This window comes from Nonomuraea terrae (genome assembly GCF_004348995.1).
Taxonomy (GTDB): domain Bacteria; phylum Actinomycetota; class Actinomycetes; order Streptosporangiales; family Streptosporangiaceae; genus Nonomuraea; species Nonomuraea terrae.
This window is the reverse complement of the sequence record NZ_SMKQ01000054.1, coordinates 1-43,397: the sequence shown is the minus strand read 5'-3', so window position 1 is coordinate 43,397 and position 43,397 is coordinate 1. Positions and strand designations below refer to the sequence as shown.

40 protein-coding genes and 2 riboswitches are annotated in these 43,397 nt (G+C 69.4%); of the genes, 10 read left to right on the top strand and 30 right to left on the bottom strand.

The genetic code is table 11. The features are described from left to right. Positions 1-101: 101 nt before the first annotated feature. Positions 102-260 carry a hypothetical protein gene (locus E1286_RS47880; protein WP_165969803.1) on the top strand — a complete coding sequence of 53 codons (159 nt, stop codon included), beginning with the start codon at positions 102-104 and terminating at the stop codon, positions 258-260. Positions 261-1,196: 936 nt separating this feature from the next. Here E1286_RS47880 and E1286_RS19480 read toward each other — a convergent pair. Together E1286_RS19480 and E1286_RS50300 are read right to left on the bottom strand one after the other, a co-directional pair. Continuing rightward, a complete protein-coding gene (locus E1286_RS19480) occupies positions 1,197-2,072 on the bottom strand; it encodes an alpha/beta fold hydrolase (protein WP_132614490.1) in 876 nt (291 codons plus the stop codon). 651 nt (positions 2,073-2,723) lie between these two features. After that, the gene (locus E1286_RS50300; RefSeq protein WP_342776229.1) at positions 2,724-3,047 is read right to left on the bottom strand and encodes a cupin domain-containing protein; all 324 of its coding nucleotides are present in this window, start codon (positions 3,045-3,047) and stop codon (positions 2,724-2,726) included. A gap of 114 nt (positions 3,048-3,161) precedes the next feature. Between E1286_RS50300 and E1286_RS19470 the strand changes: the two genes are divergently transcribed. Further along, positions 3,162-3,626 (top strand): MarR family winged helix-turn-helix transcriptional regulator, encoded by a 465-nt coding sequence (locus E1286_RS19470; RefSeq protein ID WP_132614485.1) that lies wholly within the window; start codon positions 3,162-3,164, stop codon positions 3,624-3,626. Between the two features lie 154 nt (positions 3,627-3,780). Here E1286_RS19470 and E1286_RS19465 read toward each other — a convergent pair whose 3' ends face one another. From E1286_RS19465 to E1286_RS19440, 6 genes are all read right to left on the bottom strand, one after another. Further along, complete coding sequence (locus tag E1286_RS19465; RefSeq protein ID WP_246074986.1) at positions 3,781-4,665, bottom strand: sugar phosphate isomerase/epimerase family protein; 885 nt, start codon at positions 4,663-4,665, stop codon at positions 3,781-3,783. A gap of 1,195 nt (positions 4,666-5,860) precedes the next feature. Then, positions 5,861-8,362, bottom strand: coding sequence for an ATP-dependent Clp protease ATP-binding subunit (locus E1286_RS19460; protein WP_132614481.1), 2,502 nt, complete (start codon positions 8,360-8,362; stop codon positions 5,861-5,863). 1,082 nt (positions 8,363-9,444) lie between these two features. After that, positions 9,445-9,777: a histone-like nucleoid-structuring protein Lsr2 gene (locus E1286_RS19455; RefSeq protein WP_132614479.1), complete on the bottom strand. Its 333-nt coding sequence runs from the start codon at positions 9,775-9,777 to the stop codon at positions 9,445-9,447. Positions 9,778-10,288: 511 nt separating this feature from the next. Then, entirely contained in the window at positions 10,289-10,774 is a 486-nt protein-coding gene (locus E1286_RS19450; RefSeq protein WP_132614477.1) for an RDD family protein, read from the bottom strand. A gap of 111 nt (positions 10,775-10,885) precedes the next feature. Then, positions 10,886-12,448 (bottom strand): RDD family protein, encoded by a 1,563-nt coding sequence (locus E1286_RS19445; RefSeq protein ID WP_132614475.1) that lies wholly within the window; start codon positions 12,446-12,448, stop codon positions 10,886-10,888. Positions 12,449-12,533: 85 nt separating this feature from the next. Next, positions 12,534-13,103, bottom strand: a complete 570-nt coding sequence (locus tag E1286_RS19440) for an amino-acid N-acetyltransferase (RefSeq protein ID WP_132614473.1) — start codon at positions 13,101-13,103, stop codon at positions 12,534-12,536. Positions 13,104-13,381: 278 nt separating this feature from the next. Then, a riboswitch (cyclic di-AMP (ydaO/yuaA leader) is annotated at positions 13,382-13,534 on the top strand. Between the two features lie 84 nt (positions 13,535-13,618). Here E1286_RS19440 and E1286_RS19435 point away from each other — a divergent pair. Continuing rightward, positions 13,619-14,572, top strand: a complete 954-nt coding sequence (locus E1286_RS19435; protein WP_246074985.1) for a C40 family peptidase — start codon at positions 13,619-13,621, stop codon at positions 14,570-14,572. A gap of 6 nt (positions 14,573-14,578) precedes the next feature. On the opposite strand, the gene E1286_RS19430 is transcribed toward E1286_RS19435, so the two are convergent. Then, a complete protein-coding gene (locus E1286_RS19430; RefSeq protein ID WP_132614469.1) occupies positions 14,579-14,791 on the bottom strand; it encodes a LuxR C-terminal-related transcriptional regulator in 213 nt (70 codons plus the stop codon). A gap of 266 nt (positions 14,792-15,057) precedes the next feature. On the opposite strand from E1286_RS19430, the gene E1286_RS19425 reads away from it, so the two are divergent. Continuing rightward, positions 15,058-16,125 carry a cytochrome P450 gene (locus E1286_RS19425; RefSeq protein WP_246074984.1) on the top strand — a complete coding sequence of 356 codons (1,068 nt, stop codon included), beginning with the start codon at positions 15,058-15,060 and terminating at the stop codon, positions 16,123-16,125. 46 nt (positions 16,126-16,171) lie between these two features. Here E1286_RS19425 and lysX read toward each other — a convergent pair whose 3' ends face one another. Beyond that, entirely contained in the window at positions 16,172-17,653 is a 1,482-nt protein-coding gene (gene lysX / locus E1286_RS19420) for a bifunctional lysylphosphatidylglycerol synthetase/lysine--tRNA ligase LysX (protein ID WP_132614467.1), read from the bottom strand. Between the two features lie 159 nt (positions 17,654-17,812). Between lysX and E1286_RS19415 the strand changes: the two genes are divergently transcribed. Continuing rightward, positions 17,813-18,274, top strand: a complete 462-nt coding sequence (locus E1286_RS19415; RefSeq protein WP_132614465.1) for a hypothetical protein — start codon at positions 17,813-17,815, stop codon at positions 18,272-18,274. Between the two features lie 44 nt (positions 18,275-18,318). On the opposite strand, the gene E1286_RS19410 is transcribed toward E1286_RS19415, so the two are convergent. From E1286_RS19410 to E1286_RS19390, 5 genes are all read right to left on the bottom strand, one after another. After that, positions 18,319-19,101, bottom strand: coding sequence for a type III pantothenate kinase (locus tag E1286_RS19410; protein ID WP_132614463.1), 783 nt, complete (start codon positions 19,099-19,101; stop codon positions 18,319-18,321). A gap of 3 nt (positions 19,102-19,104) precedes the next feature. Beyond that, entirely contained in the window at positions 19,105-21,630 is a 2,526-nt protein-coding gene (locus tag E1286_RS19405) for an L-aspartate oxidase (protein ID WP_187368189.1), read from the bottom strand. Between the two features lie 83 nt (positions 21,631-21,713). Further along, entirely contained in the window at positions 21,714-22,550 is an 837-nt protein-coding gene (gene panC / locus E1286_RS19400; protein WP_132614450.1) for a pantoate--beta-alanine ligase, read from the bottom strand. Positions 22,551-22,571: 21 nt separating this feature from the next. Further along, entirely contained in the window at positions 22,572-23,462 is an 891-nt protein-coding gene (locus E1286_RS19395) for a Rossmann-like and DUF2520 domain-containing protein (RefSeq protein WP_132614448.1), read from the bottom strand. A 347-nt stretch (positions 23,463-23,809) separates the two neighbouring features. After that, positions 23,810-24,043 carry a chaplin gene (locus E1286_RS19390; protein ID WP_132614446.1) on the bottom strand — a complete coding sequence of 78 codons (234 nt, stop codon included), beginning with the start codon at positions 24,041-24,043 and terminating at the stop codon, positions 23,810-23,812. Positions 24,044-24,236: 193 nt separating this feature from the next. Between E1286_RS19390 and E1286_RS19385 the strand changes: the two genes are divergently transcribed. Then, positions 24,237-25,199: an SAM-dependent methyltransferase gene (locus E1286_RS19385; RefSeq protein WP_132614444.1), complete on the top strand. Its 963-nt coding sequence runs from the start codon at positions 24,237-24,239 to the stop codon at positions 25,197-25,199. Here the strand turns inward: E1286_RS19385 and E1286_RS19380 are convergent. After that, positions 25,183-26,370 (bottom strand): cytochrome P450, encoded by a 1,188-nt coding sequence (locus tag E1286_RS19380; RefSeq protein WP_132614442.1) that lies wholly within the window; start codon positions 26,368-26,370, stop codon positions 25,183-25,185. The two genes, E1286_RS19385 and E1286_RS19380, sit on opposite strands and share 17 nt — an antisense overlap. Further along, entirely contained in the window at positions 26,370-27,131 is a 762-nt protein-coding gene (locus E1286_RS19375; RefSeq protein WP_132614440.1) for a TerC family protein, read from the bottom strand. The genes E1286_RS19380 and E1286_RS19375 overlap by 1 nt, the downstream gene beginning before the upstream one ends. A 145-nt stretch (positions 27,132-27,276) precedes the next feature. Next, positions 27,277-27,392: riboswitch (SAM riboswitch) on the top strand. 325 nt (positions 27,393-27,717) lie between these two features. Here E1286_RS19375 and E1286_RS19370 point away from each other — a divergent pair. After that, positions 27,718-28,920, top strand: a complete 1,203-nt coding sequence (locus E1286_RS19370; RefSeq protein WP_132614498.1) for an aminotransferase class V-fold PLP-dependent enzyme — start codon at positions 27,718-27,720, stop codon at positions 28,918-28,920. A gap of 552 nt (positions 28,921-29,472) precedes the next feature. On the opposite strand, the gene E1286_RS19365 is transcribed toward E1286_RS19370, so the two are convergent. Beyond that, positions 29,473-30,246, bottom strand: coding sequence for a DoxX family protein (locus tag E1286_RS19365; RefSeq protein ID WP_132614438.1), 774 nt, complete (start codon positions 30,244-30,246; stop codon positions 29,473-29,475). 121 nt (positions 30,247-30,367) lie between these two features. Between E1286_RS19365 and E1286_RS19360 the strand changes: the two genes are divergently transcribed. After that, positions 30,368-31,513 carry an NADH-quinone oxidoreductase subunit D gene (locus E1286_RS19360; RefSeq protein WP_132614436.1) on the top strand — a complete coding sequence of 382 codons (1,146 nt, stop codon included), beginning with the start codon at positions 30,368-30,370 and terminating at the stop codon, positions 31,511-31,513. Positions 31,514-31,602: 89 nt separating this feature from the next. Beyond that, positions 31,603-31,788 carry a hypothetical protein gene (locus E1286_RS19355; protein ID WP_132614434.1) on the top strand — a complete coding sequence of 62 codons (186 nt, stop codon included), beginning with the start codon at positions 31,603-31,605 and terminating at the stop codon, positions 31,786-31,788. Here E1286_RS19355 and E1286_RS19350 read toward each other — a convergent pair. The 11 genes from E1286_RS19350 to dacB all read right to left on the bottom strand — a co-directional run bounded on the left by E1286_RS19350 (position 31,785) and on the right by dacB (position 41,546). After that, positions 31,785-32,243 carry a DUF3180 domain-containing protein gene (locus E1286_RS19350; RefSeq protein WP_132614432.1) on the bottom strand — a complete coding sequence of 153 codons (459 nt, stop codon included), beginning with the start codon at positions 32,241-32,243 and terminating at the stop codon, positions 31,785-31,787. The genes E1286_RS19355 and E1286_RS19350 overlap by 4 nt on opposite strands. Further along, on the bottom strand, positions 32,240-32,743 hold the full coding sequence (gene folK / locus E1286_RS19345; protein ID WP_132614430.1) for a 2-amino-4-hydroxy-6-hydroxymethyldihydropteridine diphosphokinase: 504 nt from the start codon (positions 32,741-32,743) through the stop codon (positions 32,240-32,242). Before folK ends, E1286_RS19350 begins: the two co-directional genes overlap by 4 nt. Continuing rightward, positions 32,740-33,105 (bottom strand): dihydroneopterin aldolase, encoded by a 366-nt coding sequence (folB, locus tag E1286_RS19340; protein ID WP_425464762.1) that lies wholly within the window; start codon positions 33,103-33,105, stop codon positions 32,740-32,742. Before folB ends, folK begins: the two co-directional genes overlap by 4 nt. Continuing rightward, the gene (locus E1286_RS19335) at positions 33,095-33,541 is read right to left on the bottom strand and encodes a nuclear transport factor 2 family protein (protein WP_132614426.1); all 447 of its coding nucleotides are present in this window, start codon (positions 33,539-33,541) and stop codon (positions 33,095-33,097) included. Before E1286_RS19335 ends, folB begins: the two co-directional genes overlap by 11 nt. Continuing rightward, positions 33,538-34,395 (bottom strand): dihydropteroate synthase, encoded by an 858-nt coding sequence (gene folP, locus E1286_RS19330; protein ID WP_165969801.1) that lies wholly within the window; start codon positions 34,393-34,395, stop codon positions 33,538-33,540. The genes E1286_RS19335 and folP overlap by 4 nt, the downstream gene beginning before the upstream one ends. A gap of 58 nt (positions 34,396-34,453) precedes the next feature. Further along, the gene (gene folE / locus E1286_RS19325; protein ID WP_132614424.1) at positions 34,454-35,032 is read right to left on the bottom strand and encodes a GTP cyclohydrolase I FolE; all 579 of its coding nucleotides are present in this window, start codon (positions 35,030-35,032) and stop codon (positions 34,454-34,456) included. A gap of 106 nt (positions 35,033-35,138) precedes the next feature. Beyond that, entirely contained in the window at positions 35,139-37,136 is a 1,998-nt protein-coding gene (ftsH, locus tag E1286_RS19320) for an ATP-dependent zinc metalloprotease FtsH (protein ID WP_132614422.1), read from the bottom strand. A gap of 236 nt (positions 37,137-37,372) precedes the next feature. Next, on the bottom strand, positions 37,373-37,924 hold the full coding sequence (hpt, locus tag E1286_RS19315) for a hypoxanthine phosphoribosyltransferase (protein ID WP_223190127.1): 552 nt from the start codon (positions 37,922-37,924) through the stop codon (positions 37,373-37,375). Positions 37,925-37,934: 10 nt separating this feature from the next. After that, positions 37,935-38,939, bottom strand: a complete 1,005-nt coding sequence (gene tilS, locus E1286_RS19310) for a tRNA lysidine(34) synthetase TilS (RefSeq protein ID WP_132614420.1) — start codon at positions 38,937-38,939, stop codon at positions 37,935-37,937. 51 nt (positions 38,940-38,990) lie between these two features. Next, positions 38,991-40,067: a zinc-dependent metalloprotease gene (locus tag E1286_RS19305; RefSeq protein ID WP_187368188.1), complete on the bottom strand. Its 1,077-nt coding sequence runs from the start codon at positions 40,065-40,067 to the stop codon at positions 38,991-38,993. A gap of 51 nt (positions 40,068-40,118) precedes the next feature. After that, on the bottom strand, positions 40,119-41,546 hold the full coding sequence (gene dacB / locus E1286_RS19300; protein WP_132614417.1) for a D-alanyl-D-alanine carboxypeptidase/D-alanyl-D-alanine endopeptidase: 1,428 nt from the start codon (positions 41,544-41,546) through the stop codon (positions 40,119-40,121). 84 nt (positions 41,547-41,630) lie between these two features. Between dacB and E1286_RS19295 the strand changes: the two genes are divergently transcribed. Next, positions 41,631-42,122, top strand: a complete 492-nt coding sequence (locus E1286_RS19295) for an inorganic diphosphatase (RefSeq protein ID WP_106243463.1) — start codon at positions 41,631-41,633, stop codon at positions 42,120-42,122. 5 nt (positions 42,123-42,127) lie between these two features. On the opposite strand, the gene E1286_RS19290 is transcribed toward E1286_RS19295, so the two are convergent. Further along, positions 42,128-43,228 (bottom strand): C40 family peptidase, encoded by a 1,101-nt coding sequence (locus E1286_RS19290; protein WP_132614415.1) that lies wholly within the window; start codon positions 43,226-43,228, stop codon positions 42,128-42,130. Between the last annotated feature and the right edge of the window lie 169 nt (positions 43,229-43,397).

Genomic DNA, 43,397 nt, shown 5'->3' with positions numbered 1-43,397 from the left:
TCCCCACCCTGTTCACCCCCACCCGGCGCGAGTCCTTCGACAACGGCGCCCAGGTCACCTGGCTCACCAGGGCATAGAACGATAGAACCGCAAGGAGGACCATGCATATCAAACTCCCAGCCTCGATTGCCGGGGCCAAGACCGACCACCAGGCCCGATCGCCGCACCGGCACGAGCACCCGGCGCGCGACATCAAGCCCACGGGCCGGACCGACCTCCCCCGCCGCCCGACCGCCACACCCCGCCGCAGCGGGTACTGAGCGGCCGGCGCCATCACGCCCTGAGAGGCGCGCCGGCGATTCGCTGGACGAGGCCCATCTGTACCGAGCGGGTCGTGGCATGGCTGCCTGTCGCTGGGGTCGTTCTCGGTATCGCTGGCCCGTTGATCCACCTTCCGGTCAGACGAAGTCGATCTCTTGACGCATCGGATGCGGCGCCCATTCTTCCCGGCGCCTTCTCCGATGGCATCGATTCGATGAGTTCACGACGGAAAACCACGCGCGCACCCGTGCTGAGCACGCGCTCCCGGCGGACGGACTCCAGTGGGCGTGCATGGCGCGGACGCAGGTGTGCCGGCCGCCGCCGTCCGCCCCGACCACCACACGAGCCAGAACAGACCCGCTCAGCGGCTCGAAGGCCCAGAAATGTTCTGTCGCAGCGGAGGTTGAGCGATTCTCACCGAAGTTTGAGTGCTGCTTCTCTCATCTGCCTTCTGGCGTTACTTTCAGCGTTCTCGGTCGGCCCGTACGCGGCACGCGTCTGAGCGCCAGAGCCGACGCAGACCGCGGGGGTCGTCGCGAGGCAGCGGAGTGCCGCATCGTCGGAGCGGTGGTTGGCCGGCGCGGCGACAATCGCGAGAGCACCAGCGGGATGGAGCAGGCGAGGTTAAGGAGGTTCCGCAGGTCTCGCATGAGTTCACGACCGGCGGTTGCGGCGCCGGCCGCAAACGTTCGGGGTGGCGCTGGCGGTATGCCATTTGGCGGCAGGTGGCCGAAATCTGAGCATCTCGGCTTCCTTCCGGGGCGGGGATGACCGGGCAGGCGTTGCCTATCTCTCCCTCGCGGACGAGTCTGTCGATTGCTTCGATCATCGCGGTGCTGCCCGGCCGGGGCGTAATGACGAGATCCGTCGTGGAGAAGTAGAGGCGGTTCACCACGCGGCTGTTCATCGGCGCGGCCCCGCCCCCGCAAGGCGGGTCACAGCCGGATCAAGTCGGCGACCTCCTCGGGCAGGCCGGGTGAAGTCATGACATGGCCCATCCCGGGCACGACGTGCAGTACCGCGCCCGGAATCGCGGCAGCCAGGGCCTCGCCGTGACCGAGCGGACAGACCGGATCCTGGTCGCCGTGCACGATCGAGGTCGGCGCGGCGATCAACGACAGCGGGGCGAGCAGGTCAGGGGCGTCCATCCACGCGGCCCGGTGATGGTTGGCCGCGGCCGCCGGGTCGGCAGCCCGCGACAGCGCCGACTCCAGCATCGCCCGGGCGGCCGGTTCGTCGAACGGCCGAACCGGCCCGTTGAAGACTCGGAACAGGGCCACGTCGGACTCCACTCCCGGCGGCAGCCCAGCGGCCAGATGCGCGAGAAACGCCGGCGACGGTGGCGGCAGGTCATCCGGGTCGGCCGGCTCCCCGGCCCGTGCCCGTGCCCACGCCGGACTCGGATCATGACCCATCGGCGAGCTGGACATCACGGTCAAAGACCGGACCCGGTCCGGCGCGTGCACACCCAGCCACTGTGCGATCATGCCGCCCATGGAAGTCCCAGCCACATGAGCGGAGCTCAGTCCATAACCGTCCAGCACAGCCAGGCAGTCGCGAGCCATGTCCCCGATCGTGTACGGATGAGCATCGAAGTCGACAACGCTGGACCGACCGGTGTCCCGATGATCGAACCGGATCACCTGAACCCCACGCTCAACAAGCCGGCCAACCAGCGCATCAGGGCAACTGACACCCTGAGCAGCCGACCCCATGACCATCAAAACAGCGGGAAGCCCGGGATCGCCGACCCGCTCAGTCCAAATCCGCAGCGGCCCGGAGGGCACAAATCGCTCGTGGGCATCCAACATGGAGGCACGGTAGCGGCTACCTGCTGCCGAACGCCGACATTTATCGATGGCCGTCTTCATTTCCTGACGCCACACCTGTGACCTGGTCAAACTCGTACACCACTTCCGTGGACGCAACCGTGCTCAGGTTTCGCTGCGACAGGTCAAGAAAACGCGACATCCCGTCAACTGTCCTACAGCCGCGCCACCTGCACACCGGCTCACCATCGAACGCCTGCGCCGGCCCCTGGGCAGGCGCGTGCCTTCCAGGGGGCGGCTCCCCGCGTCGGGAAACCCACGTGGGCATCACGTCGAACGTCTCGGCCGTCCAGCGCCCGCGGGAACCACGGACATCGCTGTCACGCGCTCCAACACCACGGTCAGCCCGTCCGCGCCCATGGCCCAGGCACCCGCCGGAGCCGTCACGACGTCGATGTATGCGGCCACCGGCCGGCACCCACCGCACCGCAGGCGCAGGCATGACGACCGCTTCCTCTAGCCTGGGTGGCCCCGGCCACCCACAGCTGCTCGCGTCTCAGTCGGGCCCCCTCCGCCCATGGGACACGCACCTACCAGACGACCTGCCGGCCCGCCCCCGCACCGTGGAGACCGGCGGCGATCATCACGCCTGGCGTCTCCAGCCGGCGTCCGCGGGAACCACGGACACCGGTTTCATGCGATCCACGCCGGAACGCCGTAATCGGCGCCGTCCGCGCCCATGGCCCGGGCACCGGCCGGAGCGGTGACGACGGCGGTGTATCCGGTCGCCGGGTCGGCCAGCACCCGCCGCACCGTACGCGCAGGCATGACCACCGTGTCCCCCGCGCCCACGGCGAACGTCTCCCCGCCCAGCTCCACGGTGGCCGCACCCGCCACCCAGGTCCACACCTGCTCGGCGTCGAAATCGTGCACGGGCCCAGCGACCCCCGGCTTCACCTCGACCTTCCACAGAGCCCTTGAGGCCCCGCCCTGGGTCGGCGAGGCGAACGTCGTCATGACCCCGCCCGGAGTCTCCGACCGCCGCGCTTCAACATGACGAATGACAGTCATCCCGCTCAATCCCTAGAATAGGCAACCACGTTTCCCATATAGTTAACCAGGTTGTCTATCATGTCAAGCAACGGCTTCGAACTGCCGCTCCGCCTACTGCTCGCGTTCAGGATGCTCATCGACGAGCTGCACGCCGAGCTCGCCCGCCAGGGCCACCCCGACATCAGGCCGATGTACGGATTCGTCATGCAGGCCATCGGCCCCGACGGCACGACCGCCGTAGAGCTGGGCCGTGCCCTGGGCGTCACCAAACAGGCCGCCGGCAAGACCGTCGACAACCTGGAACGCATCGGCTATGCCGAACGCGCCACAGACCCCCGCGACAGCAGACGCAAACTCGTCCGCCTCACCCCACGCGGGATGGACGCCCTCGACCGCTCGGCCCGCATCTTCGACACCCTGCGCGCTCGCTGGGCCGCCGAGCTGGGCGAGGACCGCCTCCAAGCCCTGGAATCAGACCTGCGCCGCATGACCCCCGACAACCCCTGGCGCCTCGACATCCCGGGCTGGTTCGGCGCCCTCTGACCAAGCGTCCGCCGCGCCCGCGGGGCGCCTTGGCCGCCGTAAGGCGACTTTTCCGGGACCCCACGGAAGCGACCGCGGCAACCGTGCAAGCGACACCCAGCACCGGCCGCGGCCGCACACATGTGCGCGCGCCTTACTCGTGCGGCCGCAACTGCTAGGCGGCCAGTTGGAGGCCCAGGCTGGTCAGGTTCGTACGGGCCCAGTTCAGCTCTTCGGCGAGCAGGGACACCAGCGCCCCCGGCCCCTTGGCGCGGCCCGGGACCATGAGGTTGTGCGTCTCGACCTCGATGTGCGCGTTGCCGCTCACGGCGCCCGACAGCATGGCCGCCAGCGTGTCGTGCAGCACGGCCCCCGTGTTCGGCGTCTCGTCGGAGTGGTTGTGCACGTGGCCCAGCTTCACCACGGGCGCTCCGGCCTCGGCCAGGCCCTTCAGGGCCGCGCCGGGCTCCTCGCCCCCGCCGGCGAGGTGGCACGCGTCCAGGCAGACGCCCAGGTGCTCGGAGTCGATGCCGCCCACCCGCGCGAGCGCCTGCTCAGTCGTCTCCAGCACGCAACCCGGCCACGGCTCGAACCCCACCCGGATCGTCTTCCCGGTCACGCTGTAGATGCCGCGCAGCTCACGAGCGAGCCGCTCCAGCCGCCGCGTGGCGATCGCCTGCAGGTCGACCGGCCAGTCGCGCCGCCACCCGATCGGAATCGTCGAGATGCTGCCGAACCGGACGTCCTCCGGCAGCAGGAACGCCAGGATCTTGGCCAGCGCCATGGTGTAGCGGTAGCGCTCGGGCTTGGCCCAGTCGGGGCCCGGGACCTCCTGGTTGCGGCCGCCGGTGCCGTTGAGGCTGACGACCTCCAGGCCGCGCTCCTCCAGAGAACGGCGCAGCCGTACGAGCTCGATGCGGTCGGCCGTGAGGTGGTCGGCGACGCTCGGCGACAGCCACAGCCCGATGCCCATCCGCTCCACGCCCAGCCGCTTGCGCACCGGCACGGCGTAGCGGGTCAGGTGGGCGATGAGGTTCTCCAGGTCCTCAGCGGGGTGCACGCCTGCGTTGTAGGCGAGGTGAACGAGCGTTCCGTCATCGTGACGCAGGCGCATCGGTTTCCTCCACGGCTTGCTTGTGTGTTCCCTCGCCCGCCTCGAACGTGCGAACCATGCGAGCATGCCTGCTCACGTGTGGCGCGCGCGTCCGCCCTGAGTTGTTATCCGGGCTACTCCGCAAGGAGCAGCCGCCAGCGTAGGAACACGCCCTTGTGGGTCACTTGGATGAGATCTGGCGAAGCTCTACGCAGTGTAGTACTACTCGCGGTGGTGGTATAGCCGCCCGCCCAACAATTACGCAACGACGACCAGCCGTTCTCACACCGCCATCTCCGCCACGTGAGCGGATAAGCCGCCCATCACGCGAGAAGTGAATCCCCTCACACCCGCCAACCGGGCAGGACCCCGAGAGGGACGGCCGCCATCAGCCCGCCGATGACCCAAGCCGGCAACGTCATGCCGCCCGGCCGGGATCCATCCTGTCGCGTGACGACCACGATGCGGACGACGCACACGCCAGGCTATCCCCCATCACACACTGCGACGTCCACCCGGACAATCCCTGCTCACACTCATGCGACCGTCGGCGGCACGGTCCGCCTACCGCCCGCACGTCGGTTTCGCGCAGTCGAGCAGCAGTCACCCAGCACGGCCACCGAGCCGGACTCCTGCTCGATGCGGCAGGAGCCGCGACGCTCGGGGTCATCCATGACGCCGGCGAGGCACCGCCGCGTCCTGTCCGTCCAGGCGGGCACCGGCGACGGCGCGCGCAGCGAGTACCGGGGCGCGCGGCCGGCGTAGCGCGCGAGGTGTCGGGGCTGCCGTGGGAGTGCGAGGTCGTGGCCGACTCCCCGGAGGAGGTCGCGGTGCGGCTGAGTGGGACGCCCTCACGCCGAGAGCTCCACCGGCGTGTTGATCAGCGCCGCGCTGCTCAGCTGCCGGTGAGTCGCCTTTCGGGGATGGGGCTGGGAGCGCCTGACAGGTCCGCTCGCCCTCCATCACGGTGGCGCACACACACCCGTGCAGCCTTTACGCCGTTCGACGTGGCACAGGCTGTTTCAGCCGCTTATGGGCACATATCCGCGCCGTCTCCCAGGAGAACGGACGGTCCCGTGGCGGGCACGGCCGCGGAAGAGCCGCCGCATGCGAAAGCCCCCGCGTGAACAGGTCACGCGGGGGCTTTCCGAAGAGCCGAACGTCAGTGCTGGATCGGCGCGGCGATGGCGGCGGCCGAGTCCGGGACCGTCGAGGCGGTCTCGCCCTTGAAGACGAACTTCGCCTCGTCGCCCTCACCCTCGATCGTCACCTTGACGACCTGGCCGGGCCGGAGCTCGCCGTAGAGGATCTTCTCCGACAGCGAGTCCTCCAGCTCGCGCTGGATCGTGCGCCGCAGCGGCCGAGCGCCCATGACCGGGTCGTAGCCGCGGTCGGCGAGCAGCTGCTTGGCCTCGGGCGACACCTCGAGCCCCATGTCGCGGTCCTTCAGCCGGGCGTCGACCTGGTTGAGCATCAGATCCACGATCTTGATGATCTCGACCGGCGTCAGCTGGTGGAAGACGACGATGTCGTCGACACGGTTGAGGAACTCGGGCCGGAAGTGCTGCTTGAGCTCCTCCTGGACCTTGGACTTCATCCGCTCGTAGTTGGACTCGGTGTCGTTCGACTTCGCGAACCCGACCCCGATGCCCTTGGAGATGTCGCGGGTGCCGAGGTTGGTGGTCATGATGATGACCGTGTTCTTGAAGTCGACCACCCGACCCTGGGCGTCGGTCAGGCGACCGTCTTCCAGGATCTGCAGCAGCGAGTTGAAGATGTCGGGGTGGGCCTTCTCGATCTCGTCGAACAGGACCACGGAGAACGGCTTGCGCCGCACCTTCTCGGTGAGCTGACCGCCCTCCTCGTAGCCGACGTAGCCGGGAGGCGAGCCGAAGAGCCGGGAGACGGTGTGCTTCTCCATGAACTCCGACATGTCCAGGCTGATCAGAGCGTCTTCGTCGCCGAAGAGGAACTCCGCCAGGGCCTTGGACAGCTCGGTCTTACCGACACCGGAGGGACCCGCGAAGATGAACGAGCCACCGGGACGACGCGGGTCCTTCAGGCCGGCGCGGGTGCGCCGGATAGACCGCGACAGGCCCTTGATGGCGTCGTCCTGACCGATGATCCGCTTGTGGAGCTCGTCCTCCATACGGAGCAGGCGCTGCGACTCCTCCTCGGTCAGCTTGAAGACCGGGATGCCGGTGGCGGTCGCCAGGACCTCGGCGATGAGCTCCTGAGTGACCTCGGCCACGACGTCCATGTCGCCGGCCTTCCACTCCTTCTCCCGCCGCTCGCGCTTGAGCTGGAGCTGCTTCTCCTGGTCACGGAGGGCGGCGGCCTTCTCGAAGTCCTGCGCGTCGATCGCGGACTCCTTGTCACGGCGGACGTTGGCGATCTTCTCGTCGTATTCGCGCAGGTCCGGCGGCGCGGTCATGCGGCGGATGCGCATCCGGGACCCGGCCTCGTCGATGAGGTCGATCGCCTTGTCGGGAAGGTAGCGGTCGCTGATGTAGCGGTCGGCCAGCTGCGCGGCGGCGACCAGCGCGTCGTCGGTGATCGACACGCGGTGGTGCGCCTCGTAGCGGTCGCGCAGACCCTTGAGGATCTCGATCGTGTGGCTGAGCGACGGCTCGGCCACCTGGATCGGCTGGAAGCGGCGCTCCAGCGCGGCATCCTTCTCCAAGTACTTGCGGTACTCGTCGAGCGTGGTCGCGCCGATCGTCTGCAGCTCACCGCGGGCCAGCATGGGCTTGAGGATGCTGGCGGCGTCGATCGCGCCCTCCGCGGCGCCCGCACCCACGAGCGTGTGCAGCTCGTCGATGAACAGGATGATGTCGCCGCGCGTACGGATCTCCTTGAGCACCTTCTTCAGGCGCTCTTCGAAGTCGCCGCGGTAGCGGGAGCCGGCGACCAGGGCACCGAGGTCAAGCGTGTAGAGCTGCTTGTCCTTCAGCGTCTCGGGCACCTCGCCCCTGACGATCTTCTGCGACAGGCCCTCGACGACGGCGGTCTTGCCGACGCCGGGCTCGCCGATGAGAACGGGGTTGTTCTTGGTCCTCCGGGAGAGGACCTGCATGACCCGCTCGATCTCCTTCTCGCGGCCGATGACCGGATCCAGCTTGCCCTCGCGGGCGGCCTGGGTCAGGTTGCGGCCGAACTGGTCGAGCACCAGGGAGGTCGACGGGGCCGACTCCTGCGGACCGCCCGCCGCGGCCGGCTCCTTGCCCTGGTAACCGTGGAGCAACTGGATGACCTGCTGCCGGACACGGTTGAGATCAGCTCCAAGCTTGACCAGCACCTGAGCCGCCACACCCTCACCCTCGCGGATGAGCCCGAGCAGGATGTGCTCGGTGCCGATGTAGTTGTGGCCCAGCTGCAAAGCCTCACGGAGCGACAGCTCGAGGACCTTCTTGGCCCGCGGGGTGAACGGAATGTGCCCCGACGGAGCCGACTGGCCCTGGCCGATGATCTCCTCGACCTGCTGGCGCACACCCTCAAGGCTGATGCCGAGGCTCTCCAGAGCCTTGGCGGCTACGCCCTCACCTTCATGGATCAAACCAAGAAGAATGTGCTCAGTGCCGATGTAGTTGTGGTTGAGCATCCTGGCCTCTTCTTGGGCCAAGACGACAACACGCCTCGCTCGGTCGGTGAACCTCTCGAACATCTCGTCGCTCCTCACAGAGCGGTCAGTCAGGCCGGTAAATCCGGTCCCGTCCTCCCGCATGCTAGCCCTGGCTCGGCGAACCGTGCCCACTGCCGCTGACACGCTCTATAACAGACACGTTCCCCGAGAGCAGGGCGTTCACCCTCCATCCAACTACTGTTCGGGGGTGACGTGTTCCCGATACGCCGCAAGCGAACGATGTTTAGGACACTTCGCGGAAGCAGCACCGAATTGCCGCCCGCGGCGTACACAGATCCACACCGATCCACACGGATCATCCACCGGACGCCTGCTGCGAGGCCGGCGTGGGGACACCTGCCCCGCGCATCTCAGATGCCGCGCCCGTATCTGTTACGCAATCATCCTATGTCGGGTCGCAAAGGATGGCCAAGCGGTCTCGCTACGCCCTGAGCACAACACGCGACGCACCGCACATCGCGGCGCCGCATTGCCGTGTACGCCGGGCTCTCTTAATGTGCCATCCGGTCAGCCCGGTTACCGAATCCGTCCGCATGATGAGACAGCTGTCCCCATGGGTCAGGAGTTTCGCTACTGTCCTGCCGTTGCCGCTGGTTACCAATCGAACCATTGCGCACCGCACGCCGGGGAAGCGGCATTGTTATGAGGCGTACTCAGGTTATGCCGCGACATCCGCGCCCGGTTTTCGCCGGGGTGCGTACGGATCGCGGGTTAAGCGCCACAACGCCTGAAGATCGCCGCAGGGGGTTAACCGCGCAGGTGTTTTCCGCGATGGCCCGTTCCAGTGGGCGCGGCACCCGCCTGCGGCGCGCCAATGTCGTCGGCGAGGGACATTGGGTGGCCCGGGGTGAGGCCCCCATGCGTACGTGAATGCGCGGCATTCGAACGCACAGGGCACGACACCTCGCATATGCGAGGGCCTGGCCGGTGAATCGGCGCTGACGCCGGAACACCCGCCCAAAACGCCCGCATACGGGTGGGTCTTGAGATCGTCATCCCCAGACGTCCCGAAATCTGGAACGCCAAGGGAAGGATCATGCGCTTATGGCGGTCGCCGGGGTCCGAGGCGAGCATCATAAGCGCATGGTCGACCGACCGACTCCTTAGTGAGCCTGCTCGTACTTCTCCACGATGGTGGAGGCGATACGGCCGCGCTCGCTGACCTGCAGGCCGTGATTCTTGGCCCACTGCCTGATCTCGGAGCTCTTCTCCCGGGTCATCGCGCGACTGCCGCCGCGGCCACGCCGGCGCGTGGATACGGTGCCCGCCCTGCGCGCATGCTGCACGAAAGGCGTGAGCGCGTCCCTCAGCTTCTTCGCGTTTAGGTCGCTGAGGTCAATCTCATAGGAGGAGCCGTCAATAGCGAAGCTGACCGTCTCATTGGCCTCGCCCCCATCGAGGTCATCGATGAGAATCTCCTGGATCTGCTTGGCCATCTACGCAATCCTTTCGCGGAGCATTGTTTCATTCGCCTGCCCAAACATATACCCGGAAAGGCGTGGAGACAATTCAGCGCTACGGGATTCGGCTGACTGGCCGATCAGTTCTGGCTCTCCGGCTGATCCTCGCGGTTTCGCCGGCCGCCCAGGGCCTCGGACCGGACCAACTTCACTACGCCAAAGATGAAGGCGCCGCCCACCACCACCGGGGGGATGAGCGCTGACAATACGTCTGTTAGGGCTTCCATTCGTCCTCGGCCTCCACGGCTAGCGGGGTTTCGGGGCGCTTTAAGCGCTGGCAGCGGGGTCACGGAGAGCCCGGCTCCCCCATGACAGCAGGCGACAACCACCCGCAACCGACCATAGCGGCACACACTCGCCCTGCGCGCGCAGGGGCGCCAACATCCGGCAAGCCGGACGCCCCATAGCCTAATGCCAGTCTCTCCAGGGTCCTTACCGGATCAAGCGAAAATTTTGCGAAAAGGCATCCGTGCAGGTACGGAAGGTCTCACCGAAGATCTTTCACCACACGTGTTCCGGCCAGCCGGTCGTGCGGCCCCCGCTCGAGCGGCTTGTCGATCAGGATGAGCAACCCGACGCCGAAGAGCAGCATTCCCGCCACCAGATTCACCACCGGAATGCCCATCAGCATGGCAGGCGCGGGATAGACCAGCGCCCGTTTGAGCAGAGACCGGGACGGTAGATCCCGGGGCTCCAGGCGAATCCGCATGATCGCCTTACCGAAGGTGCGCCCACGCCGCGAATGGGCCCACCAGTCGTAGCCGGCATAAGCGGCGCCGGCCGCTGCCCATGAGAACACACCCGGCAGTCTCCCGCCGAGCATCTCGGACATCCCGACAGTCCGGAAGATGCCCCACAGGGCGATGAACAGAATGTAATAGAAGACGCCGAAGACGAGCGCTTCAATGAGCCTGGCGGCCAGGCGTTCCCACCATTCCGCGGGCGCCGGGCCCGCTGGGGGCGTGCCGGCCATAACTCCCACCTCGCGTCATCGGCGGCTCGGATCCCCCCATTTTGGTACGGTCGCCCGGACAAAACATAGGGGCCGGCACGAAGCCGGCCCCCTGTTTTACTCCCGCGAAGACTACTTGATCTTCACCACGACGGTCTTGCCGAACTTGTCGGCGAGCGTCTGCTGCAGCGGCTTGTCCCACAGCATGGACAGCCCGTTGAGGCCGCACACGAGCGGAGCCAGGATGATGCCGAACGGCAGCAGCATCAGGATGTAGGCGCCCCAGGTCGCCAGAGCGCGCTTGAGCGCGGCGTCGGTGGGCACGCCACCGGCCGGCATCGGCTGGCCGACCTGCACGACCTTGATGCCCAGGACCATCTTGCCGAGCGTCTGGCCCTTCATCTTGTGCATGAGGAAGTCGTAGCCGACGTAGATGGCCGTCACGAGGACGGCCACGATGATGCCGACCACGAACGAGGACATACCCGACATGGTGCCGGTCGTCGAGTCGTAGGTGGCCAGCAGGATGCCGCCAATGACGACCATGACGACGAACAGCACGATGCCGAACAGGATGCCGTCGATGATCCGCGCCACCCAGCGCTGCCACCACTCGGCCAGCGGCGCCGGGGCTCCGGGCGGCTGCACGCCGATCGGGCCGTAACCGGGCTGCCCGTAGGGCGTCTGGCCGTACGGCGCCTGACCGTACGCGGGCTGCTGCGGCTGGCCGTAGCCCTGGCCGTACTGCTGGTCGTAGCCGGGCTGGCCGTACTGCGGCTGACCGTAGCCGGGCTGGGACTGCGGCTGCTGCCCGTACTGGGGCTGCTGGCCGTGAGCCTGCTGCCCGTAGCCCTGCTGGCCGTAGTCGGGCTGCGACTGCGACTGCTGGCCGTACTGCGGCTGGGCGAAGCCCGGTTGCGACTGCTGCTGCTGGCCGTAGCTCTGGCCGTAGTCGGGCTGCTGCCCGTACTGGGGCTGCTGGCCGGACTGCGGCTGCTGACCGTAACCCTGCTGACCCTGCTGGGCCTGCTGGCCGTAGTCGGGCTGGCCGTACTGCTGCTGCCCGTAGTCGGGTTGCGACTGCGGCTGCTGGCCGTACTGCTGCTGCCCGTAATCGGGTTGCGACTGCGGCTGCTGGCCGTACTGCTGCTGCCCGTAGCCGGGCTGGGCCTGCGGCTGCTGCCCGTACTGGGGCTGCTGGGCGTGAGCCTGCTGGCCGTAGCCCTGCTGGCCGTAATCGGGCTGCCCGTATTCGGGCTGGCCGTAGCCCTGCTGTTGCCCGTAGTCAGGCTGGGCCTGCTGGCCGTAGCCCTGCTGTTGCCCGTAGTCAGGCTGGGCCTGCTGGCCGTAGCCCTGCTGTTGCCCGTAGTCAGGCTGGGCCTGCTGGCCGTAGCCCTGTTGACCATAGCCCTGCTGGCCGTAGTCGGGCTGGGCCTGCGGCTGCTGGCCGTAGTCGGGCTGCTGGCCGTACTGGGGTTGCTGGCCATAGGGGGGCTGGCCCTGCTGGGGCTGGCCGTAGCCTTGCTGTCCGTAGGGGGGTTGCTGCCCGTAGGCATCGTCCACCCGGTAGCCGACCACAGTCGCGTCCGGGTCGGGCTCGCCAGGATGGCGGCCCGGGTTCTGCTGCCCGTAGGGGCCGGGCGCAGAATTTTCGCCGGATTCGTTCTGCGGATACGGCGGCTGTCCGGTGCTCACCGTGTCACCTCGCTTCAAGTGCGCATGTGGCACGTGTCAGGACACATGCCTGTGCTGCCCAACGTATCGACATAGGTATCAACAATCACCTTTCCATGTGGTCAGCGCCCGCGTCACCCGATGTGAGATGCAGCAGCATGCGGGTGTTGTCCAGGGTGTTCGGCTTCACGTGCTCCAGATCGAGGAACTCCGCCACACCCTCGTCGTACGAGGCCAGGAGTTCGGCGTACACCTCGGGTGAGACCGGCGTGCCCTGTATCCGGCGAAAGCCGTGTCTGGCGAAGAAGTCGACCTCAAAAGTCAGACAGAATACACGCCTCAACCCCAGATCCTTCGCCTGCTGTATCAGCGCCGAGACGATGCGGTGGCCGATGCCCATGCCCCGGCACACGGGGTCCACGGCGACGGTGCGGACCTCGGCGAGGTCCTCCCACAGCACGTGGAGCGCGCCGCATCCGACGACCTGCCCGCCCCGCTCGGCCACCCAGAACTCCTGTACGTCCTCGTACAGCGTCACCGTGGCCTTCTCCAGGAGCCGCGGCCCCGCGCCCGCGTAGGTGTCGACGAGGCGCCTGATCGTCCGCACGTCGGGGGTACGGGCGCGCCGCACCACCACCGCGGTCTCGGACAACGTCGGTTCGGCCACCTGCTCCATGGCTCTCCAGCGTACAGATGTCATTACGGCTCAGCCTTAACTCCCATGTCCCGCCCCATCTTGTTACATCTTGTGGCCAGGTGGACACGCGCCCGGACCCCAATCGTCGGGCACCGAAGCGTGACAATCAGGGCAAAATGCCCGTTGTGCACGGGAGTACACGCCTTCACCTCGCGACTCCCCAGCTGTGGAAGGCCTACGAAGTCGGCAGTTCCGGTTGAGCACGAACCCGGAGTGCATTAGTGTCCAGCGACGATGTTCCCCGTGTGTCCCCACACGCGGGAGACACGCCCAATCCCCGCAAGGGGAGCCGGGGACCCGCCGGTGGCCTCCCCAGAACGCCACCACAAGGGGTGAATCCGAGGTCGCTCGGTAGGGCTGCTCCGGCCCGAACCCGTCAGCTAACCCGGTAGGCGTCCACGAGAGGAGCTTGGTTGGTGAAGCGCTTGCGCGAGCGCCAAGGCAGACACGCCCGTCCGTCCGTACGCGGGCGGAGATCACGCCTTCTCGGTGTGGTGAGTCTCACAGTCGCCGCGACGCTGCTCGCCGTCCCGGTCGGTTCGGCCTCCGCCGACCCCAAGCCTTCCCTCCAGGACCTGGCCGACCAGGTCGAGAAGATGCACACCGATATCGAGACGCTGGCCGAGCAGTACAACGGCCAGCGCGAGAAGCTCAAGACCGCGCGCAAGGCCGCCGAGGCCGCGCAGAAGACGCTGGCCACCAGCGAGGCCGATCTCGCCGCCAAGCGCGCCAAGGCCGTCGCCCTGGCCCAGAACGCCTACATCACCGGCGGCCTGAGCCGGGCCCTGACCTTCACCTCCGCCGAGGACCCCGAGAAGTTCCTCGACCAGGCCGCCACCACGTACGCGCTGGAGCAGCAACAGGGCGAGGAGGTCACCCAGCTCCTCAAGGCCATGGACGCGGCCGAGCGGGCACGGGCCGGCGCCAAGACGCGCATCGAAGAGGTCGAGAAGCTGGTCTCCGACATCGACACCAAGCGCGACAAGATCACCAAACTGGTCACCAAGATCGAAAGCAACCTCTTCCAGCGGGCGCTCGGCGAGGCCGGCCGGCCCGGCACCCGGGCCACCCGCGTCAACCTGCCGGTCCCGGGCGACGGCAAGGCCGCCGCCGCCGCGCGCTGGGCGCTGACGCAGCAGCTCAAGCCGTACGTGTGGGGCGCCGAGGGGCCTAGCTCGTACGACTGCTCCGGGCTGGTGATGGCGGCCTACCGGCAGGTGGGCATCGCACTGCCGCACTACACCGGCAGCCAGTGGACGTCCGGCAGGCACATCGACCGCTCTGAGCTGCGCGCCGGTGACCTGGTGTTCTTCTACAACGACCTGCACCACGTCGGCATCTACCTCGGCGGCGGCATGATGGTGCACGCGCCGCGAACCGGTGACGTCGTCCGCATCGCCGCGATCGAGGGCCGGCCGTACGCGGGGGCCGTACGCATCGCGGACTGAGCAGGCTCAGATGAGCTGACGGCGGGCCGCCCAGGCCACGGCCTCGATCGCCGTGGCCACGCCGATGCGGTCGCAGATGGCGCGCAGCCGCCGGCGTACGGTGCGGCCGCTGATGTCGAGCCGCCTGCCCACCCGGTCGACGGTGACCCCCTTGGCCAGCTCCGCCAGCAGAGCGAGATCCGCCTCGCTCAGCTCGATGCCTTCCGTGAGCACATCCATCGGGAGCCCTCCCCCAACAGCCGCGGGCCGAAATCGATCCCGCAGACGGTAAACGCATCGTAGAAAGGTGGTCAAGCATAACAATCACCATGCGTGACGATCGCCATTGACATGACCCGATATATGTGACCTACTCGCGATATGTCGGCACTTATCGGTCCGCGATGAACGACGTCAACACCCCTCCCGCCACTCCCGCGGACGTCCTGGGTTTCGATCCGTTCGATCCGGAATTTCTCCGTGATCCATATGTCCGATATCGGGAGATGAGCGAACACGGCCCTCTCTTCCGTACGCGTGCCGGCCTGCTCATCGCCACCACGCACGAGCTCTGCACCGTTCTGCTGCGCGATCCCCGTTTCGGCCGCGGCTCAGGCCCGATGAGGGCCACAGGTGAGCCCGCCCAGTCGTTCCTGTGGATGGACCCGCCCGACCACACGAGGCTCCGCGGCCTGGTCAGCCGCGCCTTCACCCCGCGCATGCTGGAACGGCTCCGCCCGCGCATCGAGGCGATCACCACCGACCTGGTGAGCTCGCTGCCGAAGGAGGCCGACCTCGTGTCGGGCCTGGCGTACCCGCTGCCGGTCATGGTGATCAGCGAGATGCTCGGCGTGCCGCCGGAGGACCACCTGCGCTTCCGCGGCTGGAGCGAGAGCCTTGCCCGCGGCCTCGACCCGATCCTGACGGACGACCTCGCGGCGGAGAGCGGGCGGGCGGCGCAGGAGTTCCGCGACTACTTCCGCGAGCTCATCGCGATCAGACGCGAGCGCCCCGGCGACGACCTGCTGAGCGCCCTGACCCAGGTGAGCGAGCTGACCGAGGGCGAGCTGCTGGCGACCTGCGTGCTGCTGCTCGTGGCCGGTCACGAGACGACCGTCAACCTCATCGCGAACGGCGTGCTCAACCTGACCCGCCACGGGCTGCTGAAGCACGCCGCCGAGCATCCCAAGCAGGTGGTCGAGGAGGTGCTGAGGTACGACCCGCCGGTGCAGCTCACCGCCCGCCAGGCGCTGCAGGACATGGAGCTGGGCGGCGTACCGGTGCCCGCGGGCACGCGGGTGATGGCGCTGATCGGCGCGGCCAACCGCGACCCGGCGGTCTTCTCCGACCCCGACCGCTTCGACGTGACCCGCGACCCGGGCCGCCACCTGGCCTTCGGCCTCGGCATCCACTTCTGCCTGGGCGCGACGCTGGCCCGCATGGAGGGCGAGATCGCGCTGTCGGCCCTCGCGACGGCGGCGCCGGACCTGGACCTGGCCGAGCCTGAGCCGCCGTACAAGGGGAATCTCGTGCTGCGCGGCCTGGCCAGGCTGCACGTACGGCTCAGGCGTTAGCAGAGGCGGCCGCGGGGGTGCGCGGCCGCCTCGTGCTGACGCGTGCTCAGTGGGTCGGCTTGACCAGCGGGAAGAGGATGGTCTCGCGGATGTTCTTGCCGGTGAAGGCCATGATCATGCGGTCGATGCCGGCGCCCATGCCGCCCGTCGGCGGCATCGCGTATTCGAGGGCCTGCAGGAAGTCCTCGTCGAGCTGCATGGCCTCCAGGTCGCCGCCGGCGGCCAGCAGCGACTGCTCGGTCAGACGGCGGCGCTGCTCGATCGGGTCGACCAGCTCGGAGTAGGCGGTGCCGAGCTCGGTGCCGAAGCCGATGAGGTCCCACTTCTCGGTGAGCAGCGGGTTGTCGCGGTGCTGCCGGGTCAGCGGCGAGGTCTCCAGCGGGTAGTCCATGACGAACGTGGGCTGCACGAGCGTGTGCTCCACCAGCGCCTCGAACAGCTCCTGCACGAGCTTGCCCGAGCCCCACTTCGGGTCCCAGTTGATCTCACGGCTGTCGGCGATCTTGCGCAGCTCCTCCAGCGTGGTGGAGGTGGTGATCTCCTCGCCGACGGCCTGCGACACCGCGCCGTAGAGCGTGATGCGCGGCCACTCGGCGATGCCGAGGTCGACCTCGACGCCGTCGTGGACGACGACCGTGGTGCCCAGGGCCGCCACGACGGCCTTCTGGTACATCCGCTGCGTCAGGTCGGCCATGTCGTTGTAGTCGAGGTAGGTGCCGTACGCCTCGAGCATGGTGAACTCGGGGTTGTGCGTCGAGTCGGCGCCTTCGTTGCGGAAGTTGCGGTTGATCTCGAAGACCTTCTCGATGCCGCCCACCACGAGCCGCTTCAGATAGAGCTCGATCGCGATGCGGAGGTAGAGCTCCATGTCGTAGGCGTTGATGTGGGTCTTGAACGGCCGGGCCGAGGCGCCACCGTGGATCGGCTGCAGCATCGGCGTCTCGACCTCGAGGTAGCCCTCTTCATGCCAGAAGTCGCGTACGGCGCGCACGGTGTCGCTGCGCAGCCGGGCCATCTTCCTCGACTCGTCGTTGACGATGAGGTCGACGTAGCGCTGGCGCACCCGCGCCTCGGGGTCGGTGAGCCCGACGTGCTTCTCCGGCAGCGGGCGCAGGCACTTGGCGGTGATCTGCCAGCTGTCGGCCAGGATGGACAGCTCGCCGCGGCGCGAGGTGATGACCTCGCCGGTGACGCCCACGTGGTCGCCCAGGTCGACGTCGCGCTTCCAGGAGGCCAGCGACTCCTCGCCCACCTTGTCGAGCGAGATCATGACCTGGAGGTCGGCGCCGCCGTCGCGGAGCGTGGCGAAGCACAGCTTGCCGCCCACGCGGTTGAGCATGACGCGCCCCGCGACGCCCACCGTGTCGCCGGTGGCGAAGTCGGGCTCCAGGCCCTGGTATTTCTCCCTGACCTCGGCGTTGGTCGCCGTACGGGGGAAGGTCACCGGGTAAGGGTCGACGCCCTCGTGACGAAGGCGGTCGAGCTTCTCCCTCCGGATGCGCATCTGCTCGGGAAGTTCGTCGCTCACAACATCAAAGGGTAGGGGATATGGCGAACTGCAAGGACTCGTCGGTTAGCTGCATGGTGCGTGCAGGATCGCTGCAAGAGACCTGGCATACCAATATCCCACGAGCTCAGGGGAGAGCCGGCAGGGAGCCGGCCCGCATGGGGAGCTCGGGGAGACACGATGTACAAGAAGATCGCGACCGGGTTCTTCGCCGTCGCCGCCACCACCGCTGTGGCCCTCTCGCTCCCGGCAGCCGCCAGCGCCGCGTCGTACGACCGCTCCGAGTCCTTCGGCCCCGTCTACGCTCAGCGCTTCCTGGCCAAGGCCGAGGGCCGGGTGTTCGTCGACTGGGACCGCAGGGGCCGGTCCAACGAGGTCACCGTCAGCGGCCGCCTCCAGGACCTCGACCGCCGCTCGTACGAAGAGGGCGGCAAGTGCGCGTACGTCTCGTTCCAGGCCAACGACTTCCACCGCCACTGGAACACCGTCTACACCGACAGGTACTGCGGCTTCCCCGGCTCCGAGCGGATCTCCTTCCGCGAGGACGACGTCCGCAGCCTGCGGGTGCAGGTCTGCCAGGTCGGGCCGCGCGGCGGCTTCCCGACGAACTGCGGGCGCTGGGAGTACCTCAGCACGCGATGACATCCGAGACGAGCGGCCCCGCCTCTCCCGGAGAGGCGGGGCCGTCAGGCGGTGTTGCGGTGGTAGACCAGCCGCAGCCCGATGAGCGTCAGCCACGGCTCGTGCACGTCGATCGAGCGCGACTCGCCCACGACCAGCCCCGCGTGACCGCCGGTCGCGACCACGGTCACCTCGTCGGGGTCGTCGGCGAGCTCGGCGACCATGCGCTCGACGATGCCGTCGACCTGGCCCGCGAAGCCGTAGATGATGCCGGCCTGCAGCGCCTCGACGGTGTTCTTCGCGATCACGGAGCGGGGCCTGACCAGCTCGACCTTGTGCAGCTGCGCTCCCGCGGCGGCGAGGGCGTCCACCGAGATCTCGATGCCGGGGGCGGTGACCGCGCCGACGTATTCGCCCTTGGCCGACACCGCGTCGAACGAGGTCGCGGTGCCGAAGTCGACGATGACGCAGGGGCCGCCGTACTGGTCGATGGCGGCCAGGGCGTTCACGATGCGGTCGCTGCCGACCTCTTTGGGGTTGTCCATGCGCACGGGCACGCCGGTGCGGATGCCCGGCTCCACGATCACCGCCTGCACGTCGCCGTAGTAACGGCGGCACATCTCACGCATCTCGTTCAGCACGCTCGGCACGGTGGAGCAAATGGCGATGCCGTCGACGTCGGCGCCCTTGAGCAGGGGGGACTGCGTCAGCAGACCCTGGAGCACGACCGCGATCTCGTCGGCGGTGCGGCGGGCGTCGGTCGCCAGCCGCCAGTGCTCGATGACCTCCTCACCCTCGAAGAGCCCCAGCACCGTGTGCGTGTTGCCGACATCGATCGTGAGCAGCATCCATTACCCCCGCAGATCCAGAGCGATGTCGAGGGCCGCCGCCGAATGCGTCAGCGCTCCCACCGCAAGGTAGTCGACGCCAGTTTCCGCCACATCACGGGCCGATTCCAAGGTCAATCCCCCACTTGCCTCAAGCGCAACCCTGTTTTCCGCTCGGGTTCTCACGAGAGTCACCGCTCTGGCTGTGTCCTCAACCGTGAAGTTGTCCAGCAGCACCAGCTCGGCGCCCTCGTCCAGCACCGGTTCGAGCTGGTCGAGCCGGTCGATCTCCACCTCGATCGGCAGCTCGGGGTAGCGCTCCCTGACCAGCCGGAACGCCTCGGCCACGCCGCCCGCGGCCACCACGTGGTTGTCCTTGATCAGGGCGGCGTCGGACAGCGACATGCGGTGGTTGACGCCGCCGCCGCAGCGTACGGCGTACTTCTCCAGCGCGCGCAGGCCGGGCAGGGTCTTGCGGCTGTCGCGGACGCGGGCGCCCGTGCCGCTGATCGCCTCGACCCACCTCGCGGTCAGCGTGGCCACCCCGGACAGATGGGTGAGCAGGTTCAGCGCCGTACGCTCGGCGGTCAGCAGGGCGCGCACCGGCCCCTCGACGGTCATGAGCACGTCGCCGGCCCGTACGCGCTCGCCGTCCTTGGCGCGGCGCTCGGCGCGCGCGGCCCCCAGCCGGACGAACACCGCCTCGGCCACCGCCAGCCCGGCCACCACGCCGTCCTTGCGGGCCACCACGTCAGCCGCGGCACGCTGCTCGGCCGGGATGGTGGCCAGGCTCGTCACGTCGCCCTCCTCCTGGAGGTCCTCGGCCAGCGCGCGATCGATCAGCGCGTCCACCTCGGCCGGGTCGAGCCCGGCCGAGGTCAGCTCCTGCGCCAGCCGTGACGGCATCGCGTCCCCATGCGGTGTGTACGTCATGCCCAGCCCTTCCTCGTTCAGGGTCACGTCCAGGTGGCCCAGCCATTCGTTGTCGTCGCGGGTGTCGTGGTCCTCACGCCAGTGGGAGCCGCGGGTCTCCAGCCTGGCCGCCGCCGCGCCGGTCAGCACGGTGGCGACGGTGAGCAGGTTCGTCGTCTCCCACGACTCGGTGCACGGCGGCACCTCGACCGGCGTCCAGCGGGCGTCGCGCAGCGCCCTTGCGGTGGCGACCAGCGACTCGCGGCTGCGCAGCACGCCGGCCCCGGTGCTCATGTGGGCCTGGACGCGCGGCCTGACCCGTGGGTCCACCAGCCCGGACGCGGCACCGCCGGAAACGGGTTCGCCGGGCGCGGGGCGTACGGCGTGGATGTCCTCGGCGATGCGCTCGGCGAAGACCAGCCCTTCCAGCAGGGAGTTCGAGGCCAGCCGGTTGGCGCCGTGCACGCCCGTGCAGGCCACCTCGCCGCACGCGTACAGACCCTCGATCGAGGTACGGCCCCGCAGGTCCGTGCGGACGCCGCCGCTGGCGTAGTGGGCCGCCGGGGCCACGGGGACGAGGTCGGCGGTGGGATCCACGCCGTGCTCCCGGCAGACCGCGTAGATCGTCGGGAAGCGCGACTTCCACTTGTCGCGGCCGAAGTGGCGGCCGTCGAGGAACATGTGGTCGCGGCCGGTCTCGCGCATCCTGCGCATGATCGCCTTGGCCACGACGTCACGCGGCGCCAGGTCCGCCAGTTCGTGCACGCCCGCCATGAACCGCTCGCCCTCGTGGTCGACCAGGAACGCCCCCTCGCCCCTGACCGCCTCCGAGATCAGCGGCTGCTGGCCGGTCGAGCCCTCGCCGAGCCAGAGCACGGTCGGGTGGAACTGGACGAACTCCAGGTCGCGCACCGCCGCCCCGGCCCGCAGCGCGAGCGCCACGCCGTCGCCGGTGGAGACCGCGGGGTTGGTGGTCGCCGCGTACACCTGGCCCATGCCGCCGGTGGCCAGCACCACCGCCCTGGCGTGCACCGCGCCCACTCCGTCGCGCTCGCCCTCGCCCATGACGTGCAGGGTCACGCCTCTGGCCCGGCCACGGGCGTCCTTCAGCAGGTCGAGCACCAGGGCGTGCTCGATCACCTCGACGCAGGCGGCGCGTACGGCCTCGGCGAGCGCCCGCTGCACCTCGGCGCCCGTGGCGTCGCCGCCGGCGTGCACGATCCGGCGCCGCCGGTGCCCGCCCTCCCGCGTGAGCTGGAGCTCCCCGTCGGCCGTGCGGTCGAACCGGGCGCCGCGGGCCATGAGCCTGCGCAGCGCCCCCGGCCCCTCGGTCACCAGCGTGCGCACGGCCCGTACGTCGCACAGCCCGACCCCGGCGAGCAGCGTGTCGTTCAGGTGCTCCTCCGGCGTGTCGCGCGGGTCGAGCACTGCCGCGATGCCGCCCTGGGCCCAGCGGGTGGAGCCGGACGACAGCACGTCCTTGGTCACGACCAGGACCTTGGCCGCCGGGTCCAGCTCGGCGTACCGCAGGGCCACGGTCAGGCCCGCGATGCCCGAGCCCACGACGACCACGTCCACCTCGACGGTCCAGCCGGGGGCGGGAGCGGTCAGCCGCAGGGGAATCGCCGGTGCACTCATGGGGGCTCTCCTCATCTGAGGCGATTTCGTCAACATGACGATAACGCCAGGCGCATCGTGCGCATGCCCCGGGGTGCGGTCGATCAGGCGGGGTTCAACGTGACGGTGACGTTGTCGATCAGCCGCGTGGAGCCCACCCTGGCGGCCACCGCGAGCACGGCCATGCCGTGGTACGCCTCGTTCACCTCGGTGAACGTGGCCGGGTCGACCAGCGCCAGGTAGTCGAGCTCCAGCTTCGGGCCGGCCTGGGCGAGCACCTCGTGCGCGGCCGTACGGATCTTGTCGGGGGTCAGCTGGGCCGCGCCGGCGCGCAGGGCCCGCGAGAGGGCCAGCGCCACCTTCCGGTCGTCGTCGGACAGGTAGCGGTTGCGGCTGGACAGCGCCAGGCCGTCGGGCTCACGCACGGTCGGGCCGCCCAGGACCTCGACCGGCACGTCGAGGTCGGCGACCATGCGGCGGATGAGAGCGAGCTGCTGGGCGTCCTTCTGGCCGAAGACCGCGAGGTCGGGGCGGACGAGGTTGAACAGCTTGAGCACCACCGTGAGCATGCCGTCGAAGTGGCCCGGCCGGGAGGCGCCCTCGACGACCCGGCCCATCTCGCCGGCGGACACACCCACCTGCCGGCCGGGCGGATACATGTCCTCGACGGACGGATGGAACACCACGTCGACGCCCTCGGCCCGGCACACGTCCAGATCATCATCGAACGTACGGGGATAGCGTGAAAAATCCTCGTTAGGCCCGAACTGGAGGGGATTGACGAAGACGCTGACCACGACCTGATCCGAGCGCACCCGAGCCTGCCTGATCAGCGAACGGTGCCCCTCGTGCAGCGCGCCCATGGTCGGCACCAGTGCCACCGTTCCCTCGCGGCGGGCCGCGACGAGGTCTGCCCGGTTCCTGGCGACGATCAGATCCATGGTTGCCCTTTCACGCGACGGTCAGGTCCATATATTGCCCCCCAGCGCGTCGAGCAGCCGCTCCGCCTCCTCCGGTTTGAGCAGCCCGGCGGCCAGCGCGCGGTCGGCCGTGAGCCTGGCCAGCGCGACGTAGGCGTCGGCCGCCTCGGGCGCCGCCAGGATCAGCGCGTCGACGTGTTTACGCACCGTGCCGGCGTCGCCGCGCACGACCGGGCCGGTCAGCCCCGCGATGCCGAGCCGCAGCACGTTGTCGAGCGCGGCGCCGAGCAGCGGGCCGAGCATCCGGCCGGGATGCTCGACGCCGATGCGCCGCAGCAGGTCGGACGACTCGGCGATGAGCGTGACCATGTGATTGGACGCCCCGGCCAGGGCCGCGTGGTAGAGCGGGCGATCGGCGTCGGCGATCCAGACCGGCTCGCCGCCCATCTCGATCACCAACGCCTCGGCCACCGGGCGCACCGCCTCCGGCGCGGTCACGCCGTAGGAGATGCCGGTCAGTTTGTTGAGGTCGTCGTCGCGGCCCGTGAACGTCATCACCGGGTGCAGCGCGAACGGCAGCGCGCCCGCGGCCGCCGCCGGGTCGAGCACCGACAGCCCGTGCGCCCCGCTCGTGTGCACCAGCATCTTGCCCCGGAGGTCGGCCCCGGTGGCGGCCAGCCCGCTGACCAGCGACGGCAGCACGTCGTCGGGCACGGTCAGCAGCACGAGCTGGGCAGCGGAGACCACCTCGTCGGGCGGGGACGGCTTGACCCCGAGCCGCTCGGCCATCCACCGCTGGGAGTCATCCGACACGCCGCTCGCGGCCACCACGCGGTGGCCCGCCTGCGCGAGCGCGGCTCCCAGGGCCGATCCGACCTTGCCCGCCCCCAGCACGCCGACAGTCAGCCGTGCCGGCCGATCACCTGCGTCCATGACGTCTCACCCCTGTCGACCCGATGGCATCGCCATGCGTAACGGCCTGTTGTGTTGCCCACGGTAAGCCACGCCCACCGGCCCTCGGCGAGGGGGCATGCCACCGTGACTGGGGCTTTGCTGCCGGTTGAGTTATCGACAAAAGCGACAAGGGCATACAAATCGTGCACCCCCTGTCGGAAGAGATGAGGAGAGGGGTTCATCGCATGGCGGCGGGCGCCGAGTCCGTTTGGGACCCGACGCCCGCATCGGATGCGACCTCTTGGAGGTGCGCCGGCTGGCCAACCGCCGACTGACCAGCCGGGAGAGGAGCCCGGACCGGCCTGCGCCGGCCCGGGCTCTTTCTTCTACCAGTGACGCTTGTACCCGTGGACCCCCGCGCCGCCCTTGCAGCCGGCGACCGCGAAGCCGAAGACCGCGACGCCGTTGCCGCAGACGTTGACCGGGGCGTTGATCGGGACGCGGACTTGGTTGCCGGAGATGATGCCGCCCTTGCCGCTGGTGATGTCGGCGTGCGCGGCGGGGGCGGCCAGCGTCATCGCGGCGACGGCTCCGGTGAGGACCAGGACCTTCTTCAGCATGAGGGGCTCCTTTCGGTTGCGCGGACGTGGCCGCGGGGGGTGCTTGCTCGAGCGAACCCCCTCCGCCATTCGATTCTGATGACGAAGCGCATTCACTCAGTGACAACGAGTAAAGGCTAGCGCAAGGGCGCCACGTTGAGTAGTCACGAAATTACTCTGCGTACCATCGGCGAGTCATGAGATAGTCCAGGGCATGTGGCTCACCTGGCGCGCCGCGACGGAACGCGCGCTGTACGGCGAGAAGGGCTTCTACCTCCGCGAACGCCCGTCAGGCCACTTCCGCACCTCGGTCAGCGCGTCGGCGGTCTTCGCCGAGGCGGTCCTGAGGCTGCTGTCGGAAGTGGACGCGGAGCTCGGCCACCCCGCCGGGCTCGACCTGGTCGACATCGGCGCCGGCGAGGGCGCGCTGGTCACCCAGGTGCTGGCCGCCGCCGGCCCCGCGCTGCGCGACCGGCTCCGTGTCACCGCCGTCGACGTGTCGCCGCGCCCGCCCGGCCTGCCGGACCGCGTCCGGTGGTCGCGCAGCCTGCCCGCCCAGATCACCGGGCTCGCCGTCGCCAACGAGTGGCTCGACAACGTGCCGCTCGACGTGGTGGAGCAGACCCCGGACGGGCCACGGCTGGTCATGGTCGACGTACGCACGGGCGAAGAGCGGGCCGACGGCCCGCTGCGCCGGGCCGACCTCGCCTGGCTCGAACGGTGGTGGCCGCTGCCCTGCGTGGGGGCGCGGGCCGAGATCGGCCGCCACCGCGACGAGGCGTGGGCCTCGGTCGTCGCCCGCCTCACCAGGGGCAGGGCGGTGGCCGTCGATTATGCACACCCTGTGGACAACCGTCCCCTCCGCGGCACGCTGACCGGATACCGCGACGGCGCGGTCGTCCCGCCCGTACCCGACGGGAGCTGCGACATCACCGCCCACGTCGCGCTCGACGCGTGCGCCGAGGCCGGGCGGCGGGCCGGCGCGATATCCACAACCTTGTCCACACAGCGCGAGGCGCTGCGGGCGCTGGGCGTCACGGGCGCCCGCCCGCCGCTGGAGCTGGCCCGCACCGATCCGAGCGGCTACCTCCGAGCCCTGGCCAGGGCGTCGGAGGAGGCCGAGCTGATCGACCCGGCCGGGCTCGGCGGCTTCGGCTGGCTCAGCCAGCGGCGCTGAGCTCCAGCGCCTCCAGACCGCGGATGACGTAGCCCGGCTTCCACGACGGCTCCGCGCGCAGCTCCAGCGTGGCCGCCCGGTCCAGCAGCGCGCCGAACGACTCCATGAGCTCGATGCGGGCCAGCGGCGCCCCCAGGCAGAAGTGGATGCCCGCGCCGAACGAGATGTGTGGGTTGTCCACCCGGCCCACGTCGAGCCGGTCGGGGTCGGGGAAGACCGCCGGGTCGCGGTTGGCCGATCCGAACAGCAGCGCCACCTCCGTGCCGCGCGGGATGCGCACGCCGTGCACCTCGATGTCCTCCAGCACCCAGCGCTCGAACATCTGCAGCGGCGTGTCCCAGCGCATCAGCTCCTCGATCGCCGTGGGCAGCAGGGAGCGGTCCTCGCGCAGCCGGGCCAGCTCGGCGGGGTTCCTGAACAACGCCCACCAGCCGTTGCCCGTGACGTTCACGGTGGCCTCGTGGCCGGCGTTGAGCAGCAGCACGCAGGTGCCGACCAGCTCGTCCTCGGTCAGCTCGTCGATCTGGGTGAGCGCGCTGACGAGGTCGTCGCCCGGGACGCGGCGGCGATCTGCGGCCAGGGCCTTGAGGTAGTCGGCGAACTCCGTCGCCGCGCGTACCGCCGTGTGCTGGGCCTGCGGGGCGGGGTTGAGCTCGTACATGCCGCAGATATCGGCTGACCAGGGGCGGAGCAGGTGGCGGTCGGCCTCGGGGATGCCGAGCATCTCGGCGATGACCGTCACCGGGAGGGGCTCGGCGACCTCGGCGATCAGGTCGCCCTTGTCGACGTACGCGTCCACCAGGCTCCGGGCGATGGCCCGGACCTGGGGACGCAGTGACTCGACCATGCGCGGGGTGAACGCCTTCGAGACCAGCCGGCGCAGTCTGGTGTGCACCGGCGGCTCGACGTCGAGCATGCCCGCCCTGATCACCCGCCAGAACGGCTCCTGGAACTCCGGCTCCGGCGGCCTGCCGAACTCCTCGTGCGTGGCCACGTGCAGGTACGACCGGCCGAGGCGGCGGTCGCGCAGCAGCGCGTTGACGTCCGCGTGCCGCGCGACGAGCCACTGGCCCGTCGGCTCGAAGTAGCTGACGGGCGCCTCGCGCCTCAACTCGTCATAGATCCGGTACGGGTACGCCACGAAATCCGGATTCCAAGGATCAAAGCCCACTATTGCATCTTAGAAGCGGTATCTCCCTCCGCCGAGGTCGCGACCTTCTTGCGCTGCCTGCTGCGCATCCGGATGTTGAGCAGCTCCACGACGACCGAGAACGCCATCGCGAAGTAGATGTAACCCTTGGGGATGTGCTGGTCGAGCCCCTCGGCGACGAGCACGACGCCGATGAGCACCAGGAACGCCAGCGCCAGCATCTTGATGCTCGGGTGCTGGTCGACGAACCGGCTGATCGGGCCGGAGGCGAAGAGCATCACCAGCACGGAGACCACCACAGCCGCGATCATGACGCCGATCTCCTCCACCATGCCGACCGCGGTGATGACCGAGTCGAGCGAGAAGACGATGTCCAGCAGCATGATCTGCACGATCACCGACGTGAACGAGACCGCGGCGGCCTGCTTGCCGTCCTCGCTGTGCGCCACGTCCATCGTGTGGCTGATCTCGGTGACGCTCTTGGCCAGCAGGAACAGGCCGCCGACCAGCAGAATCAGGTCACGTCCGGAAATTTCATGCCCGAGGACGGCAAAGAGCGGCTCCGTTAACTGGACCACCCACGACAGGCCGAGCAGCAGGAGCAGCCGGCTGATCAGCGCGGCGGCCAGGCCCAGCACACGTGCCCGCTCCCGTTGTTCGGGCGGCAGCTTCCCCGCGAGGATGGAGATGAAGATGATGTTGTCGATCCCCAGCACGATCTCCAGGGCGACGAGGGTGAAGAAGCCGATCCAGATCTGCGGGTCGGTCACCCAATCCAACATCGGCGCACCTCCATTGACTAGTAGCTGACGGTTTCCGGTAGCAACGAGCCGGGCGTGGCATAAGTTCGCGCTTGCGATTGCTGGCAAGGTGTCGGATGGGGGGCGGTGCGATGAGCGGTTTGTCCTTGGTATAGTCCCCGGCGTAGGTCATGAGTGCCAGCGACAAGCCCCGGCTAGCTGGCCGGCAACCCTCGCGTCCGCGGCGGGGTGCCCCGGGTGAAGACCTGGTCCGCCACGGGGTGTGGCGGGCAAGCGCGGGCTCCGTGGTTGCTCCCAGGGGTCCGACGACCCTTGCAGGAGGCATGCCGTGTCGACCCTGACGATCTTCAGCTCCGTTCCCACCCAGACGTCCCCATCGCAAACGGGCCCGTCGAAGCCCGGTTCATCGCAGCCCGGCCAGTCACAGCCGGGCAAGTCTCAGCCCGGCCAGCCACAGCTCGGCCAGTCACAGCCAGGCCAGTCGCAGCCCGGCTCGTCGAAGACGGGCGCGGCGCAGACCGGCGCATCGCCGACCGGCCAGTCGGCGCTCGGCCCGTCGCTTGCCGGCCTCTCGCAGGCCGCCGAGGCGGAACGTCCTGTCCCCGCCGTGCTCGGCGCCGACCTCCAGGTGCCGGTGAAGGGCGGCAGGCTCGTCGGGTACGCCAACCTCGACTACGCCGCCAGCGCCCCCTGTCTGGAGCCGGTCAGCGCCGCCGTCGCGGCCGCGCTCCCGGCCTACTCCAGCGTCCACCGCGGCGCCGGCTACGCCTCGCAGCTCACCACCGCCCGCTACGAGCAGGCCCGCCACACCGTACGGGCCTTCGCCGGAGCCCGTCCCGACGACGCCGTCATCTTCACCCGCAACACCACCGACGCCACGAACCTGCTGGCCGGCTGCCTGCCCGAAGGCACCACCGCGGTGGTCTTCGACACCGAGCACCACGCCTCCCTGCTCCCCTGGAAGACGTCCGTACGGCTGGCGCCGCCGGCGTTCCCCGGCGAGGCCGTACGCGCGGCCGACGAGGCGCTGGCCGCCATCGACGGGCCGAAGCTGCTCGTCGTCACCGCGGCCTCCAACGTCACCGGCGAGCTGTGGCCCATCGCCGCCCTGGCGCACATCGCGCACCGCCACGGGGCCCGGATCCTCGTGGACGCCGCCCAGTACGTGCCGCACCGGCGGCTCAACCTCACCGCGCTCGACCTCGACTACGTGGCCTTCTCGGGGCACAAGCTCTACGCCCCGTTCGGCGCCGGCGTGCTGATCGGTCGACGCGACTGGCTGGCCGGCGGAGAGCCGTACCTGAAGGGCGGAGGCGCGGTGCGCTCGGTGGGCGACACCACCGAGTGGCACGACGACCCGGAGCCCCGCCACGAGGCCGGCACCCCGAACGTACTGGGCGCCATCGCCCTGGCCGCCGCCTGTGACGCCCTGACCGCCACCGACTGGACCCCACTCGTCCGCGAGGAAGAACGCCTGATCGCACGCCTGCGGTCGGGCCTCGCCGCGATCAAGGGCGTACACGAGCTGTCCCTATGGGGCGACGACCACCCCCGAGTGGGAATCGTCTCGTTCACCGTCGCCGGCCACACGGCCCGCGAGGTGGCGGAAATCCTGTCCAGCGAGTACGGCATCGGCGTCCGCGACGGCAAATTCTGCGCCCACCCCTTCCTCCAGCATCTCCTGGGCAAGGCCGACGGCGGCTGCGAAGACGACACAGCCTCAGCCGTACGCGCCTCCATCGGCATCGGCACCACCGACGAACACGTGGACCGCCTCCTCAACGCCCTCCACGCCCTGACCACCCCCTGACCCGACCTCATCGGGTCACCATCCGCCACGCTCGGCCGACGACCTCCGGTAGCCGGCCGAGAGCCACCGCACGCGCCCCGAACCGCCCCACCCTCCTCGACCACGAGCGCATCTCCGTCGTGGTCGGGCAGGGCTGGTCGGCGCAGGGCTGGTCGGCGCAGGGCTGGTCAGGCACGCCCGACCACGCACGACCACGCACGACTGATCGGGCACGCCTACAGTGCTCGCGCGTTCGACGAGGTGCCGTCGGGCCAGGATCCCGGTAGGAACGCTGGATCGCCAGCCCTGCCGATGTACGGCGGAGAGGCCCGCGTGTCTGGTGTGCCAACGCCCTTCCACCCAGCACGCGACCGAGCCGACCCGGCACAGCGGCCCCCCGGGCAGAGGCAGCGCGCCCGCACGCCGCGGCGACACGACGACCGGCGGCACGACAGCACGGCGGCAGGGCGCCGCTGGCGGCACGACAGCACGGCAGGGCGGCAGGGCGGCGCTGGCGGCACGGCAGCACGGCTGTGGGCGCCGTTGGCGGAATCACCGCCCGGAGAGGGTGCGTCAGCGGTTTGGTGGTTTGCGGTGTTGGGGTGGTTCGTCGGCGATGAGGGCGTCGATGTCTCGCATGTCCTCGTCGCTCAATTTGCTGCCCGCGCCTCGCTCTGATGGCTGGTGCGGGACCTTTGGTCGGTCGGTTCGGTCCTTCGGTTCCGTTGGCGTGGTGCGGCCACCGGTCTGGCCGGCCTCCGGGCTGCCGACCGGGCCCGCCGCCGTGCCGCCCGGCATTGTGTCGTCGGTCGTCGTGTCGCCGGTGGTGCCGGTGGTGCCGGTGGTGTCCGTGGTGTCTATGTCGGTGTCGGCGTCGGTTCTGGTGCGGCTTGGGGTGTGCGCGGCCAGTTCGCGTTCCATCTCCTGGCGTTCCGAACGCCTGCGGAACATCGAGTGGAAAATGCCGTCCAGGCCCAGCCGTCCACCGCCCAGCGCCAGGAAGAGCAGGCAGAGCGCCCCCAGCGCCCCCGCCAGCTCCCATCCGCCTTCGGAGACCAGGACACCGCGTTCCCAGTGCGCGAACACGATCGCGCCGAGCATGTTGAGCAGCAACAGCAGCGCCACCGGCCGCACCAGCAGACCAACGATCAACAGGACGCCACCGATCGTCTCGACCGCCATCGCGTACCCGGCGGCCAGGTCAGGCATCGGAATCCCCATTTCCGCAAAACCTTGAGCCGTGGCTCTGTGTCCGCCCTGCCATTTCTGCCAGCCGTGGGCCACGAAGATCACGCCAGTGGCAATCCGCGCGATGAACGCGGCTATGTCAAACACAACTCTCTTCATGGTGCTATCTCCCCCCGTTCCCGGTATTCCTCCCCGTGTCCGGCTTCGGAATGCGTTTCATGCCATCTCTTGACCATCCCCCGCGCTGGCCCGCCAAACGGGACGGTGGCAGCATGGCCGTATGACGGAACGCGTGGTGGGAATCGGCGCGGGCGCGAAAGAACTGGCCACCGAGGACATGGTCCTCAACATCGGCCCACAGCACCCGTCCACCCACGGCGTGCTTCGGCTCCGGCTGACCCTCGACGGCGAGCGCATCACCGCCGCCGAGCCGATCGTCGGCTACATGCACCGGGGCGCGGAGAAGTTGTTCGAGGTCCGCGACTACCGCCAGATCATCATGCTGGCCAACCGGCACGACTGGCTGTCGGGGTTCGCCAACGAGCTGGGCGTGGTGCTGGCCGCCGAACGCATGCTCGGCATGGAGCCCCCGGTGCGGGCCGTGTGGGCGCGTACGCTGCTGGCGGAGCTCAACCGGGTGCTCAACCACCTGATGTTCCTCGGCTCTTACCCGCTGGAGCTCGGCGCGATGACGCCGCTGTTCTACTCCTTCAACGAGCGCGAACGCATCCAGGCTGTCATGGAGGAGATCTCCGGCGGGCGCATGCACTACATGTTCAACCGGGTCGGCGGCCTGAAGGAGGACCTGCCGTACGGCTGGCTCGACCGGGTGTCGGAGGCCGTCGCCGAGACCCGCCGCCGCGTGCCCGACATCGAGGATCTCATCCTGCACAACGAGATCTTCATCGCCCGCACGAAGGGCGTCGGCGTGCTCTCCCGCGAGCAGATCATGCAGTACGGCGTCAGCGGCCCCGTCGCCCGCGCCTCCGGCGTCGACTTCGACCTGCGCCGCGACGACCCGTACCTGGCCTATCCCGAGCTGCCGGTGAAGGTCGTCACGCGCGGCGCCGGCGACTGCCAGGCCCGCTTCGAGGTGCTGTTCGACCAGCTCAAGGTCTCGCTCGACCTGGCCGACGCCTGCGTCGAGAAGCTGCGCTCACTGCCGCCCGGCCCGATCAACCAGCGGCTGCCGAAGGTGCTCAAGGTCCCGGAGGGCCACACGTACGCGTGGACGGAGAACCCGCTCGGCATCAACGGCTACTACCTGGTCTCGAAGGGCGACAAGACGCCGTGGCGGCTCAAGCTGCGCTCGGCGTCGTACAGCAACATCCAGGTGCTGCGCGAGATGCTGCCCGGGCACCTGGTCGCCGACATGGTGGCCATCCTGGGCTCGATGTTCTTCGTCGTGGGAGACATCGACAAGTGACATCGACAAGTGACATCGAGAAGTGACGCGACAAGTGACGACGAGTAAACCCAGGACAGAGGCGCCGGCGGGTCCATAAGCTCAGGGCCATGGCTGACATCGCCTTCCGGGCCAACGCCGAAGACGAGCGGATCATCCGTGCCGCCCTGCGGGAAGGCGAGCGGCCCAGCGACGTCCTGCGCCGCGCGCTGCGCCTGCTGCAACGCGACATGTGGCACGACCGCCTGCGCGGCGGCTCCCGCCCGGCCGCCGAGGGCCTGCCCGAAGAGCACTAGTCGCGCTGGTCGGCCTCGTCCTGCTCGGTCGGGATGCGGCAGGCGTGCTCGAGGTAGAGGGCGGCACAGACCAGCGCCACGCACGACACGAACGACCCCGTCGCGACGAAGAACTCCGTACGCGGCGTGTCACGGTCGAGCAGTTGCACCGTGTAGAGGGCGAACCCGGCGAACAACCCGCCGAACCCGGCCCCCGCGTACGCCGACGCCTTGGCCAGCGCCGCCAACCGGGCCACGGCCAGCGGCTCCACCGGCTTGGTGCCGGGTTTCCTGGCGATGCGCGCCTTGGTCACCCAGCCGCTGTAGCCCTCGCCGATGGCGAGCAGCAGCACGGTGGGGATCGCCGTCCATGGCATGAGGGGCAGGTCGGCGTAGACCCGCGAGATCACCGCCCATGCGATCAGGGCGACGATGACCAGGACGCCGACGAGGTGACCGGGATGTGTGGGCTTCAATCGGGCCTCTGCAGCTTCAGGTCGTCGCGCAGGCGCACCCCTTGGCGATCGAGCCCCGCCGCAAGCTCCGCCACCCGGCCGTGCCCGGGCAGCACGCCCTCGGGATCGACCTTCGCCCACGGCACCAGTACGAACGCGCGCTCGTGTGCCCGGGGGTGAGGCAGCGTGAGGTCGGGGTCGTCGCAGACGGTGTCGCCCACCACGATCAGGTCGATGTCGAGGGTGCGCGCCCCCCACCGCTCCTCGCGGACGCGGCCGAAGGCGTTCTCCACGCCCTGCGCCCGCTCCAGCAGCGTGCGCGGCTCCAGGGTGGTCTCCGCGATCACGATCGCGTTCAGGTACGGCCGCTGCCCGCCGGGGCCGCCGACGGGGTCGGTCTCGTAGACGGAGGACGCCTTGACGAAATCGAGCCCCGGCGCGTCGAACAACGTGTCCACGGCACCCTGCAGCGTCTGGAACCGGTTGCCCAGATTGCTGCCGAGAGAGAGCACCACCTTCATGCGCGGCTCCGCTCGATCGTCACGACCACGTCGTCGAACGGCAGCGGGATGGGCGCTGCCGGTTTGTGCACGCTCACCTCGACCCGCTGCACCAGCTCGCTGGCCAGGCACACGTCGGCCAGCCGCTGCGCCAGCGTCTCGATGAGCTGAACGGGCTCGCCCTCCACCACCTCGGTCAGCGCCTGGGCCAGCTCCCCGTAGTGGACGGTCTTGGTGAGGTCGTCGCCGGCCGCGGCCGGCGCGGTGTCGAGGAACAGCGTCGCGTCGACGACGAACTCCTGCCCGAGCTCCCGCTCGGCAGCGAGCACACCATGCCTCCCCCGGGCCCGCAGGCCTTTGAGGGCGATGCGATCAGCGCTCAAGCTCGCCCTCCTCCTCATCGTCGTCGTCGCCCTGGAGCACCGGCGAACCGTGGTGCATCCACAACCGCCAGCCCTGTGGGGTGCGGACGTAGACGTTGCTGGCCACCACCTTGCCCGCGGCGAAGCTGGCCTCACCCTCCTCCCCCGCGGTCAGGATGTTCTCGACACAGGTCAGCACGGCCACATCGCCCAGCACGGTCGTGTCGACGTCGGTCAGCACGAACTGGATGTAGGTGGTGTTGGCCATGATCAGCGCCCACGAGCGCAGCACCTCGGAGCGGCCCTGGAGGAGGGTCCAGCCCGGATGGACGCAGGTCACCTGGTCGTCAGGGGAGTCCTCGGCCCAGATCTCCGTCATCTTGTCGAGGTCGCCGCTTTCGATCGCGGCGTAGAACTCCTGGTTGACCGTCTCGATGGCTGCGGTGTCGACGCTCATGTGCCTGCTCCGGCTCTCTTCCATGCAGCGGCAACGCGTACCGCATCGGCGTTGGGGGCCACCTGGTGGACGCGTACGCACCACGCGCCCGCGTGCGCGGCCAGCGCCGTCACGGCCATCGTGGCGTCGTCACTACGGTCGAACGGCCGTGGCGTGCCGTCGGGGGCGGCCAGCAGCCGCCCCAGGAAACGCTTGCGGGACGCGCCGACGAGCAGCGGATAGCCCAGCTCGGCCAGCTTGGGGATGCCGGCCAGCACTGCCCAGTTGTGCTCGGCGTTCTTGGCGAAGCCGAGGCCGGGGTCGAGGACGATCTGCGCCTGCGTCACACCTTCCGCGAGGACGAGGTCGACCCGCTTGGTGAGCTCGGCGCACACCTCCGCCACCACGTCCTTGTAGACGGCGCGGGATTGCATGTCATGGCTGTGGCCGCGCCAGTGCATCACGACGTACGTGACTCCGGTCTCGGCGACCACGCGCGGCATCTCGGGGTCGGCCAGGCCGCCGCTCACGTCATTGACGATCTTGGCGCCGGCCTCGACCGAGGCCCTGGCGACCTCGGCGCGCATCGTGTCGACGCTGACCACCACGCCCTCGGAGCTCAGCGCCCGGACCACCGGGACGACCCGGGCCAGCTCTTCCTCCAGGGAGACCCGTGCCGCGCCCGGGCGGGTGGACTCGCCGCCCACGTCGACGATGTCGGCGCCCTGTCCGATCAGGTCGAGGCCGTGGCGGATGGCAACCGCCTCGTCGAACCACATGCCGCCGTCGGAGAACGAATCGGGTGTCACATTGACCACACCCATGACGAGGCACCGATCCGCACCTCCCGGCACGTTGATGGGCACGCTAGTCATGGGGCAAGCCTAGGCGCTTCCCCATACTTGTTGACATCGTGGGTACCCCGTTCGGTCGTCACCGGCCCAGGATCAGCGCCATCGCCTCGGATCGGGTCTTGTCACTCGTACGGAAGTCGCCGCGCACCGCCGAGGTCACCGTTCTGGCGCCCGGCTTGCGTACGCCCCGCATGGTCATGCAGAGGTGTTCGGCCTCGATCACCACGATGACCCCGCGCGGCTCCAGCACCCGCATGAGGGCGTCGGCGATCTGCGAGGTCATGCGCTCCTGGACCTGCGGACGGCGCGCGTACACGTCGACCAGCCGGGCCAGCTTCGACAGCCCGGTCACCTGGCCACGCGCGTTGGGGATGTACCCCACGTGCGCCAGCCCGTGGAAGGGCACCAGGTGGTGCTCACACGTGGAGTAGACCTCGATGTCCTTGACGAGCACCATCTCGTCGTGGTCGACGTCGAAGACCTTGGTGAGCACCTGCTCCGGCGTCTGGCCGAGCCCGGAGAACTGCTCGGCCATCGCGCGGGCGACCCGGGCGGGCGTCTCGATCAGGCCGTCACGGTCGGGATCCTCGCCGATGGCGTAGAGGATCTCGCGGACGGCCTTCTCGATGCGTGCCAGGTCGACGTCATGCTCGGTCACGGCCTGGCTCCGCTCGGCACGCTCGCTCGCCGGACGCCGCCGCCTTGCCCCGCGCTGGTCGCTCCGCTCCTGCCGCTTCTCCGGGCGACGGCGCTCACTCGTGTCGTCACGCAGAGTCCCCTGACGGCAGGGCTTCCTGGTGCCCGCCGGTGAGCGAGCCGTTGGCCGACTGCTTCTCCTTGGGGGTCAGGATCGGCGGGCGGTCCGACGGGAGCCGCTTGCCGTAGCCCGCGTAGGACGGGCGGTGTTCCTTGACGATCACCGGAGCGAAGATCTCGAGCACCTGCTGGCGGGAGAGGGTCTCCTTCTCCATGAGCTCCAGCACCAGGTTGTCGAGCACGTCGCGGTATTGGACCAGGATGTCCCAGGCCTGGTCGTGCGCCGTCTCGATCATCCGGCGGACCTCTTCGTCGATCGTGGAGGCGATCTTCTCGGAGTAGTCGCGCTCGTGACCCATTTCGCGGCCGAGGAACACCTCGGCCTGGCCGCTGCCGAACTTACGGGCGCCGAGCGCCTCGCTCATGCCGTATTCGACCACCATGCGACGGGCGACGGCCGTGGCCTTCTCGATGTCGTTGGAGGCGCCGGTGGTGGGCTCGTGGAAGACGAGCTCCTCCGCCGCGCGGCCGCCGAGCAGCATCGCGAGCTGGTCCATCATCTCGGACCTGGTGGCCAGGAACTTGTCCTCCATCGGCAGCGTCATCGTGTAACCGAGGGCGCGGCCGCGGGACAGAATCGTGATCTTGTGGACCGGGTCGGAGTTGGGCAGCGCGTGCGCCACCAACGCGTGACCGCCCTCGTGGTAGGCGATCATCTTCTTCTCCTTGTCGGACATGACCCGCGTCTTGCGCTCGGGCCCTGCCATGACACGGTCGATCGCCTCCTCGAGGACCTCCATCGTGATCAGCTTCTGGTCGGCCCGCGCGGTGAGCAGGGCCGCCTCGTTGATCACGTTGGCCAGGTCGGCGCCGGTGAACCCGGGGGTGCGTCGCGCGATGACGTCGAGGTCGACGTCGGGCGCGAACGGCTTGCCGCGACCGTGGACCTTGAGGATGCCCTTGCGGCCCTCTAGGTCGGGACGGTCGACGGTGACCTGCCGGTCGAACCGGCCGGGACGCAGCAGCGCGGGGTCGAGGATGTCGGGCCGGTTGGTCGCCGCGATGAGGATCACGCCGCCCTTGACGTCGAAGCCGTCCATCTCGACGAGCAGCTGGTTGAGCGTCTGCTCGCGCTCGTCGTGACCGCCGCCCAGGCCGGCGCCGCGGTGGCGGCCGACGGCGTCGATCTCGTCGATGAAGATGATCGCCGGGGCGTTGGCCTTGGCCTGCTCGAACAGGTCGCGCACTCGCGAGGCGCCGACACCCACGAACATCTCGACGAAGTCGGAGCCGGAGATCGAGTAGAACGGCACGCCGGCCTCACCGGCGACGGCGCGCGCCAGCAGCGTCTTACCGGTGCCGGGCGGGCCGTACAGGAGCACACCCTTGGGGATCTTGGCGCCGATCGCCTGGAACTTCGCCGGGGCCTGCAGGAACTCCTTGATCTCCTGGAGCTCCTCGATGGCCTCGTCGGCGCCGGCGACATCGGCGAACGTGGTCTTGGGGGTGTCCTTCGTGATGAGCTTGGCCTTGGACTTGCCGAAGTTCATCACACGTGAGCCGCCGCCCTGCATCTGGTTCATGATGAACAGGAAGAGCAGCACGATGATGACGATCGGCAGGAAGCTCACCAGCAGGCTGACCAGGATGTTGTCCTGGGGCACCTCGGTGGTGAAGCTCTTGGTCTTGCCCGCGTCGACCTGAGCCTGCAGCTCATCGGTCAGCTTGCTGCCGTAGCCGGTGACCCAGTCGGACTGGATCAGCTTGGTCGGTGCGTCGCCGGACTTGACCGAGACCGGGTTGTTGAGGGTCACCTCGATCCGGTTGTCCTTGTCGACGATCTTGGCGTTGCTGACGTTTCCGGCGCGAATCTGCTGAAGGACCAAGGACGTGTCGGCCGTCTTGTAATTTCCGCCGCCACCGAACAACTGCGTGACGAGCAGGAGCAGCACGACGATGCCCAGGATCCACAGCAGTGGCCCACGTGTAAATCGCTTGAGATCCATCCGATGCGGAACCCCTTGCGGGCCCGTCCCTTCCTGACCATGGCCTGGAACCCCGGGCTGGCCCGGGGCCGCGGCATCCGGCACCGCGACTTCTGACTACCCGAAGGCGACACGCGGTCACCCTCCAAGAGTCTGAAGGTACACCGGCAGAGCGCACGGAGGGACCCGCCCGCTACACCGGCCTTGCCCTTTCAACGTACGTCACGTCGCGCGGTGTTCCCGGCCATGTGCGAACGCTACTGATAAACGTGCGGAGCCAGAGTGCCGATGAAGGGCAGGTTGCGGTATCGCTCCGCGTAGTCGAGCCCATAACCGATGACGAACTCGTTGGGAATGTCGAAGCCCACGTATTTGACGTCGATGGGCACCTTCACCGCGTCGGGTTTGCGCAACGCGGCGCAGATCTCCAGCGAGGCGGGATTGCGCGACTTCAGGTTTTCCAGCAGCCAGTGCAGGGTGAGGCCGGAGTCGATGATGTCCTCGACGATCAGCACGTGGCGGTTCAAGATGTCGGTGTCGAGGTCTTTCAGCACGCGGACGACCCCGGACGACTTGGTGCCCGCGCCGTACGACGACACCGCCATCCAGTCCATCTGCACCGGCACGTGCAACGCCCTGGCCAGGTCGGCCATCACCATGACGGCGCCCTTCAGCACCCCCACGAGCAGGACGTCCTTGCCCGCGTAGTCCTCGTCGATCCGGCCGGCCAGCTCCTTGATCTTGTCTTGGAGCTCGGCCTCGGGGATGAGGACCTTCTCCAGGTCGTGGCCCATGTCGGCAGCGTCCACCTGTGGTTCCTTACGGGATGGGACTGATGGCGAGTATCAGGGTGCCATACCGCCGCACAGCGGTCAGACCCCCGGGCAGGTCAACGGCCTTCTGCCCGTGCCAGCTCGTGATCAGCCGGTCGACAGAGAGCACGTGGGTGGCGAAGAGCGCCCCCGACTGGGCTCCGGCGGCGATGGCCGCGCGCCGCAGCACCCGCCGCCTGACGGCGTCGGGCAGCCTCTCCAGCGCGGCGACGCTCAGCTCCACCGGCTTTCCGGCCTCGCCGATATCGCTTAGAGCGCAATTCTGATACGCCGATTCAGCCCACTCGTCGAGGGCGTCGGCGTCCTCGCGGGCCAGTCTCGCGGTCCTGGCGAGCGCTTCTGCCACGCCTGGGCCGAGCTCGGCCTCCAGCACGGGCAGCACCCTGCGCCGCACGCGCACCCGGGTGTAGCGGGGGTCGTCGTTGTGCGGGTCGTCCCACGGGTCGAGGCCGAGGGCCGCGCAGGCGGCGACGGTGGTGGCGCGGGACAGGTCGAGGAAGGGGCGGCGGTAGCGGCCGGTCACGGCGGCCATGCCGGACAACGACCTCGGCCCGCTGCCCCTGGCCAAGCCCAGCAGGACGGTCTCGGCCTGGTCGTCCCTGGTGTGGCCGAGCAGCACGGCGGCGGCCCCCAGCCGGTCGGCCGCCTCGGCGAGCGCGGCGTAGCGGGCTTCCCGCGCCGCCGCCTCGGGCCCGCCCGCGGCGCCGACCGTGACGGTGAGCACCTCGGCGGGATCGAGGCCGAGGTCGCGCGCGCCGATCTCGGCGACCGTAGCCGCTCGTCCGGCCGAGCCTGCCTGCAGCCGGTGGTCGACGGTGAGCAGGCCCGCGCGCAGGCTCATGCGGGGCGCAACGAAGCCCAGCGCCGCGGCCAGCGCCAGCGAGTCGGCGCCGCCGCTGCACGCCGCCAGCACCAGCGCGTCGCGCTGGACGTCGGCCAGCGCCTCACGCACGGCTCTGCGCACGTCGGCTACGGCTGGATGCGGCCCCACGCCTGCATTCTCCCGCACCCGCGGCGACCGCCGACCCGGGCGGGCGGCGGGTCAGGCCGGGAGCGCCGGGGTGCCGATGACGCGGTCGATCCAGGACGTCGGGTCGGAGATCTCCTGATGCGTCGGGAGGGTCTCCGGTGATGTCCAGATCTTGTTGAAGCCGTCCATGCCGACGCGGTCCACGACCGTGCGCACGAACGCGGAGCCCTCGGCGTACTGCTTCATCTTGAGCTCGATGCCGAGCAGGCGGCGGACGGTGCGGTCGAGGCGGGTGCCGCCCTCGCGGCGCTGGGCGAACTTGGCGCGGATGTCGGCCACCGAGGGCACCACGGACGGGCCCACCGCGTCCATCACATAGTCGCCGTGGCCCTCGACCAGGGTCATCACGGCGGTCAGCCGGTCGAGGATCTCCTTCTGGCCGGGCGACTGGATGACGTCGATGAGGTTGCCCTCGCCGCCCCGCACCACGTCGGCCACGGTGTCGGCGGCGTTGCGCAGGCGCTCCAGCAGGGTGGGCAGGTCGAGGTCGGAGGCGAGCAGGAACTCGGTCATCTGCCCGCGGACGTATTCGCGCAGCCACGGCACGCCCGTGAACTGCACCCGGTGGGTCTCCTCGTGCAGGCAGACCCACAGGCGGAAGTCGTGGGGGTTGACGCCCATCTCGCGCTCGGCGTGGACGATGTTGGGCGCGACGAGCGTCAGCCGGCCGGCCGGCTCCTGGCCCGTGGGATCGGGCGGGAGGAACAGCTCATACTGCCCGAGCACCCGCGAGGCGAGGAAGGCCAGCACGGCCCCGACCTCGACGCCGGTGATGCGGGAGCCCACGGCCGAGACGATGGCCGGCGGCGGGTTGGAGCTGTTGCCCATGCGCTGGGTCAAAGGCTCGAGCACCACGCGGAAGCCCTCGACGTTGGCGCGGATCCAGCCGGGCCGGTCGACGACGGTCGCGGTCTGCGGCGCGGTATCGGTGTGAATCTTGGTGAACTCGCGCACGTGGCCCTCGGCCTCGCGCGACAGGGTGCGGAGCTCGGTGACGGCCTGCCTGGCCTCCTCCCTGCTCACCTGAGGACCGGGGCGCACCAGGCGCGTACCGGTCGTGACGGCCAGATCCCAGTCGATCACCTGCATAACGTCCACCGTACGTGCTCGGAGGTAAAGCCGCGAAGGGCCGTCTCATACTCAGGAGGAACGGGACACGATGGCCGCCAGCCGGTCGAGCACCGGCTCGGCGTTGACCGGCACGCGGTCGGCCATGAACGCGAACGTGACCAGCCGCCCGTCCTTCGTCGTGGCCAGCCCGGCGAGCGTGTTGACGTGGTTGAGCGTGCCGGTCTTGGCGCGTACGAGGCCGACCTGGTCCTTGCTGTCACGGGTGGTGAACCGGCTGCCGTTGCCGAGCGTGCCGGAGAAGCCCGCGATCGGCATGCCGGAGGCGACGGCGTGCAGCTGGGGATGCCGCGGCGAGCCCGCCATGGCGATGACCTGGGCCAGCGTGCTCGGCGCGATGCGGTTCTGGATGGACAGACCGCTGCCGTCGGTGAGCGTGACCTGCTGCGCCACGCCGAGGCGCCGCAGCACCGTGTTCACGGCCTTGGCGCCGCCCGCGAACGACGCCTCCTGGCCCTCCTTGATGGCGGTGTGCCGCAGCAGAGCCTCGGCGAAGTCGTTGTCGCTGCGCGTGAGGGTGTGCTCCACCAGGGCGTAGAGCGGGGCGGAGTCGACCCGGGCCAGCTCGGCGGCCCCGGCGGGCGCCTTGGCCTGGCGTACGGAGCCCGACACCGCGACGCCCCGCTTGGCCAGCTGCCCGGCGAAGGCCTCGGCGGCGTGCTCGGCCGGGTCGGAGACGCGGGGCGTGTTGGAGCGCGGGTCCTGCCGGCCCTCGTCCATGGCCAGGGCGTGGACGGGCGCGACCTCTCCGTCGGGGATGTAGTTCCGCTTCCACCCGGTGGACTTCGCCGGCCCAACAAAGAGCGATGTGTCGTAAGAAAGCGTGATTTTTTGAACGCCTTGTTTTTTGAGCGCGGCCGCCGTACGAGCCGCCAGGACGCTCAGACTGGCCTGCTTCGGGTACGTCGGCTTGGCCGACGGCCCGGCGAGCATCGGGTCGCCGCCGCCGACGAGGACGATCGCGCCTGGCTTCGCGCCCTGGACCACCCGGGTGGCCAGTTTGGCGTCGGGGCCCAGCGAGGCCAGCGCGGCGGCGCAGACGACCACCTTGGTCGTGGAGGCCGGCGTGATGGCCACGTCGGGATTGACCCCGAAAAGCCGCTCCCCGGTGACCGTGTCGATCACCACGGCCCCCACCCGGTCGCCCAGCGCCCGGTCCCCCGCCGCGTCGGTGAGCTGCCGCGTCAAAGTAGTCTTAGTCGGGAGAGGTCCGTCTCCGGACTTCGCCGGAAGCCGGGCCAGCACAGGCCCGGAGGTGACCACGGGGACGGGGGAAGCTCCTTCCGCCGGGGACGACGCCGTCGGCCTGGTCGGTGAAGCCCCGCCCGTCAGGGTGCCCAGGCTCAGACCGGTGGTCATCGCGTAGATGCCGATGACGATCGTCACCGCCTGGAGCACGACGAGTGTGGTCAGCATCACCCACCGGTCGCGCCGCGCCACGTCGCCTGCCCTCTCTCCTGTGTTCGCCTACGAGACATTAACGCCCAGCCGGGGGTTCCCGGGGGCCTGAGCGGAGGAACCGCGGTGGAGTTCGACGTTGTCGTTGAGATTCCCAAGGGGCAACGGAACAAGTACGAAGTGGACCACGAAACCGGAAAGATCAGGCTCGACCGGCTCCTGTTCACCTCCACGCAGTACCCCGCCGACTACGGCTTCATCGAGCACACCCTCGGCGAGGACGGCGACCCGCTCGACGCGCTGGTGCTGCTCCAGGAGCCGACGTTCCCGGGCTGCTACATCACGTGCCGCGCGGTGGGGATGTTCCGGATGACCGACGAGAAGGGTGGGGACGACAAGGTCCTGTGTGTCCCGTCCACCGACCCGCGGATGCACCACATCCAGGACATCCACCACGTCTCCGAGTTCGACCGGCTGGAGATCCAGCACTTCTTCGAGGTCTACAAGGACCTCGAACCCGGCAAGTCGGTCGAGGGCGCCAACTGGGTCGGGCGCATCGAGGCCGAGGCCGAGATCGAGCGCTCGTTCCGGCGCGCGAAGGAGGAGGGTCACCACTGACCTCCTCAGCGGGGCCTGGTGGCGCCCACCAGGTCCCCGCGCCAGATCGAGGCCACCCGCACGACGTCGCCGGTCTGCGGCGCGTGCACCATCTGGCCGCGCCCGACGTAGATGCCGACGTGGTGGATGGCCGAGGAGTCGGCGGTGTGGCCGAAGAACAGCAGGTCGCCGCGGCGTAGCTGGTCGAACGGCACGCGTGGGCCCGAGGTCCACTGCGTGCCGGTCCAGTGGTCGAGGCGCACGCCCGCCCTCTCCCAGGCCCGCATGGTCAGCCCCGAGCAGTCGTAGGAGCCGGGGCCGTCGGCGGCCCACACGTACGGCTTGCCGAGCTGGGTGAGCGCCCAGTTCGCGGCCACGTCGCCGATGGCCGAGCCGCCGGTGACCAGGCCCCGCGCGGCGGCGGCCCGCTTTCTGGCCAGCAGCTCGGCGCGGCTGCGGGCCGCGTCCACCTTGCGCTGGAGCCTGTCCTTACGGGCCCGCAGAGCCCTGGTCTCGCGGCGCTGCCTGGCCACGGCCTCCCGGGCGGCGGCCTTGGCCAGCCGGGCGCGCTCGGCGGCCGCCCGCTGGGCCGCGTGGGCGTTGGCCGCCTGCGCCCGCAGGATCGCCGCGACCTCCTGAGCGTCGCGCATGTTGCGCAGGAGCGCGGAGCGTTCGCTTCTCAGGTGCCCGAGCATGCCCGCCCGGTGCAGGAACCCGTCCGTGCCGCCCTGGTCGAGGATCATGCCGACCAGCGGCTTCATCAGCCCGAGGCCGCCGTGGTCGTCGGTGGCCAGCAGGGCGACGTCCTGGCGGACCCGTTCGACCTCGGCGTCGGCCGCCGCCAGTCGGGCCTGGGCCTGCGTGCGGGCCTCCTCGGCCTGCCGAAGCCGGACCCGCTCCCCGTTGTACGCCTCCACCAGCCGCCCCACCTCGGCAGCCAGCTCGTCCAGCCGGGCCTGGGCCGTGGCCAGCTCGGCGTTCGTCCGGCCCAGCTCCTTCGACCGCTCGCGTACGGTCTGGCGGGCCCGCTCCACCTCACGCGAGGACGGGCGCGGCTCCGCCACGGCGGGCGGGCAGTGGCCGACGAGCAAGCAGGCCGCGAGGAGCCCGGCCCGGAATGCGCGCATAGGTCCCCCCGAAAACAGATGGTCACTCTATGCACACAGTTCCCGGCAATGCGCTCACGTAACGTAGTCGACGTCACCGGAACGCGTGTTCGGGGAGTCTCAGCCGATGGAGCCCGACGGATTCGGCTGGCCGGCCGGGGGCGGCGCGGGCTGCGGCGGCGTGGTGGGC

Bases quoted from the DNA above. Each gene is read 5' to 3' on its own strand.
- E1286_RS50300 (WP_342776229.1), bottom strand. From the start codon at position 3,047: ATGACGACGTTCGCCTCGCCGACCCAGGGCGGGGCCTCAAGGGCTCTG.
- E1286_RS19450 (WP_132614477.1), bottom strand. From the start codon at position 10,774: ATGGCCGGCACGCCCCCAGCGGGCCCGGCGCCCGCGGAATGGTGGGAA.
- E1286_RS19440 (WP_132614473.1), bottom strand. From the start codon at position 13,103: ATGGAGCAGGTGGCCGAACCGACGTTGTCCGAGACCGCGGTGGTGGTG.
- E1286_RS19430 (WP_132614469.1), bottom strand. From the start codon at position 14,791: ATGGATGTGCTCACGGAAGGCATCGAGCTGAGCGAGGCGGATCTCGCT.
- E1286_RS19460 (WP_132614481.1), bottom strand. From the start codon at position 8,362: ATGTTCGAGAGGTTCACCGACCGAGCGAGGCGTGTTGTCGTCTTGGCC.
- E1286_RS19290 (WP_132614415.1), bottom strand. From the start codon at position 43,228: ATGCGCGCATTCCGGGCCGGGCTCCTCGCGGCCTGCTTGCTCGTCGGC.
- E1286_RS19480 (WP_132614490.1), bottom strand. From the start codon at position 2,072: ATGTTGGATGCCCACGAGCGATTTGTGCCCTCCGGGCCGCTGCGGATT.
- E1286_RS19355 (WP_132614434.1), top strand. From the start codon at position 31,603: ATGGCTGACATCGCCTTCCGGGCCAACGCCGAAGACGAGCGGATCATC.
- E1286_RS19395 (WP_132614448.1), bottom strand. From the start codon at position 23,462: ATGGACGCAGGTGATCGGCCGGCACGGCTGACTGTCGGCGTGCTGGGG.
- folK (WP_132614430.1), bottom strand. From the start codon at position 32,743: ATGAAGGTGGTGCTCTCTCTCGGCAGCAATCTGGGCAACCGGTTCCAG.
- E1286_RS19365 (WP_132614438.1), bottom strand. From the start codon at position 30,246: ATGAAGAGAGTTGTGTTTGACATAGCCGCGTTCATCGCGCGGATTGCC.
- E1286_RS19425 (WP_246074984.1), top strand. From the start codon at position 15,058: ATGAGCGAACACGGCCCTCTCTTCCGTACGCGTGCCGGCCTGCTCATC.
- E1286_RS19455 (WP_132614479.1), bottom strand. From the start codon at position 9,777: ATGGCCAAGCAGATCCAGGAGATTCTCATCGATGACCTCGATGGGGGC.
- E1286_RS19405 (WP_187368189.1), bottom strand. From the start codon at position 21,630: ATGAGTGCACCGGCGATTCCCCTGCGGCTGACCGCTCCCGCCCCCGGC.
- ftsH (WP_132614422.1), bottom strand. From the start codon at position 37,136: ATGGATCTCAAGCGATTTACACGTGGGCCACTGCTGTGGATCCTGGGC.
- E1286_RS19305 (WP_187368188.1), bottom strand. From the start codon at position 40,067: ATGCAGGTGATCGACTGGGATCTGGCCGTCACGACCGGTACGCGCCTG.
- E1286_RS19335 (WP_132614426.1), bottom strand. From the start codon at position 33,541: ATGAGCGTCGACACCGCAGCCATCGAGACGGTCAACCAGGAGTTCTAC.
- E1286_RS19360 (WP_132614436.1), top strand. From the start codon at position 30,368: ATGACGGAACGCGTGGTGGGAATCGGCGCGGGCGCGAAAGAACTGGCC.
- E1286_RS19385 (WP_132614444.1), top strand. From the start codon at position 24,237: ATGTGGCTCACCTGGCGCGCCGCGACGGAACGCGCGCTGTACGGCGAG.
- E1286_RS19415 (WP_132614465.1), top strand. From the start codon at position 17,813: ATGTACAAGAAGATCGCGACCGGGTTCTTCGCCGTCGCCGCCACCACC.
- E1286_RS19390 (WP_132614446.1), bottom strand. From the start codon at position 24,043: ATGCTGAAGAAGGTCCTGGTCCTCACCGGAGCCGTCGCCGCGATGACG.
- folP (WP_165969801.1), bottom strand. From the start codon at position 34,395: ATGACTAGCGTGCCCATCAACGTGCCGGGAGGTGCGGATCGGTGCCTC.
- E1286_RS19470 (WP_132614485.1), top strand. From the start codon at position 3,162: ATGTCAAGCAACGGCTTCGAACTGCCGCTCCGCCTACTGCTCGCGTTC.
- E1286_RS47880 (WP_165969803.1), top strand. From the start codon at position 102: ATGCATATCAAACTCCCAGCCTCGATTGCCGGGGCCAAGACCGACCAC.
- panC (WP_132614450.1), bottom strand. From the start codon at position 22,550: ATGGATCTGATCGTCGCCAGGAACCGGGCAGACCTCGTCGCGGCCCGC.
- E1286_RS19410 (WP_132614463.1), bottom strand. From the start codon at position 19,101: ATGCTGCTCACGATCGATGTCGGCAACACGCACACGGTGCTGGGGCTC.
- E1286_RS19375 (WP_132614440.1), bottom strand. From the start codon at position 27,131: ATGTTGGATTGGGTGACCGACCCGCAGATCTGGATCGGCTTCTTCACC.